50 protein-coding genes (2 of these 50 only partly in view) are annotated in these 57,671 nt (G+C 48.5%); 7 read left to right on the top strand and 43 right to left on the bottom strand.

The annotated features are described in order from the left end of the window. The 16 genes from BLA28_RS19160 to BLA28_RS34700 all read right to left on the bottom strand — a co-directional run. Positions 1 to 798, bottom strand: the 5' portion of a protein-coding gene (locus BLA28_RS19160; RefSeq protein ID WP_069157625.1) for an aromatic amino acid transport family protein. The gene continues 342 nt to the left of window position 1, outside the view; only the first 798 of its 1,140 coding nucleotides appear in the window; it begins with the start codon at positions 796 to 798; its stop codon lies beyond the left edge, outside the window. Between the two features lie 143 nt (positions 799 to 941). Then, positions 942 to 1,979 (bottom strand): ABC transporter permease, encoded by a 1,038-nt coding sequence (locus BLA28_RS19165; protein ID WP_069157626.1) that lies wholly within the window; start codon positions 1,977 to 1,979, stop codon positions 942 to 944. Positions 1,980 to 1,983: 4 nt separating this feature from the next. Then, positions 1,984 to 2,976: an ABC transporter permease gene (locus tag BLA28_RS19170; protein ID WP_069157627.1), complete on the bottom strand. Its 993-nt coding sequence runs from the start codon at positions 2,974 to 2,976 to the stop codon at positions 1,984 to 1,986. Further along, on the bottom strand, positions 2,973 to 3,815 hold the full coding sequence (locus BLA28_RS19175) for an ABC transporter ATP-binding protein (protein ID WP_069157628.1): 843 nt from the start codon (positions 3,813 to 3,815) through the stop codon (positions 2,973 to 2,975). The genes BLA28_RS19170 and BLA28_RS19175 overlap by 4 nt, the downstream gene beginning before the upstream one ends. Beyond that, positions 3,812 to 3,961, bottom strand: coding sequence for a hypothetical protein (locus tag BLA28_RS33845; protein WP_169897270.1), 150 nt, complete (start codon positions 3,959 to 3,961; stop codon positions 3,812 to 3,814). The genes BLA28_RS19175 and BLA28_RS33845 overlap by 4 nt, the downstream gene beginning before the upstream one ends. A gap of 213 nt (positions 3,962 to 4,174) precedes the next feature. Further along, positions 4,175 to 5,263 (bottom strand): sensor histidine kinase, encoded by a 1,089-nt coding sequence (locus BLA28_RS19180; RefSeq protein ID WP_069157629.1) that lies wholly within the window; start codon positions 5,261 to 5,263, stop codon positions 4,175 to 4,177. Beyond that, positions 5,260 to 5,934 (bottom strand): response regulator transcription factor, encoded by a 675-nt coding sequence (locus tag BLA28_RS19185; RefSeq protein ID WP_044971199.1) that lies wholly within the window; start codon positions 5,932 to 5,934, stop codon positions 5,260 to 5,262. Before BLA28_RS19185 ends, BLA28_RS19180 begins: the two co-directional genes overlap by 4 nt. 15 nt (positions 5,935 to 5,949) lie before the next feature. Further along, positions 5,950 to 7,158: a GGDEF domain-containing protein gene (locus tag BLA28_RS19190; RefSeq protein WP_069157630.1), complete on the bottom strand. Its 1,209-nt coding sequence runs from the start codon at positions 7,156 to 7,158 to the stop codon at positions 5,950 to 5,952. Positions 7,159 to 7,202: 44 nt separating this feature from the next. Beyond that, positions 7,203 to 7,541, bottom strand: a complete 339-nt coding sequence (locus BLA28_RS19195) for a helix-turn-helix domain-containing protein (protein WP_069157631.1) — start codon at positions 7,539 to 7,541, stop codon at positions 7,203 to 7,205. A 58-nt stretch (positions 7,542 to 7,599) separates the two neighbouring features. Further along, positions 7,600 to 8,871 (bottom strand): glutamate-1-semialdehyde 2,1-aminomutase, encoded by a 1,272-nt coding sequence (gene hemL / locus BLA28_RS19200; RefSeq protein WP_071699288.1) that lies wholly within the window; start codon positions 8,869 to 8,871, stop codon positions 7,600 to 7,602. 58 nt (positions 8,872 to 8,929) lie between these two features. Beyond that, on the bottom strand, positions 8,930 to 9,910 hold the full coding sequence (hemB, locus tag BLA28_RS19205; RefSeq protein ID WP_069157632.1) for a porphobilinogen synthase: 981 nt from the start codon (positions 9,908 to 9,910) through the stop codon (positions 8,930 to 8,932). Between the two features lie 33 nt (positions 9,911 to 9,943). Then, positions 9,944 to 11,488: a uroporphyrinogen-III C-methyltransferase gene (cobA, locus tag BLA28_RS19210; RefSeq protein WP_069157633.1), complete on the bottom strand. Its 1,545-nt coding sequence runs from the start codon at positions 11,486 to 11,488 to the stop codon at positions 9,944 to 9,946. Next, a complete protein-coding gene (gene hemC, locus BLA28_RS19215) occupies positions 11,488 to 12,420 on the bottom strand; it encodes a hydroxymethylbilane synthase (protein ID WP_069157634.1) in 933 nt (310 codons plus the stop codon). Before hemC ends, cobA begins: the two co-directional genes overlap by 1 nt. Continuing rightward, a complete protein-coding gene (locus BLA28_RS19220) occupies positions 12,417 to 13,073 on the bottom strand; it encodes a precorrin-2 dehydrogenase/sirohydrochlorin ferrochelatase family protein (RefSeq protein ID WP_069157948.1) in 657 nt (218 codons plus the stop codon). Before BLA28_RS19220 ends, hemC begins: the two co-directional genes overlap by 4 nt. Positions 13,074 to 13,130: 57 nt before the next feature. Next, entirely contained in the window at positions 13,131 to 14,297 is a 1,167-nt protein-coding gene (gene hemA / locus BLA28_RS19225) for a glutamyl-tRNA reductase (protein ID WP_169897271.1), read from the bottom strand. Positions 14,298 to 14,479: 182 nt separating this feature from the next. Further along, positions 14,480 to 14,575: a DUF6783 domain-containing protein gene (locus BLA28_RS34700; RefSeq protein WP_334292762.1), complete on the bottom strand. Its 96-nt coding sequence runs from the start codon at positions 14,573 to 14,575 to the stop codon at positions 14,480 to 14,482. On the opposite strand from BLA28_RS34700, the gene BLA28_RS34705 reads away from it, so the two are divergent. After that, positions 14,540 to 14,632, top strand: coding sequence for a DUF6783 domain-containing protein (locus tag BLA28_RS34705; RefSeq protein WP_318265017.1), 93 nt, complete (start codon positions 14,540 to 14,542; stop codon positions 14,630 to 14,632). The genes BLA28_RS34700 and BLA28_RS34705 overlap by 36 nt on opposite strands. A gap of 37 nt (positions 14,633 to 14,669) precedes the next feature. On the opposite strand, the gene BLA28_RS19235 is transcribed toward BLA28_RS34705, so the two are convergent. From BLA28_RS19235 to bilQ, 3 genes are all read right to left on the bottom strand, one after another. Further along, complete coding sequence (locus BLA28_RS19235) at positions 14,670 to 17,270, bottom strand: FAD-dependent oxidoreductase (RefSeq protein ID WP_071699289.1); 2,601 nt, start codon at positions 17,268 to 17,270, stop codon at positions 14,670 to 14,672. Between the two features lie 212 nt (positions 17,271 to 17,482). Continuing rightward, on the bottom strand, positions 17,483 to 18,589 hold the full coding sequence (gene bilR, locus BLA28_RS19240) for a bilirubin reductase (RefSeq protein WP_069157637.1): 1,107 nt from the start codon (positions 18,587 to 18,589) through the stop codon (positions 17,483 to 17,485). Continuing rightward, positions 18,561 to 19,010: a bilirubin utilization transcriptional regulator BilQ gene (gene bilQ, locus BLA28_RS19245; RefSeq protein ID WP_069157638.1), complete on the bottom strand. Its 450-nt coding sequence runs from the start codon at positions 19,008 to 19,010 to the stop codon at positions 18,561 to 18,563. Before bilQ ends, bilR begins: the two co-directional genes overlap by 29 nt. A 332-nt stretch (positions 19,011 to 19,342) precedes the next feature. On the opposite strand from bilQ, the gene BLA28_RS19250 reads away from it, so the two are divergent. Both BLA28_RS19250 and BLA28_RS19255 read left to right on the top strand, forming a co-directional pair. Beyond that, on the top strand, positions 19,343 to 20,542 hold the full coding sequence (locus tag BLA28_RS19250; protein WP_069157639.1) for a MalY/PatB family protein: 1,200 nt from the start codon (positions 19,343 to 19,345) through the stop codon (positions 20,540 to 20,542). A 123-nt stretch (positions 20,543 to 20,665) separates the two neighbouring features. Then, complete coding sequence (locus BLA28_RS19255) at positions 20,666 to 21,499, top strand: Rpn family recombination-promoting nuclease/putative transposase (protein ID WP_069157640.1); 834 nt, start codon at positions 20,666 to 20,668, stop codon at positions 21,497 to 21,499. 321 nt (positions 21,500 to 21,820) lie between these two features. On the opposite strand, the gene BLA28_RS19260 is transcribed toward BLA28_RS19255, so the two are convergent. From BLA28_RS19260 to BLA28_RS19375, 21 genes are all read right to left on the bottom strand, one after another. After that, positions 21,821 to 22,312 (bottom strand): peptidylprolyl isomerase, encoded by a 492-nt coding sequence (locus BLA28_RS19260; RefSeq protein ID WP_071699290.1) that lies wholly within the window; start codon positions 22,310 to 22,312, stop codon positions 21,821 to 21,823. 40 nt (positions 22,313 to 22,352) lie between these two features. Beyond that, positions 22,353 to 24,065 carry a peptide ABC transporter substrate-binding protein gene (locus BLA28_RS19265; RefSeq protein ID WP_069157641.1) on the bottom strand — a complete coding sequence of 571 codons (1,713 nt, stop codon included), beginning with the start codon at positions 24,063 to 24,065 and terminating at the stop codon, positions 22,353 to 22,355. Between the two features lie 70 nt (positions 24,066 to 24,135). Next, positions 24,136 to 25,098: an ABC transporter ATP-binding protein gene (locus BLA28_RS19270; RefSeq protein ID WP_081330022.1), complete on the bottom strand. Its 963-nt coding sequence runs from the start codon at positions 25,096 to 25,098 to the stop codon at positions 24,136 to 24,138. Next, entirely contained in the window at positions 25,098 to 26,114 is a 1,017-nt protein-coding gene (locus BLA28_RS19275; protein ID WP_009251716.1) for an ABC transporter ATP-binding protein, read from the bottom strand. Before BLA28_RS19275 ends, BLA28_RS19270 begins: the two co-directional genes overlap by 1 nt. Positions 26,115 to 26,125: 11 nt before the next feature. Then, the gene (locus BLA28_RS19280; RefSeq protein ID WP_009251717.1) at positions 26,126 to 27,277 is read right to left on the bottom strand and encodes an ABC transporter permease; all 1,152 of its coding nucleotides are present in this window, start codon (positions 27,275 to 27,277) and stop codon (positions 26,126 to 26,128) included. Positions 27,278 to 27,335: 58 nt separating this feature from the next. Beyond that, entirely contained in the window at positions 27,336 to 28,253 is a 918-nt protein-coding gene (locus tag BLA28_RS19285) for an ABC transporter permease (protein ID WP_069157642.1), read from the bottom strand. Positions 28,254 to 28,615: 362 nt separating this feature from the next. Beyond that, positions 28,616 to 29,275, bottom strand: coding sequence for a GntR family transcriptional regulator (locus BLA28_RS19290; protein WP_069157643.1), 660 nt, complete (start codon positions 29,273 to 29,275; stop codon positions 28,616 to 28,618). 217 nt (positions 29,276 to 29,492) lie between these two features. Then, on the bottom strand, positions 29,493 to 30,284 hold the full coding sequence (locus BLA28_RS19295; RefSeq protein ID WP_044970005.1) for a DNA-methyltransferase: 792 nt from the start codon (positions 30,282 to 30,284) through the stop codon (positions 29,493 to 29,495). A 52-nt stretch (positions 30,285 to 30,336) separates the two neighbouring features. After that, on the bottom strand, positions 30,337 to 31,164 hold the full coding sequence (locus BLA28_RS19300) for a DNA adenine methylase (protein ID WP_069157644.1): 828 nt from the start codon (positions 31,162 to 31,164) through the stop codon (positions 30,337 to 30,339). 383 nt (positions 31,165 to 31,547) lie between these two features. After that, complete coding sequence (locus BLA28_RS19305; RefSeq protein ID WP_069157645.1) at positions 31,548 to 32,906, bottom strand: MATE family efflux transporter; 1,359 nt, start codon at positions 32,904 to 32,906, stop codon at positions 31,548 to 31,550. 15 nt (positions 32,907 to 32,921) lie between these two features. Beyond that, the gene (locus BLA28_RS19310; RefSeq protein ID WP_069157646.1) at positions 32,922 to 35,711 is read right to left on the bottom strand and encodes a glycoside hydrolase family 3 protein; all 2,790 of its coding nucleotides are present in this window, start codon (positions 35,709 to 35,711) and stop codon (positions 32,922 to 32,924) included. 359 nt (positions 35,712 to 36,070) lie between these two features. Further along, positions 36,071 to 36,337 (bottom strand): helix-turn-helix transcriptional regulator, encoded by a 267-nt coding sequence (locus tag BLA28_RS19320; RefSeq protein WP_141702935.1) that lies wholly within the window; start codon positions 36,335 to 36,337, stop codon positions 36,071 to 36,073. A gap of 66 nt (positions 36,338 to 36,403) precedes the next feature. Further along, the gene (locus BLA28_RS19325) at positions 36,404 to 37,618 is read right to left on the bottom strand and encodes an FprA family A-type flavoprotein (RefSeq protein WP_044970840.1); all 1,215 of its coding nucleotides are present in this window, start codon (positions 37,616 to 37,618) and stop codon (positions 36,404 to 36,406) included. A gap of 26 nt (positions 37,619 to 37,644) precedes the next feature. After that, complete coding sequence (locus tag BLA28_RS33210) at positions 37,645 to 39,552, bottom strand: acyl-CoA dehydrogenase family protein (protein ID WP_081330062.1); 1,908 nt, start codon at positions 39,550 to 39,552, stop codon at positions 37,645 to 37,647. Between the two features lie 165 nt (positions 39,553 to 39,717). Further along, positions 39,718 to 40,125, bottom strand: a complete 408-nt coding sequence (locus BLA28_RS19345) for an RrF2 family transcriptional regulator (protein WP_069150985.1) — start codon at positions 40,123 to 40,125, stop codon at positions 39,718 to 39,720. A 65-nt stretch (positions 40,126 to 40,190) separates the two neighbouring features. Beyond that, positions 40,191 to 41,981, bottom strand: coding sequence for an ABC transporter ATP-binding protein (locus tag BLA28_RS19350; protein ID WP_069157648.1), 1,791 nt, complete (start codon positions 41,979 to 41,981; stop codon positions 40,191 to 40,193). Positions 41,982 to 42,197: 216 nt separating this feature from the next. Next, complete coding sequence (locus BLA28_RS19355; protein WP_141702936.1) at positions 42,198 to 44,627, bottom strand: hypothetical protein; 2,430 nt, start codon at positions 44,625 to 44,627, stop codon at positions 42,198 to 42,200. Between the two features lie 63 nt (positions 44,628 to 44,690). Further along, positions 44,691 to 45,575, bottom strand: coding sequence for a carbohydrate ABC transporter permease (locus BLA28_RS19360; RefSeq protein WP_044965576.1), 885 nt, complete (start codon positions 45,573 to 45,575; stop codon positions 44,691 to 44,693). Positions 45,576 to 45,585: 10 nt separating this feature from the next. Further along, on the bottom strand, positions 45,586 to 46,518 hold the full coding sequence (locus BLA28_RS19365; RefSeq protein WP_141702937.1) for an ABC transporter permease: 933 nt from the start codon (positions 46,516 to 46,518) through the stop codon (positions 45,586 to 45,588). 58 nt (positions 46,519 to 46,576) lie between these two features. After that, the gene (locus tag BLA28_RS19370; RefSeq protein ID WP_069157650.1) at positions 46,577 to 48,223 is read right to left on the bottom strand and encodes an extracellular solute-binding protein; all 1,647 of its coding nucleotides are present in this window, start codon (positions 48,221 to 48,223) and stop codon (positions 46,577 to 46,579) included. A gap of 347 nt (positions 48,224 to 48,570) precedes the next feature. Further along, positions 48,571 to 50,766, bottom strand: coding sequence for a helix-turn-helix domain-containing protein (locus BLA28_RS19375; RefSeq protein WP_069157651.1), 2,196 nt, complete (start codon positions 50,764 to 50,766; stop codon positions 48,571 to 48,573). 196 nt (positions 50,767 to 50,962) lie between these two features. On the opposite strand from BLA28_RS19375, the gene BLA28_RS19380 reads away from it, so the two are divergent. The 4 genes from BLA28_RS19380 to BLA28_RS19395 all read left to right on the top strand — a co-directional run bounded on the left by BLA28_RS19380 (position 50,963) and on the right by BLA28_RS19395 (position 54,389). Continuing rightward, complete coding sequence (locus BLA28_RS19380) at positions 50,963 to 51,718, top strand: class I SAM-dependent methyltransferase (RefSeq protein ID WP_071699292.1); 756 nt, start codon at positions 50,963 to 50,965, stop codon at positions 51,716 to 51,718. Between the two features lie 48 nt (positions 51,719 to 51,766). Beyond that, positions 51,767 to 52,636, top strand: coding sequence for an aminoglycoside 6-adenylyltransferase (locus tag BLA28_RS19385; protein ID WP_069157652.1), 870 nt, complete (start codon positions 51,767 to 51,769; stop codon positions 52,634 to 52,636). 11 nt (positions 52,637 to 52,647) lie between these two features. Further along, complete coding sequence (locus tag BLA28_RS19390) at positions 52,648 to 53,460, top strand: GNAT family N-acetyltransferase (RefSeq protein WP_069157653.1); 813 nt, start codon at positions 52,648 to 52,650, stop codon at positions 53,458 to 53,460. Positions 53,461 to 53,558: 98 nt separating this feature from the next. Continuing rightward, on the top strand, positions 53,559 to 54,389 hold the full coding sequence (locus tag BLA28_RS19395; protein ID WP_069157654.1) for a helix-turn-helix domain-containing protein: 831 nt from the start codon (positions 53,559 to 53,561) through the stop codon (positions 54,387 to 54,389). Positions 54,390 to 54,503: 114 nt separating this feature from the next. Here BLA28_RS19395 and BLA28_RS19400 read toward each other — a convergent pair whose 3' ends face one another. The 3 genes from BLA28_RS19400 to BLA28_RS19410 all read right to left on the bottom strand — a co-directional run. Next, a complete protein-coding gene (locus tag BLA28_RS19400; protein ID WP_044965560.1) occupies positions 54,504 to 55,349 on the bottom strand; it encodes a MerR family transcriptional regulator in 846 nt (281 codons plus the stop codon). Between the two features lie 81 nt (positions 55,350 to 55,430). After that, positions 55,431 to 56,192, bottom strand: a complete 762-nt coding sequence (locus BLA28_RS19405; protein ID WP_069157655.1) for an aminoglycoside adenylyltransferase domain-containing protein — start codon at positions 56,190 to 56,192, stop codon at positions 55,431 to 55,433. 41 nt (positions 56,193 to 56,233) lie between these two features. Continuing rightward, on the bottom strand, positions 56,234 to 57,671 hold the 3' portion of the coding sequence (locus tag BLA28_RS19410; protein WP_069157656.1) for an ABC transporter ATP-binding protein. It continues 764 nt past the right edge of the window; 1,438 of the gene's 2,202 nt are visible here — the last part of the coding sequence; the start codon falls outside the window, past its right edge; it ends in the stop codon at positions 56,234 to 56,236.

Consider the following 57,671-nt stretch of genomic DNA (forward strand, 5'->3'; position numbering starts at 1 on the left):
CAGGGAACCCACCATTTCCGCCCAGCTGCCGATTCCCTTACTCCAGCCAATCATGGCAACCTCCGTCACTTGTGCAGAGGAAAGCAGAGCGCAGACCGTGATTACCGTAATCAGGATAAAATTATTGAGAAGCCCCAGAAATACGGCCTTTCGTACTTTTTTCCCATCTCCGCCCAGGCCCGATACCGCCTGCGGCACGGAAAAGAACGCGGAAAAAGCAAACATGCCCATGCCGAAATAGGCCAGTCCTTCCGTTATACTGCCCGCTTTAACGGGAAGGGGATTTTGAATGTGAAGCATGGAAAAACAGGCCAACAGGCCGACCAGAAGGAAAATAACCCCTACCGCCAGTTTTTCACTCACTCCCACCGCTTTCAGCCCAAAGAGAACCACACTCGCGGCGGCAGCATAGAACAACAGCCGGGAAAGCCACAGGGATATCCCCAGCAGTTCGCTTATAATTTCCGCCGCCCCGGATATGTAAGCGGCCAGATTGGTAAAGAGCACCAGTGCCATTATCACGAAAAAGGCCAGTGTCAGCACCTTTTTATATTTTCCCTGAAACAGATATCTGGAAAAGACTTCAATAATCTGCGAGCCTCCGCCGCTCTTTACGGCCAGCTCCGCTATCATCACATGAAGGATGAAGCTTGCCAGAAAAGCGGCTGCCAGAATGAGAAGGCTCATGAGACATCCGTTCCTTTGGGCAAGATAAGGCATTGCCATCACTCCCCCGCCGATTCCATAACCGGTAATAATACAGGCGCTTTCCACGATAGTCAATTGTTTGTTTTTCATTTTCTTTCCCTCCGCATACTGTTATAAATTGTAACATCGGGGGAGTAGAAATAACAAGAAGGAATGAAGAAATAAAAAAAGAATGGCATATCTTTCTGCCATTCTTTCCTTTTTCCACGCAAACCCTTTTTCTTCCATGATGCTTACGCCAGTTTTCCGCACTTACATCTCTTTTTTTTCTCCCCAGCCATTTCTGTCCACAAATACACGACAAGCCATACCACGCAATGTACGGATAACAGCAGGATATATACTGCCGGAAAGCTTCCTCCTTCCAAAAGCTCCATGATTCCCCGGAATGCCGGAACTGATGGAACAAGACAGACCAGACCGCTTCCCCTGCTGCCCGCCGGCAGCAGCAGCCAAAACAGAATCGGCGGAGCAATAAACCCGATCATCACCAGTTTCAGAAGCCCAATCCCCGCCATCAGCCCTTCTGCCGCCCTTCCGGTAAACGCTCCGGCAAGAGACGCCAGAAATGCCGATAAAAGAATGACCGCCGTCAGCCCCGGCAGCTGGATCATGCACAAAGGCCTTATACAGACAAGGGCGGTCAATCCGGCCGAAAGGATTCCTCCCAGCAGGCCCACAGCGATTTTTTGAAACAGATAAACCAGCCTGGAACGGGGAAGAACGTCATTTACTAAAATGGTTCCATCCTCCTTTTCCCCCAGAATATTCATGGCGCTGAAGGTACCTCCCATAAACATGGCGGTCACCATAATTATGGAAATAAACAGATTTTTCAGCCCGGTATCTCCCTCCGGTACTGCCATGCTTACTGATACCGTACTATTCCTGTCTCTTTCCTCATACAGCAGCGGCAGTCGGTCGGCAAGCTTTTGTATCATTTCAGGCTCATCCCCGGCACGGGTAACAGAAATTCCTCCTCCCTGCTGCCGGATTCCCAGCACGCTGGTGGATGGCTCCAGCACAGCTTCCCTCAATTCTTCCTCCGACAGATACTCCTTCACCGTCCCCAGTCCTTCCAGCCAGTCCCGGATTTCCGGCGAAGTTAAGTTCTCATTCACCACACCGAATTCCGGCTCCGCCAAATCCAGCAAGTCCACATCCCCCAGAAAATTCAGCGCAATCCCCGCAATTACGGGCAGCAGAAAGGAAAGAATGCACATCTTATCCCGCACACAGCTTTTCAGCTGATACCAAATTCCACATCCCATGCCCTCATCCCTCCTTTTTCATTTCTGAATTCCAGGCATACAATGAAAGTCCAAAAAGTGCGGCCCATGCAAGCAGGCAGGAAAACAAATATAATCCGCCGCCCGCCTTTCCTTCAAAATAAGCCTGCTTCATGCCTGCAAAAATCCGGTATGCCGGATTGTATTCCATCCATTTCCATTCCACGCCAGTCTGCCCAACAAGAAACACCGGCGTACAGATAAAAATAGCCAGGCCGAGGTAAAACAGGGAAAACTGTTTAAAATCCGACAGCCACAGCGCACATAAGAAACCGATCAGAGCCATGATACCCGATAATATTCCCGCCTGTACCAGCACTGCCGGAAGCCCCTGTAAAGAAGCCGTCATTCCCAGATTGAGCACGGTAAACACGATAGTAAATATAAGATCAGCCGCCAAGCATGCGGAAAGCTTGGAAATCAAAAAGACCGGCCGTCTCACAGGAATAGCCGCATAAAGTTTCATTACGCCCATCTTTTTCTCTTTAAAAAGCAGGGCTGCCACTCCGAGAAATCCCACCGCCGTCAGTTCAAAATAAAGGAACTCGCAGGTTATTTCCCTTCGCTGTTTCATCTCCTTATCATTATTTCCTATGATCTCCGCGGGCTCCGGCTTCTCATCTGTAAGCAGGGAAAGGGCATAAGCGACGCGAACCGCATCAAGCTCCCTGCTGCCGCTGCTTTTTAAAGAAAGCGAGGGACTTCCCCCTTCCATCAGGATTCCCACCCCATAAGCATCCCCGCATTTTTCCTCCAGTTCTTCCCTGGAGGATACCGCCTCTATTTCCGGTGATGCCGTAACCGCCGTTCCCTCCGGATTATAAAGATACACAGGAAAAATAGCCTGATCCGTTTTTACATACACCAACTGGATATAGCAGGTATAAAGGAGCAGTGAGACAAAAGCCAGCAGGAAAAAATGTCCCGAAGCCATCAGCCGGATATCCTTCCAAAGAAACGCCTTCCACTCTTTTTTCATCCCGTAAGCCCCCTTCCGGTCGTTTTCAGAAATACCTCCTCCAGGGTGGGTTCCTGGGAATGAATACTCACAATATCCTCAGGAAAGGTCAGCCCCAGCTCTTCCAGGGTGAAATCCCGCTGCACCCTCTCCCCGTCCTTACGGTATACCACCTGCACTGTTTTTCTGCTGTACCTCTCCTTCAGACTTTCCGGTGTGTCCAGGGCCGCAATGCTTCCTTCCGCGAGAAATGCCACCCGGTCGCAGAGCAAATCCGCGTCCAGCATATTATGGGTGGTAAGAAAAACCGTAGTCCCTTTTTTCCTTTCCTCTTCGATGATCTCCCGGAACAGAACAGCGCCGGAGGGATCCAGGCCGCTGGTAGGCTCATCCAGAAAAAGGATATCCGGATTCCCCAAAAGCGCCCTGGCCATGCTCACCCGCTGACGCATTCCCTTGGAATAAGAAGCCACCGGCTTCTTCAGATAATCCATTTTAAATTCCAGGCGTTCCAGAAGCGGCATGATATCCCGCCTCCTTTCCCGGGAATAAAAGGAAGAAAAAAACTTCAAATTATCCAGAGCGCTCAGATTCGTATACAGATACGGGAATTCAAACAATACCCCTATTTCCTGGTAAAATACCTTTCTGTCCGTCTTATCCGGCGTTTTTCCCATCAGTCTCACTTCCCCCTGATAGCCTCCCTGAATACCGGTAAGGATCTTCTGGGTTGTGGACTTCCCCGAACCGTTTGGGCCGAGGAAGCCGAATATCTCACCTTTTTCCACCTCAAAATCCAACCCTTTCAGCGCCTTCCTGCCCTTCTCATAGGAAAAGACGAGATCCTTTACTTCTATCATTCCTCTTCCCCCCATTTCTTTTTCTTGTCGTCCGGTTTCCGCCTTTTCCCCCACCATCGCATAAACAGGACTTTAACTGCCAATATCACAGCCATCCCCGCAATAATCCCTGCCCACTGAATCCATCCCCATCCGCTTCCTATCATAACTGCCTCCTTTTTCTTTCAGAATCTGTTATAAGCTTCTGATAAAAGAATACTAACGGACAGCGAAATCCCCATGGGCGCCATGTGAAATCCGTGTGAAAATAACGCTTCCATTCTTCGGAGGTAATTTGTTCCACAAAAAAGCAGCCTGCCCTGCCTTAAGTGATACACTCAAGGTAAAAGACATGCTGCCATTTTTCATTTTTCCGTTTCTCAATCTTCGATTGGAGCAAAAAAGTAAAATTCCACCCCTTTTTCCCTGTTCCGAACCCCATACTTCCAGCCATGCAGTTCCAGTATTCCCGCCGCTATCGCAAGCCCCAGTCCGGCCCCCTCCGTACTCCGGCCTCCCACACGGTAAAATTTATCCCATACCCGGGGCAGATCCTCCTCCCGGATGCAGTCTCCCTCATTATAAACACCAAAACGTAAAAAGCCTTCTTCCTTTTCCAGAGTTATCCGCAGGATTCCTCCGGGACTCACATACTTCCTGGCATTGCCAATAAGATTATCCAGAACCTGCTCCATTTTTCCCTTATCCGCGCAGACCTGATACTCCATGGCAGGAAGCCGGTATTCCAGTTCAAATTCTTTCCATGGCAGATCCATCAGAAGCCTTCCGGCCTCTGTTTCCGTAAATTCCACAAAGCCGAAAAGCACAGGCGCAAGCTGTACCGCTCCGGCATCCATGGCCGACAGCTCCAGCAGGGAGGTTATCATGCGGTTCATCCGTTCCGTTTCCCCTATGATAACCTGGGCATACTGCTTTCTTTTTTCCTCTTCTCCGGTATCCTGCAGGCCTTCCGCATAGGCCCGGATAACACCGAGCGGCGTTTTCATCTCATGGGAAAGATTATCCGCCAGTTCCTTCCGCTCCGCCACCCTTCTTTTTTCCCGCTCCACCTCTGTCTCGAGACGGCCATTGATCGCCTCCAGCCGGGAAAGGGCATTCTCCAGGTTATCCGCCATCGTATTCAGATTCTGAGAAAGCATGCCGAACTCATCTGTGCTCTTCAGCTCACAGGGCCTGGAAAAATCCAGCCCCGCCATACGTCCCGCCGCTTCATTCAATTCATCCACCGGCCTGGTGATAAAACGACCCAGCAGGTAATCCACCAGCAGGATCACCCCCAGCATCAGCAAAAACCAGATAAGAAAAGCGGCATCCTGCCCCACCGGCAGAACCGATGTGAATAAATAAAAAAGTACAATGGTTCCTCCCGCCAGCTTGGAGAGGAAAAATACCCTTTTCCGGATAGTATGCATGCCGAAATTATCTCTGCACCAGTTCCTAAGCTTCATAGGCGCACCTCAAATTTATAACCGGAACGTATCAGCGTGACAATCCACTGCCCTTCGCTTCCCAACTTCTGCCTGAGCGTTTTGACATGTGTATCCACCGTACGGCTGTTTCCCGCAAAATCATATCCCCATATCCGATCCAGGAGCTGTTCCCTGGTAAAGACCATTCCGGGATGGCTTAAAAAAAAGAAAAGCAGCTCATATTCCATATGGGTAAGAGCCGCCTCCTGTCCGTCTACATATACCTTACGGGCGGAAGGCATCAAAGTGATTTTGCCGGCGCTTAAGGCCTCCGCCTCCAGTTCCCTGGCGCTTGTCCTGCGCAGCAGGGCATTCACCTTAGCCAGCAGCACCCTGGGGCTGAAGGGCTTCGTCATATAATCATCGGCTCCGAATTCATACCCCTTCAGCTTATCCTCCTCCGCCGCCCTGGCCGTCAGAAGAATGATGGGGATCCCGCTCCGTTCCCTCACCAGCCGGCAGACTGTAAACCCGTCCAGATGAGGCATCATCACATCCAAAATCAGCAAATCAGCGCAATCCTCCTTCAAGAGGGCCAGCGCTTCTATCCCATCCTCCGCAGTCACGCAGCTATGCCCGCCCCGGCGCATATACTCCACAATAATATCCTGCATCTGCTTTTCATCTTCTGCCACCATGATTCTGGCCATAGCTGCTCCTATCCTTTATTCCCTGCAGAATTCTTCCTGATTATACCGGTAAATACAATTTCTTCCTGAACTTTTCGCACAATAAAGGGCCTTATCCGCATAACGGATAGCGTTTTCCCCCTTCTCCAATTCCCTTGTATTTCCCTTCCATATCCCTATACTTACCGTGACCTTTTTCCAGGGGGTATCCTCTCTTGGAATATTGGCCGAATCGATATGTTTCATCAAAGCCTCTTCCATCCGTGATTCTTCCCCGGGCTGTTTTGAAATCCGCACAAGAAGGAATTCTTCCCCGCCGTATCGGATTGCCGCCGTTCCTTCTATCTGCTCATACTCTTCCAGAATATCCGCAATTTTTTTCAGGCAAACGTCGCCTTCCAGATGTCCGTAGGTATCGTTATACTGCTTGAAATAATCAATATCCACCATGATCATTTCAAGATAACAGTCCTTATTTTGATATTCTTCAAAATGATCCAGAATCTTTTCCATTAAGTAACGCCTGTTATGCAGGCCCGTAAGCTGATCGGTAAAAGCCATCTCATGCAGCTTGTCATTTGCTTTCTGGATTTTCTTGTACTGCATGGAAATGATTTCCCTGTCCCTGAATTCCGCCTCCACGCTCCGGTTATATCGGATGGATATGAAAACAGAAAGAAAGGTTACAAAGGTCCCGTTTATTATATTGCCGAACAGGTTTTCCTTATTCACCCCGCTTACAACAAGGAGCACCACCACCACTCCCCAGTTAATTGAAAAAAACAAAATGCTTTCCAAAGGCTCCATCAGCAGGAGCGCCGCTATGGTTGGTATGAGGTAACAGTATACGCCGATGGTATTCCCTCCAAATTGCTCCAGCATGGTAATTCCTATGCACCAGATAAACAAAATACAGGTATAAACGCGTCTCAGTATAATAACCGAGTGAAACCTCCCCGATTTAACCAGATTTATATAGCCTGTCAGGAAAAAGCTCGTCGCTATCAGCAGCATGGAATACAGCGAAAAATATCCTATCCTCCTGGGTGATATAAAAGGGCCTCCCTTCCGAAAAGAAAAAATCAATATCATACAGGCCTGCATGGCTATAATGATACCCGCCATATTCCGCTCAATGCGAAACGCTTTTCTTGTATAATATTCCTCAAACCGTTCCTTCTGTTCCGGAAGAATTATGGGTTTCATAGTCTGTCTCAGCTTATCCCCATATTTGCTTATGTTCATGCACTGTACCTCATATATTGTATTTGCTTTCTTTCATGATTCCTTTACCGCCTGTCGTCTGCATCAAGGAGCTTACGCTGGGTTTTAAGGAGTTCCCTCGCCATAAGCAGAAGAAACCGCTGGGTTTCCGGAACCAGACAATTGAATATTTCCATGAATTCCTTTTCATAAGGAGAATCCAGAAACATGCCCCCTTCACCAGTAATAAACCATTTTTCATTTACATGAAATGCAGAGCAGATTACCTTCACATACTTATCAGACAACGGACGGTTTCCGTTTTCTATCATAGAATATGCGGTCTGTGTAATACCCAGATATTTGGCAAAGTCGGTCTGATTCAGCCCCAATTCCTTCCGCACTTCCTTTAAACGATGAATCATAAAATCCCTCCACATATGTTGTAATATTAAGTTATCACAAACAATATAATAAGGCAAGTTATAAAATCATTCCGCTTTTCCCATATTCTTTTACCATATCGCAGGTCATATCAATCATCTCCGCGCTATGGGCCGCCGATACAAACATGGCCTCAAACTGAGAGGGCGCCACATAAATCCCCTTTTCCAGCATCCATCCGAAATATCTGGCAAAAGCCGCGGTATCTGAGGTCATGACACTTTGGTAATCCCTCACCCTTTCTCTTGTAAAAAACGGGGAAAGCAGGGAGCCCACACGATTCACCGTAAGTCCGGTTTCCCGGTATGCCTCCTCCAGACGGGCCGCCGACTGATCGATCTGGGCATAGATTTCCGGATGGGCAATCAGCAGTTTCAGCATTTCCGTCCCCGCCGTCACCGCAATCGGGTTTCCGGACAGGGTTCCCGCCTGGTATACTGCGCCGCAGGGAGCCACGCAGGACATCACATCCCGGCGGCCGCCGTATGCCGCCAGAGGCATTCCCCCGCCCACGATTTTACCGAAGGTGGAAAGATCCGGCGTCACGCCGTAATAGCCCTGTGCCCCGCCGAGTCCCAGACGGAATCCGGTGATCACCTCATCAAAAATCAGCAGCGCCCCATATGCATCCGCCGCTTCACGCAGTGCGGCAAGGAAACCTTCTTCGGGAGGAACCACGCCCATGTTGGCCGCCACCGGCTCCACCACAATACAGGCTACCTGCCCCTCATTCTCTTCCAGTAATCTGCGAACCGATTCGATATCATTGTATTCCGCCAGAAGCGTCGCCGCCGCATAGCCCGCGGGCACGCCGGCGCTGTCCGGCACAGAGCCGGTCAGCAGCCCGGAACCTGCCTTGACCAGCAGGCCGTCGGAATGGCCATGATAACAGCCGGTGAACTTGATTATTTTTTCCCTTCCGGTAAAGCCCCTGGCCGCACGCACCGCACTCATTACCGCTTCCGTACCGGAATTGACAAGACGCATCATTTCCATAGAGGGGACGCAGGACTGTATCAGCTGCGCGAGCTCCACCTCTTTTTCCGTAGGCGCGCCGAAGGTCAGGCCGTTTTCACAGGCCTTCTGAACTGCCTCCACCACCGAAGGGACCGCATGTCCCAGGATTCCCGGCCCCCAGGAGCATACATAATCCAGATACCTGTTGCCGTCCGCATCATAAAGATAGGCGCCTTTCGCCTTTTCCACAAAAAAGGGAGTTCTTCCCACCGAACGGAAGGCCCTCACAGGACTGTTCACTCCGCCCGGCATCAGTTTTCCCGCCCGTTCAAATAATTCTTCTGATTTTGTCAATTTTGTTTCCTGCCTTTCCGTTTCGCACAGTGTCTATACTCTGATGCCGCGCTCCGCTTTATTCCCGCGGGGTATTTGACTCTGCCAGCCACTTCGCCATATCCAGCGCATGATAAGTGATAATAATTTTGGCACCGGCCCGTTTCATCGCCGTAAGATTTTCCGTCACAATCCGTCTCTCATCAATCCATCCGTTTGCCGCAGCCGCTTTTACCATGGAATATTCCCCGCTTACATTATAAACCGCCAGCGGAAGGCTTACCGTCATGGCCGCCTCCTTCAATACATCCAGATAGGCGAGGCCCGGTTTCACCATAACCACGTCCGCGCCTTCCTGGATATCGGAATAAATCTCACGCAGCGCTTCCTGCCCATTGGCGAAATCCATCTGATAGCTTTTCCTGTCCCCAAACCCGGGAGCGGAATGGGCGGCATCCCGGAACGGCCCATAATAGGCAGATGCGAATTTAGCGCTGTAGGCCATAATCGGGATATCCGTAAAACCGTTCTCATCAAGGGCTTCTCTGATTGCCGCAACCCGTCCGTCCATCATATCGGAAGGCGCTATCATATCCGCCCCGGCTTCCGCCAGGGTTACGGACATCGCTGACAGCAGAGGAAGGGTTTCATCATTCAGAATTTTTCCATCCTTTACCACACCGCAGTGGCCGTGGGAGGTATATTCACAAAGACACACATCCACGATACAATAAATATCGGGATAATTTTTCTTTATGTAAGCTACCGCTCTCTGGGTAATCCCGTCCCTGGCATAAGCCTGGCTCCCCATCTCATCCTTGCAGGCGGGAATTCCGAACAGAAGGACACCGGAAATACCGCTTGCCTTCACTTCTTCCATGATTTCTCCCAGACGGTCAATGGAATACTGATAAACTCCCGGCATGGAAGCCACCGGATTTTTTATATTTTCCCCTTCGATCACAAATATGGGATAAATAAAATCCGCGGGATGCAGCCTTGTCTCCCGCATCATGGAACGGATTGTCTCATTTTTACGAAGTCGTCTGAATCTTTGCATCCTGCTCTCCTTTTACGGCTCTTCCCGGGAAATTTACGCGTCTTTCCCCGTCCGTCTCGCTTTTTCTTCGTTTATTACACACCTTACCAATCCTTCGGTGGTAAACTCCTCTGCCACGAGTGTACCACCGGACAAAGGATTCCGCAATTGAATTTCCTGAAGCTTTCCGGCACATTTTTCCCCGATGCAGGCAATCGTTACCCGCTCCGGCAGCTCCGTCTTCTCTTCCAGCAGCCCATCCCGGAAGGTTTCCACGCCCGACGCGCTCCCAAAGAGCAGATAATCCGCTTCCGCCGCATTTCTGACCGCTTCCCTGCGCTTTTCCCTGTCCGCTTCCAGTTCATATAGGGGAAAATCCGTATAGGAAATTCCGGCCTGCTCCAGGTTCCGCGTCAGCTCCCGGCTCCCTTTATCTGCGCGGCAAATCAGTATCTTTTCCTCTTTTTCCGCCAGGGAAGCCACTAAATGCCCCAGATGATCCGCATCATAAACGGAAGGCATGGCATCCGCATAAAAACCATATTCCTCAAGGCGGCTTTTTGTACCCGGCCCGATAACGGCTATGCGCATTCCCGAAAGTGTTCTGAGATCTCTTTTTTCCTCCCGAAGCTTGCTGAAAAAATGCGCCACGCCATTGGGGCTGGTAAAGCACAGCCAGGAGTATCCATCCAATTCCGGAAGTCTCTCTTTTGTAGGAACGGCACGCAGAAAGCTGCAGTCGATCACACTTGCTCCCTGTTCCTTCAGCTTTTCAGCCAGACGGGCGGAAAATCCTTCCGTTCCGGTCACCGCGACGCGCAGGCCCGCCAGTTCTCCCTGCGCTGTTCCGGCAGAGAGAGAAAGAGCGGCCACTTCCCCGATGACTATGACCGCAGGCGGCTTAAGGCCGGCTTTTTCCACCGCCTCCGCCAGCGTTTCCAGGGTCGCGCGGACACTGCGCTGTCTGTCGGTGGCTCCATCCATGATCACTGCTGCCGGCGTATCCCCTCTTTTTCCCGCCTCCATCAGCTTTCCGGCAAGCTCCTTCAGGTGATGCATTCCCATCAGAATGACCAGAGTCCCTTCCAGGCTCGCCAGGGCCTTATAATCTATCGGCGTGAGGGACTCCTGCTTTCCTTCTCCTGAAACAGAGGAAGCGGTAAGAATCGTGACCATCCTGCTGCACTGCCTGTGCGTCACCGGAATTCCCGCGGATGCCGGTGCGGCAATGGCAGAGGTGATGCCCGGTATTTCCTCGCAGGCAATCCCTTCTTCCTGAAGCGCCAGCATTTCCTCGCCGCCTCTCCCGAACACATAAGGGTCTCCGCCTTTCAGGCGCACCACAACCTTTCCTTCTTTTGCCTTTTCCAGCAAAAGCCTGTTGATCTCCTCCTGAGGCATGGCCTTTCCGGCATACCTCTTCCCCACATTGATTTTTTCACATGACGAAGGCGCCTGTTCCAGCAGCTGTGCCGCCGTCAGGCTGTCATATAACACCACATCGCACCGGCGCAGGCACGCAAGGCCCCTGACCGTTATCAGATCCGCTTCTCCGCAGCCTGCGCCCACCAGATATACTTTTCCTTTTTTCTTCTCCATCAGAGTTCTCTCCGTATCTGTAAGGAAAGAGCGTCCGCCAGGGCCAGCCGCTCCTTCACTCCCCCTTCTCCCTGTACCTGACGGCCGCCATACATCACCGTCAGCCGGAACCTTTCCGTTTCTTCTGTTTTTTCTGTCACGCTGTATGCCGCAGCCGGCTGGCTGCAGTCCGCCTGCAGGACCTCCAGCACGCGCCGCTCCGCCTCAAAGGAAAGCAGGCTCTCCCTGTGGCAAAGCTGCGCTACAGCCTCCCTGTACTCCCAGTCCGACCGGCCTTCCACGGCAATAATCCCCTGACAGGCGGCGGGAAGAAAAAGGGACGGCTCCAGCGGAGTGAAGGAAAAACGCTCCTTTTCTTTCTCCATAATACCCAGACGGTCCAAACCGGCCTTGGCAAGAATAATCCCGTCATACTGGCCCGCTTCCAGCTTGGAAAGGCGCGTTTCCACATTTCCCCGGATCAGCTCCACCCGGGCCTGCGGGCAAAGCTCCTTTACATATAGCTCCCGCCGCTTGCTGCCGGTTCCGATAACAGGCCGGGGCGGAAGACTTGCAAAGCCCGCTTTTGCCCCCTCAGGCCCGGTCCCTTCCGAGCCTTTTTTTCTCACCTGTACCAGAACATCCCTGGCATCCGCTCTTTGGGGCACTGCCAGGATTTCCAGACCTTCCGCCAGACACATGGGAAGATCCTTCGCACTATGTACCGCTATATCCACTTTTTTTTCCAGAAGTGCCGCCTCCAGTTCGGAAACAAACAGCCCTTTGTCCCCGATTTCCCCCAGCGGCTTATCCAGGATTCTGTCTCCTTTGGTTTTTATGATCACCGTCTCAATCCTGGCATCCGGCAGGCACGCGCGCAGGGCGTCCGCCACCATTCCGGTCTGCACCAGCGCCAGCCGGCTTCCTCTGGTACCGATTCTGATTTCCGTCATCCTTTTCCTCCCTTTGCAGGCGCCGATGCTTCAAGAAGCTCTGCAAGATATGTTTCCAGCTCCGGTTCTTCCGCCTGGAAATCCCGCTTTCTGCAATAAACAAACAGAGCCTCCAGACATGCCGCCCTTCTTTTCTGTTCCGGCAGAAGCTCAAGCACCCTCTCCCTCAGCCTTCCCAGTATTTCTATGGTATTCCCCAGGCCCCCCGGCAATTCCTGTTCCATCGTTTTTCTTACAAAAGAAGCGGCGGCCGGGCTTTTTCCGTCTGTGGAAATTCCGACGGTCAGCGGCCCTTCCTGTATCAGCGCCGGGAAAAAGAAGCTGCACTTTTCCCTGTCATCCACCACATTCACCGGGATATGCCGCTCCCGGCACCAACCGGCCGCCCAGGCGTTGACCTCTTCTTTATCCGTAGCCGCAATGACAAAACAGGCGCCTTCCAGGTCTTCTTCACAGGCTTCCCTGTAAACAAAAGTCAAAGCCTCCCCCGAACGGGACAGCTGCTCCAGTTCTTCTTCGATTGCAGGTGCGATACAGGTCAAAACCGGCCCGAAAGGAAGCAGCTTCTCCACCTTTCTTGCCGCCACACGGCCTCCTCCGAGTATAACTCCCTTTTTTCCCCCGATTTCCATAAAAAACGGAAAATGTCCCATTATTTCCTCCCTTCCCGCAAAAAGCCGCCTCATGCATCCGCTTCCTGCAGGGTGTCCTTACTCCTGATTCTCTTCACAGACTTTCAAAACCGCTTCAAAAGACGCGGCATCCAGCTTATCCCGCAGGAAATACAGGATTTTGTCCGGCCCGCAGCCGGCGAACCTTTCCTTCCATGTATCCAGCCTTCCGGCGGCATCATGAAAGGCCAGCGTCTTGTACAGGGTATCCAGTTCCCTGGCCATCATTTCCCCGGCATCCAGAATGGCCTGCTGCTTACGGATGTTATTCCTGCTCGCCAGCCGTTCGAAATCATCTATGGATATCAGCCGGCAGCCGGGAAGGGTTCCGATATCCTTATCCATATCCGCAGGCACGGCGATATCGATAAAAAGACGTTCTCTGCCATCCGCCAGATAACCGGCTGCCTCTCCTGCCGTCAGAGTATAGTGAGGGCTTTCCGTTGCGGAAATGATCACATCCGCCTGCTCCAGATAATCATAGCGCTCCCCGTACTCCACCACGGTAAGCGCTCCTTTAGCACTCCCCGTTACCGCATGGTTCCTTTTGGTGGCGAGCACATGGATATTTCCGTGATCCAGCAGATTTTTAAGGATAATACTTCCCATTTTTCCGCTTCCGCCGATGAGAAGTACCCGAAGGAAGCTGTCCGTCCTCTGGTTTTCCACGCCTGGCAGCCCTTTTTCCGTCCGCCCCGGCCCGCTCTCCGCCTTAAATACCTCATTGGAAACCAGAGTGGCAATGGAAACGGAAGCTTTGGAAATCTCCGTTTCCGTCTTGATTTTTTTAGCGCACGCCAATGCTCCCTGGAACGCCGTATTCAGCTCATACCCTGGTTTTCCTTCCTTACAGGAAAATAAATAAGCCTGCCGCATCTGTCCCAGGATCTCGTCCTCTCCCAGAACCATAGAATCCATGCCGCAGGTAACCCTGTATAAATGCTCCAGGGCCTTTTTACCCTGAAACCGTCTGGAAATCCGGCGCAGCTGTGTTTCTTCCATACCGCTCTTATCCGCCAGCAGCCTTTCCAGCAAAGAGAAACTGTTTTCCCCGCCCGTCACATAGATCTCCGTCCGGTTACAGGTATTGAGCACCACCGCCTGGCCTGTCTGCTCCAGAAATTTCTTTTTTTCCTCTTCGGAAAACACAAAACATTTTCTCACTTCCTCCGGTGCGGATTTGAAGCTGATGCTGATACATTCCATATTTCCTCCATTATGCCTTACATAGGGCATGGATCTTTTTTTCTGAAAGTTAGTTTACTGCTCCTGCCCATTGGCCCGCTGTACCGGCTGCCTCGCAGCCGGTACAGCGGGCCAATGGGCAGGAACAATCTACATGAACCAAGGTCAAGCGCGCTGACGTTAGCTTGACCTTGGCCTTTTTCTTATTTTCTCATTATGACGGCGCTCACCCTAGAGCGTGTCTGAAAATTACTTTCCGTCAGATGTGCGGCACACTTTGTGGGAGATTTGGTTCCAATGAGGGAGGCGTAGCGGGCTACGTTGACCGAATTGGAACCAAATATACCTCAAAGTGAGGCGTACAGATGGCGGGAATGAATTTTCAAACACACTCTAGCAGGTAGCTCCGCCCTTCAGATGCAGGCTGGCTCCGACGATTTCCTCTTTTCTGGCAAGGATCTCATCTCCCAGCAGCTGCTCCTGTACCTTTTCAAAGCCGATTCTGCTCACCGTGTCTGCAAAACGCTCTCCCGTATTTCCCTGTTCCCTGAAAAGAAGGATTGCCTTTTCCAGAACGGAAAGTACTTCTTCCTCACTGGTGAAGATTCTGTCAAGCGCCTGTCCGTGCGCGGTTCTCTTTCCCCAGCGCCCGCCTATGTAAACCTTATAGCCATAGGTTCCTTCATCCGCCGCATGGAACGGGCATTTTCCGATACAGCGTCCGCAGTTATTGCACTTTTCTTCATCGATTACCAGCTTGCCGTCCGTAACCTGTGCGGCGCCCATAGGACAGATATCCGCCACCTGGCACTTGGCACATCCGCGGCAACTATCTATATTATAAGTGGGAATCCGCTGTCCGACAATACCAAAATCATTTAAATCCGGTTTTACACAATTGTTGGGGCATCCGCCGACTGCAATCTTGAATTTGTGAGGCAGCTTGACCTCATAATAACCGTGATAGAAACGTTCATGTATTTTTTCGGAGAGGGAGTAGGAATCCAGCTGTCCGTACTGGCAGGTTGTTCCCTTGCAGGCAACCACAGGACGAACCTTGGAACCCGTACCGCCGGTTTCCAGACCCGCTCCGGCCAGGAAATCCCGAAGCTCCTCTATTCTTTCATAAGGAACGCCCACGATTTCCATGGTAAGTCTGGTGGTCATTACCACGTCACCGTTTCCGTAAAGGGCTGCGGCATCCGCGATACATCTGTTTTCTTCCGCTGTCACCTTACCGTTTCTTGTAATGACGCGGACATTAAAATTATTGGTTCCCTTGTTATGCAGGCATCCCAGCGCCTTTACCCGGGTAATATCCTCCGGCGACACCGTCACCTTCTCCGCCGCATTTCCGGTGCGTATTATATTAAAGAAGGAAGATCCCTCCAGCACCTTCGTATTGGTATAACCATAATGCTTTAACCGGTTCTGAAGCAGATATGCACGTTTTCCCTTGGCACAGACTAACAGCAGCTTTTCTTCCTTTCCCATACCAAAGAAGCCCTGCTGAGGCATTTCTCCCTGCACCTTGTTCAGATCCACATAAGTGACGCCGGGAATGGTCGGGCCTGCGGGATTGACATCAATTATGCGGTAATCCGCTGCCGCGCCATCCATATATTCCGCAGGAGTGAAACTTTCCATCACTCCGTCCAGCTTATTCTTCAGGATCTGCACTGCCGTAACAAAAGGATGGATGGCTGTGGAGAACGGCGGCGCATAAGCCAGATCCAGAGAGGTCATCTGATCCAGGGTTCCGCCGAAGGTTACGGCCATCACTCCGATATCCGTCATCTTATCCACGGCTCCCGGCCCCAGCACCTGAATTCCCAGCAGCCTGCGGGTTTTCCTGTCCGCGATCAGCTTGGTTGCAAAGAAAGAGGCATCGGGATAATAATGGGCTTTGTCATCGGTTACAGCCAGAACGGTTTCCACATCATAACCGGCAGCCCTGGCAGCCTCTTCGGTCAGTCCGGTACGGCCTCCGTTCAGCCCGGGAAGCTTCACAACACCTGTCCCAAGGACACCGGGATAGCTCACGTCTTCACCGCCCAGCGCCAGAGCCAGGGTGCGTCCCTCCATATTGGCGGAAGAGCCCATAGGAGACCACTGTCTTTCCCCTGTCATGCGGTTCGTTACCATAGCACAGTCCCCTGCCGCATATACATCCGGAAGGTTGGTGCGCATTTTATCATCCACCAGGATAGTGCCCTTAAACATCTCCACTCCTGCCTCCTGGCAAAAGCCTGTATTCGGACGGATCCCTATGGACAAAATCACCAGCTCTGCCGGCAAAAAGCCTTTATCGGTTTTTACTCCTTCCGCCTTCTGCGATCCGGTGATTCCCTCCAGTTTCGTAGAGGTCAGTACACGGATTCCTTTTTTCTCCAGGTGACGCTTCGCATAATCGGCCATTTCCCGGTCAAAGCCCGGCATTATCTGGGGCGCCATATCCATTACCGTAACGGAAATACCTTGAGCCAGAAGGTTCTCCGCAACCTCCAGGCCAATGAAGCCTCCGCCTGCGACAACCGCTTTTTTCACCTGATGTTCCTTCAGATAATCTCTTGTTTCAATAGCGTCCTCCGGCGTACGCATGGTGAATACCCCGGGAAGCCTTACCCCTTCTAACGGCGGAACCACGGAAGAAGCCCCCGTCGCTATTACACAGGCATCATATTCATAAATCTCTTCCGCTCCGGTACGCAGATTTCTGGCAATCGCCTTCTTTTCATGGCTGTCAAGTCCTGTAACCTCTCTCTCCGTCTGTACAAGAACTCCCGTCAGCGCGGCAAACCGGGCCGGCGTATTCACAATGAGCTGATCCTTTCCTTCAATTACTTCCCCGATGTAATAGGGCAGGCCGCAGCCTGCATAGGAAATATCCCTGCCTTTGGTTACGATGGTAACCTCCGCTTCCGGCATCACTCTCTTGTATTTCGCCGCGACTTTGGTTCCGGCTGCGACCCCTCCGATGACTAATAGTTTCATGCTGATTTCTCCCTGTTTTTCTTATATGTAATTTTCCTGCCCCATCCGCAGGCAACGGGCCAATATCAGGCAAATCGAAATGCAGTCTGACATTGACCCGGGCAGTAGTAATTTAATGATAATCCATTTTATCAATAAAGTGAAATAATATATTAATTGGTACCTATAAGATAAATTTATCCTTACCTTTCGTAGCCCCGGTACAGCCGGCCTTATGGTTCTGCCTTGTCATAAATACAGTGGACCCCTCTATGCTTCTGTATTCCTCCCAGACATTCTGCATTGCAGCGGACACAGCGGCGAATGTTTTCTTTCTGTCCGCAGCGCAGCTTATCAGGCCAGGCCGGATCTGCAATCAGCTGGCGGCTCATGGCAGCATAGGCAATGCGGCCGTCGGCAAGCTGCTGCTCCACAAAGTCCGGATCCGTCAGCCCGCCCACACCGCATACCGGCAGCTTCGTAATTTTCCGCACACAGTCACAATAGCGCAGAAAACAGCCTTCTTCTCCAAAATAAGGATGATTGGCAGGCGGTATGGTATCCGTAAGGCTGGAATGATCCGCCAACGCCACATGAAAGCTGTTAACCCCTGCCTTTTCCAGCATGGGAATAAATACAGGGAGTTCTTCCGTTAATATGCCTGCATTCCCGTAATGCGGATTTTCCTGACGTACCGCAAGCTTATACTCAATTGTCATATCCGGCAGCGCCTGCCGTACGGCGGATACCGCTTCCACGGCAAAATGCGCTCTCTTCTCCGGACTGCCGCCGTATGAATCCGTTCTTTCATTATAGATACCGGAGGAAAAACTGCCGCACATACGATCCCCATGTATCTGGATCATATCGAACCCTGCCTGCTTTGCCAGGACAGCCGCTTTCCCGAAGGATGATGTAATGGCCGATACCTTCTGAGAGGACAGCTGTGTAATATATCTGCCTGTCTGCTGATTCAGCAGATGCCGAAGTTCCTCTGCCGTAATCTTTTTGGTGAGCAGGCCGGGAATGTATCTGAGCATTCCTTTCACATCGCTGTCCGACTGATGAAGCTGGGCACACGCCAGACTGCCGCCGGCATGAATCAGCTCACACAGACGCTTATAATGGGCAAATCCTTTTTTACCGGACAGGCTGAAAAACCCTCTGTCCGACACCGGGACATCGCCGATAATAATCATGGCGCAGCCGCCCTCTGCGATAGCTGTAATTTTCTGCTCCAGCTCCTCTCCCCTGAGCCCCAGTGAGGTCGGTGCAAAAACAATACGGTTTTTTAAGGTAAGACCGCCGATTTCAACAGGGCTGAGAATCGTTTCGTACACAACAGATCCCCCCTTTTTCCGTATGCAGCTTCTGCAGCAAGTCCATCAGCTGTTCCTGTTCTTTGTTGGTAAGTCCCTTCAAAGCTTCTTTATCCCATCGGGAAAATAATTCATGGCTGAGACGGAATGCATCTTCCCCTTTTTTTGTCAGATGGAGGATATGGGCACGCCTGTCGTGAGGGTTCTGCTCCTGTATCAGGAACCCGTCCTTTATCAGCTTATTTATGGACCGGTTGGTATGCCCTGCGTCCATGCGGAGCGCCTGTGAAAGTTCTCCCGGGGCACACCCCGGATGCTTTCCGACGTACAGGATAAAATAGAGCTGTCCCGGAGACAGTCCCGCCCCTGAAAGCTGATTGCTGCAATACTCTGTGAAATCCTTGCGTAATATGCTCACGTAGTAAGCGAATGACTGGAGCATGGCAATACCTCCTGTTACTTGATTAAGTCAAGTATATTCCCGATGTTTGACAATGTCAATCTTTTCTCTTCTTAACTGGCAGAATGCAATACAGGTAGGTAATGTAACATTTGTTCTTTTATCTGTCCTTTAACAAAAAATCCCCATTGAATATCCCCTGCGGTAATAGTAAACTATGATCATATGAAAATCTTCCTTTCACAAGGGCATAAATAAAAAACAATTGTCCAGATCATAAACCCACTGCTTTTCCGAGGATGCCGACTGCTGCTCCGTCAGCCTGTTGGCATTACCTCATGAAAATAATTAATATACTTATAGGAGAAAATACTATGAAATACGATTTTACTTCCATCATTGACAGACAGGGAAAGGATTCCATCGCTGTAGATGTCATCCCTTTTGACAACGCAGAGGTGGCGGAGGGCTTCTCCAAAATCCCCATGTGGGTTGCCGATATGAACTTTGCTACGGTTCCCACCATCCAGGATGCCATCATAGAGCGTGCAAAGCATCCTGCCTTCGGCTATTTTGATCCCAGAGAAGAATATTACGGCAAAATCATAGAATGGCAGAACACACGCAATGGTGTGGAAGGCCTGACAAAGGAAGCTATCGGTTATGAAAACGGCGTGCTTGGCTGCGTCTCCTCCGCCGCCCAGGCCTTCAGCGCTCCCGGAGAGGCCGTACTCCTTCATTCCCCTACCTATATCGGTTTCACCCATGCGCTGGAAAGCATCGGCCGCAAAATCATCTTAAGCGATCTCGTACGGGATGAAGAGGGCATCTGGCGTATGGACTATGAGGATATGGACAGGAAGCTGAAGGAAAACCATATTCATTTCGCCGTATTCTGCTCCCCCCACAATCCCTGCGGACGTGTCTGGACGCGGGAGGAAATCGAAAAGGCAATGGAGGTTTATTCCAGAAATAACTGTGTCGTGGTTTCCGATGAGATATGGTCGGATTTGACCCTCGAAGGACATAAACACATTCCCACCCAGTCCATTTCAGAAGATGCCAGAAACAGGACTATCGCGGTTTATGCCCCTTCCAAAACCTTCAACCTGGCCGGCCTGATTGGCTCCTATCATATTATTTATAACCCCTATCTGCGTGACCGGGTAAGGAAACAGGCTGAGCTCTCCCACTACAACAGCATGAACGTTCTGTCCATGCATGCCCTTATCGGCGCCTATCAGCCGGAAGGCCACGAATGGGTGGATGAGCTTCGCCATGTTCTCACGGAAAATGTGGAATATGCCTACAGTTATATCCTCGACCACTTCTCCGGTGTAGAACTGGCTAAACCGGAAGGTACCTATATGCTGTATCTTGACTGCGAAAAATTCTGCCAGGAGCATGACATGTCTATGGATGAACTTATCCGCGCCGGTATCCGTGTCGGCGTCATCTGGCAGGACGGCCGGCCTTTCCACAGACCTTATGCCATCCGCCTGAATCTGGCGCTTCCTCATTCTCAGGTTGCGGAAGCCATGGCACGTCTGGATAAATATGTTTTTAACAAATAAGCGGTTGATTACAGCTTATTTATAGTTTATAATTATTTCAGGAAAAGAATATTTTATGACACTCCTGCTGCCAGCCAGGATATTTCATCAGAAATATGCGCACTACGCGCAGAGGGAGCAGTCATGAATACCAAGACAAGTTTTAAAGAGCTGAACCTTAATAATGCTTTTCTTTTTGCCCTTGCCCTGAGCGATCCCGAACTATGCCGGATTATTCTGGAATTGATTATCGGAAAACCACTGGGCCCAATAAAAGTAGAAACGGAAAAGAGTATTATGTTCAGCTCTGATTTCAGAAGTATCCGTCTCGATGTCTATGCCTCGGACCAGTCACACGTTGATTATGATTTAGAAATGCAGAACGAGGGTGACAAAGACAGTCTTCCGAAACGCAGCCGCCTGTATCAGGCGGAAATGGACGTGAAGTCCTTAAATCCCGGGGATGATTTTGTATGTCTGGGAAGCAGTTATATTATTTTTATCTGTACCTTTGATCCTTTTGAAGATCAGCTATTCCGGTATACCTTTGAAAACATTTGCTATGAAACAGGAAAACCTTTGAATGACGGTACCTGTAAGATTTTTCTGAATACCAGGGGAACCAATCATTCGGACGTATCTCCCGTATTAATCCATTTTCTGCAGTATGTGGAGAATTCCACGGATGCCTTTGTGGAACAGATGCAGGATGATACGCTGAATCAGATTCACCGGAAAATCAGTGAACTGAAAGCAAGCCGTGAATGGGAGGCGAAGTACATGAAATTTGAAGAGCTGTTGAGACGTGAGCATGAAGATGGTGAAGCTACCGGAAAAGTTATCGGAACAGTTATCGGTGAAAAAAGAATGGCTGATCTCATTTCATTCTTATTAAGAGATGGCCTGGAATATGAGATTCCCAAAATCGCGGCTGATGAAAAGCTCCGGGAAACCTATTATCACAAATATCAATTATAGTCCTAATCTTGTCAAACTCTGCGGGCCGGCCTCAGACACCGGCCTGTCATAAAAAATCTATTATTCATTATTTCTCAAAATATCAATAAAACCAATCGATGAATTTTCTCTGTTACGCGGCAATAAGTTTACATAAAATATTCTTTTCCAATCTGTTTTTGTTTCATCTCTTTTGCATCATTTCCTTTTTATCAATAGAACGGTAATAATTAATGCTATAAAATCAGAAATCGGCGCTCCACTTATCCCGGTACCCGCAGAAATAAAGAATTCAACGAAAAAAGCCGGCGTTTTCGCACCGGCCTTTCCAATAACATATTACTATTCTTCCATTTCAATCCTTATGCTGGTCATTACCGGCATTTCCAACGGTTTATTCCAAGATTCCGGCCCATGCGTGGGAAGATCGGCAATCCGATCCAGCACCTCAAACCCTGACACAAGCTGTCCGAAAGCCGCATAACGGCCATCCAGCTTATGGGCATCCTTATGAACCACAAAGAACTGCGTTCCTGCTGTATCATAGGCATCATCTCTTGCCATGGAAAGCGCCCCTCTTTTATGAGGAATCGGGTTCGGAACACCATTTTCCGCGAATTCTCCTTTGATATGCCATTCACTGTCTGTCATGATATCATTATCCGGAGAGCCTGCCTGTATCACATAATCCTTCACGATACGGCACCAGGCCAGTCCGTTATAGAAGCCGCTGTTCACCATGTCCACGAAATTCTTCACCGTAACAGGGGCCAGCCCGGGATACAGTTCAAATACCATATCCCCGAAGCCTTCTGTTGTAATAATACATTTCAAAGCCTGAATCCTCTTTTTCTTTCAAACAGGCATAATCACCTTATTTCGCAAGCACCTTTGCATTTTTGAAGTACAGGTTGCCTGAAGATGTCATATACACACCCTGGACATAATCCTTCAGCAGATAGTTGTTTGCTTTGTAGTACAGCGGAACAACCGGATATTCATTAGAAACAATATCATCCGCCTGCTTTACCAGTTCACCTGCTTTTGCCGCATCCTTTTCCACCTTTACCTGATCCACTACCGCATCGTAATCAGGATTGCTGTAGAAGCAGTTGTTTGATACAACATCGGTATAGAGCAGAGGCAGGAAGCTCATGGGATTTACGTAATCGGCGCTCCATCCCATTGCGCATACTTCATAATTTCCGCTCTGGACATCGCTGTAGAATACGGCCCAGTCTGCAGAGGTTACTTCAACGGTAATTCCCAGATTCTGTTCCCACATTTCTTTGATAGCTTCCGCTACCTTCTTCACGTTATCATCGGAATAGAAGGACAGCTGAACCGTAGGGAAGCCTTCTCCGTCAGGATAACCGGCCTCCGCAAGAGCTGCCTTCGCCGCTTCCGCATCCGCCGTAGGTGACAGACCGAAATCACTGCGTCCGTCCAGAATGTCCTTCCCGTCCACCACATAGCCGGGAGACAGGAAGCTGTATGCAGGTTCTGCATCTGTCTGAACCACATTGTTGATCAGCGCTTCCCTGTCAATTGCCAGGCAGAGTGCTTTTCTTACCAGCGGGTTATCGTAGGGTGCTTTTGCACAGTTGATATTATAATATACGGTTCCGTAGCTGGGGGTTGATTTAAGTCCTGCATTTTCAGCCTTCAGGCGGGCCATATCGCTGGAAGGAATGCTTCTCACGCCGTCAACCTCGCCGCTTTCATAAGCGGTCAGAGCTGTTGCAACATCCAGGATATAACGATAGGTCAGTTTTTCCAGCGTAACATTGGCAGCATCCCAATAGTTTTCATTCTTTTCCAGAACAATGCTTTCGCCCATATTCATCTCTGTGATCTTGAAGGGGCCGTTGCAGACATAGGTGTCGGCAGCATTGGTCCACTTGTCCCCATTGGCTTCCACCGTAGCTTCCTGAACAGGGTAATATACCCACATGCTCACAAGATCCACATAATAAGAGCAGGGGGCTTTCAGGGTAAATTCCAGTGTTTTGTCATCAAGGGCCTTAATGCCTACATCCTCTGCCTTTGCCGTTCCGTCATAGTATTCCTGTCCGTTTACCACATAATCGGAAATCATGTCCACATACTGGGATGTGGTTTCCGGAGTGAGGACACGAAGTGCGGAGTATACGTAATCGTTAGCTGTCAGAGGTGTTCCGTCACTCCATTTCAGACCGTCTCTCAGATGGAAGGTATATACGGTCATATCATCATTGACGTCCCAGGATTCCGCATTGCCCGGTACGACTTCACCGCTTTCCGAATAAGTAACGAGTCCTTCAAAGCAGTTCACAATAAAGGGGACTGCGAAAGAGTTGTTGGTGATGCCGGGATCGATTCCGTCCGGCTCGTTATTGAGTACAAAGGTCATTTCCTGTGCGCCTGCAGCCTCTTCAACCGCTCCTGCGCTTTCCTCGGAAGCAGTTCCTTCTTCCGCAGCCTCTGTTGACGGCAGCGGAGCAATGGTCTGGAGCTCTCCGCTGTCCGATCCGGATCCACAGCCGGACAGCACAGCAGTACACATCAGGCCAAGGGCGAGAAACAGACTTAATGCTTTCTTTTTCATAAAATATTTCCTCCTCATGGATAATTTATGCTTCAGGCATGATATAGTATCATACCGAAAAACCTGGTTATCAGCCATACAGATGACAGGCTGTCATATGCCCGTTTCCCGCATCCTTAAGCTGCGGCACCTGCTGGGAACAGATGTCCTTCGCATAAGGGCATCTGGTATGGAAACGGCAGCCTGAAGGCGGGTCGATGGGGCTGGGAATATCCCCCTCCATGCCGCTCTTTTCTTTCATTCTTGCCAGTTTGGGATTGGCAATGGGAATGCTGCCCAGCAGTCCCTTCGTATAGGGATGCAGCGGGTTTTTATAGATCTCATTCGATTCGCTGACTTCCACCAGCTGCCCCAGATACATGACGCCCACATCATCCGATACATAACGCACCATGGAAAGATCATGGGCTATAAACAGATAAGAGACTCCCTTTTCCTCCTGGAAATCCTTCAGCAGGTTAACTACCTGCGCCTGGATGGATACGTCAAGTGCCGATATGGGCTCATCGCAAATGACCAGATCCGGCTGAAGAATCAGCGCCCTGGCAATCCCCACACGCTGTCTCTGCCCGCCGGAAAACTCATGGGCATATCTGCCGCTGTGCTCCTTTGTCAGCCCTACCCTCTCCAGCATGGGATAAATGAGTTCGTTGGCATCCTCTTTCTTCCTGACGACGCCATGGGCGATCAAAGGCTCCGCGATGATATCCCGGACAGTCATTCTTGCATTTAAAGAGGCATAAGGGTCCTGAAAAATCATCTGCATATTTTTCCGGTAAGGCTTCAGCTGCTTTTGCTTCAGCTCCGTGATATCCTCACCGTTCAAAAGGATCTGCCCCGATGTGGGGGCGTACATCCGTATAATAGTCCTGGCACAGGTTGATTTCCCGCAGCCGGATTCTCCCACCAGGCCAAGGGTTTTTCCTTTTTTTAAAGTAAAACTGACTCCATCCACCGCATGAACGATCTGCTTTGATCCCACTTTAAAATGTTTGGTCAGATTCCTTACTTCAAGCATGTTCTGTTCGTTCATCATCTGTTCCCCCCGCGAAATGGATTGTGTTCATCTGCCGGCGCGTCCTCATACTGCAGAAAGCACCTGGTCCGGTGCCCTTCTCCCACTTCCACAAAATCAGGAAGAGAACCGGCACACACTTTTCTGGCATAAGAGCAGCGAGGAGCGAACGGACAGCCCGCAGGCGGATTGGTCATATCCGGGGGTGAACCGGGTATAGGCTCAAGCCGCTCACTTTTTTCCTGCTCCACATCGGGGATCGAATGCAGAAGGCCCATGGTATAAGGATGGCCGGGCCGTTCAAAAATATCTTCTATCCGCGCTTCTTCCATAATCAGGCCGCCGTACATAACCAGCACCCTGTCACACAGTTCAGCCACCACGCCAAGATCATGGGTGATAAAAATAATGCTGGCGCCATATTCCTTGTCCAGCTCCCTGAGCTGTCTCAGGATCTGATCCTGAATGGTCACATCCAGCGCCGTTGTCGGTTCATCCGCAATCAGCAGCTCCGGCTTGTTGGCAAGCGCCATGGCGATCATGACACGCTGCCGCATCCCGCCGGAAAATTCATGAGGAAAGCTGTGGTAACGCTTCTCCGGCTCAGGGATACGCACTTTAGCGAATAATTCCATAACCTGAGCCTTCCGTTCCTCTTTCCCCATTTTGGGATGGTGGATCTTGATCATCTCCGAAACCTGTTTTCCTACGGGAATCAGCGGATTCAGTGAAGACATGGGATCCTGAAAAATCATGGATATTTTATTTCCGCGGATTTCGCGGAGCTTTTTTTTCGATACTTTGGTTAAATCCTCTCCTTCAAAAAGGATGGAACCGTCCTTAATTCTTGCCGTATCCGCCAGAAGCCGCAGAATGGACATGGAGGTCACACTCTTACCGCTCCCCGATTCTCCCACGATTCCCAGTATTTCACCCTTACCGACGCTGAAGCTGACGCCGCGTACTGCCTGTACCTCGCCGTTGCTGGTCAGAAAAGAGGTTGTTAAATTCTCTACCTGTAATATTGCGTCCATGATTTCACCTCTTATTTTTTCAGTTTCGGATCCAGCGCATCCCGCAGCCCATCGCCTACAAAATTAAAAGCAAACATGATCAGGCAGATAACAAGAGCCGGAATGAACAGCTGATGAGGACAGGAACGAAGGTTCTCTGTCGCGTCGTTGCACATGGTTCCAAGGCTGGCAAGGGGCGGCTGCAGCCCGATACCCAGATATCCCAGGAAGGCTTCCATAAAAATAGCGGACGGTATCAGCATGGTTACGGTTACCAGAATAGAACCCATGGCATTGGGTATCAGGTGGGAAAGCAGGATGGTTTTGGTGGAAGAGCCTATGGTTTTCGCAGCCTGGACAAATTCCTGCTCCTTCAGCCCGAGCACCTGGCCGCGGACCACTCTCGCCATATCCACCCAGTAAACGGTTCCCAGGGCGATAACGATACTCTGCAGCCCCGAGCCTAAAATCACCATGATCAGAATGACATAAAGCGTCAGCGGAATTGTGCTGATGATATCCACAATACGCATCATCACAGCATCCACATTTCCTCCCAGATATCCCGAAATACCGCCGTAGAGAACCCCGATAACCAGATTCACCGCCACGGCGACAAAGGCAACCATCAGGGAAACCCGCGTGCCGTACATCAGTCTGGTAAGGATATCCCTGCCCAGATTGTCCGTTCCTAACAGGTAGGATTTATTCCAGATATTTTTTGACCGGTAGATCGTATTATTTTCCGGATTGGCTATCACATACGGCTTCTGCCCGTAATAAAGAGCTACCTCTGTCCCATTGCAGTCAAAAATCGTCATCATGCGTTCGGATTCTTCCCTGACTTTTTTCAGCTGGATGCCGAGGGTTCCGTCACTGTTCACCTGAAGCACCTTCATCGCCTGTGTGATATAAAGATAACCGGTATTGTCCGGCGTTTCATAGACCTTCATCCGGGGAGGAATGTTCACAACCTCCAAATCCTGCACCGAATAACTGTATTTTGTAAAAAGAGGGCCGAAGGCCGCGAATAATATCAGAAGAAGAATGATTACAAAGCCCGCAATCGAAGTAGGCTTATGGCGGAACCGGAACCATACATCCCCCGCAAAGGTCCTGTTCTTTGTCCATATTTTTTCCCTGTCCTCATTGGAGGACTCCAGCATATCCCATTTGTTGTCCATGACTTACTGCTCCCATCTCTGCGCCCGGCGCTGTCGTCTTTATCCTTGCTAATCTTTTTCAGTCGTACTTAATCCTGGGATCAATCAGGCAGTAGAATATATCTACAATAAAAATCATCGCCATCAGAAATGCGGCATAGAAAATGGTTACTCCCGTGATAGTCGTGTAATCCCGCTGAGACACGCTGTTCACAAAATGAACGCCAAGTCCGGGAATCGCGAAGATTTTTTCAATGACAAAGCTCCCCGTCATCATATTCGCTATTGTGGGGCCAAGTACCGTGATCACCGGAATCAGGGCATTTCTCATGGCATGCTTCAGAATGACGCTGGTCTCTGAAAGCCCTTTTGCCCTGGCTGTCCTTATGTAGTCCTGGCCCATGACCTCCAGAAGGCTTGAACGCATCAGCCTGGCCATATAGCTCAGGGAATATCCCCCCAAAGCGACTACAGGAAGAATATATCCCTTCCAGCTGTCGAGGCCGAAGGTGGGAAGCCAATTCAGTTTATAGGAGAAAAAATAAATCAGAAGAGACGCGATAACAAAAGAAGGGATGGTCACACCGATGGTTGCCAGCGACATAACCAGCATATCCTGCCACTTTCCGTTCTTCACCGCAGCTAAAATTCCCATGGGGACAGCCGCCAGCATCACAAAAATAATGGTGATTCCGCCCAGCTTCGCGGATACCGGAAAACCGTTTTTGATAAATTCACTGACTTCTTTTCCGGTATATTTATAGGAGGGACCCAAATCCCCGTGAAGAACTCCGCCCAGATATTCAAAGAACTGTACCGGCAGCGGCCTGTCCAGATGATATTTCTCATTCAGCGCCGCTTCCACTTCTTCCGATACCTTACGGTCACTGGTAAATGGACCGCCCGGTATGGAATGCATGATGACAAAGGTCAGCAGTATTATCAGGAACATTGCCACCAGCATCATCCCAAATCGTTTTGCAAAATAGCGAACCATATTTCTTCCCTCTCATATCCCTCATTTTTTGGGCTTACCTTCTGCCTTTTCCGTCACTGGCAGTCACTTGTACTCCCTTAAAACACATTGAAAATTATTTAAGGTCGATTATAAACCTGCGGTTCTGCCTCTGTCAATGTTTTTCTGTTTGCCTCAGCCCATCCTCTATCTTCCATTTCTGCTTTTCCATGTACATTATCGTTACTTTTAAGCCTCTATGTAACCTCTTTATTTTTCGTTTCCGGAACCCAAAATAATAAAAAAAACGGTCCCGGACCAGAGGCTGTTTACTCATTGAAACACCACTGATCCGAAACCGGTTCTTGAGAACGGCTCCCTTTTATCTGTTGTATATGCTTCCGTCACAGCACGGATGAAATGTCTCTCCGAAGAAGCTCCTGCGCCTTTTCCAGATCCTTATCGCACAAAGCCTGATAAATTCCCACATGAGGTTCTTTATCAAGCTGATCATCCATGCTCTGCTTTTTATTCCAGGAAAACTGCGCATAAATCCTCTTCTGAATACTCAGGCTTTCCTTCAGGAACTTATTCAGCAGCTGATTGTCCGCATAAGATGCGAGAAGGAGATGGAACGCTTCATTGTCTTCCCATACCTTCCAGACATCCACCGGTTCCTGCTGCATAAGCGCCGCATTATCAATATGCCTTTTAATATCCTCCAGGTGATACTGAATGATCGCTTCAAAGCCGTCTTTTAATGCCTCCAGTTCCAGAATGCAGCGCAGCTTCAGAATATCCCGGGCATCCTTTTCCTTCATTTTAACCACAACATAGCCATAACGGGGAACATTCCTCAGCACCCCTTCGCTGCACAGCTTTATCAGGGCCTCCCGGACAGGAGCCTTGCTCACGCCGAACAGCTCCACAAGGCGTTTTTCATTCAGCACCTGCTCCTCCTCCGAAGCATTTTTTATAATAAGCTCCAGAATTTCATCGTGAATTTTTTCTGAAAGCAACTCCTTCTTTTCTGTTGTAAAATTTACATCTTCCGTCAACTGCATAGCACTCTCTCCTTTAATCATATCAGTAATCTATTCACTTATATATTATCTGCTTTTTTTCTATATTTCAAGTCTTTTCTGTATTTTCCGCCGTACAAAAAACAGCTTCCGCACTCTGCAGACTTTCCCTGTGTTCAAGAAAAATCCGGGCAGATGCTTCCCTTTCAGGAAACAGCTGCCCGGAATACCATATTCTCCTTGGGAAAAACCTTTCCCTCTACGCACTCGTATTTGTTTTTTCCAGCCTTCTGCGGCTGATCTTTATGTAATCCTCCTGCATCTCCAGACCGATAAATTTTCTTCCCAGCTTCCTGGCAGCTACGCCGGTCGTTCCGGAACCGCAGAAAGGATCCAGCACAAGCATCCCCTCTTCGGTTGAAGCGCGGATTATCCGTTCCAGAAGATATTCCGGCTTCTGTGTAGGGTGCTTCCCCTCTTTCTTTTCCGAAGCCCTGGTCAGGCTTCCCGTCCACACATCCTTCATCTGTTTCCCGCCGTTTTCCTCCTTCATCAAATCATAATTGAAATGATGATGGGCCTTTTTGTCATCCTTTCTTGCCCAGAGAATCGTCTCTGTGGAATGGGTGAAGCAGCGGCAGGCCAGGTTAGGAGGCGGGTTGGTTTTCTGCCAGGTTATGTTATTGATAATTTTATAGCCTTCCTGCTCCAGGGCCAGGCCGATGGAATAAATATTATGAAGCGTACCGGATATCCATATGGAGCCGTCAGGCTTCAGAACCTTTTTACACAGGCGCAGCCATTTCCGGTTAAAGGCGTGCTTGGAATTGCAGTCCATTCCCTGATCCCAATCCCCTTTATTCACGGAGACCATTTTACCGCCCTGGCAGGTCACCCCGTCATTACTGAGAAAATAAGGGGGATCCGCAAAGATCATATCCACGCTCTCCGGTTCCATTTTCGGCAGAAGCACAAAGCTGTCTCCCAGATAAAGCTGTTCCGTTTCCGTTTCATAATAAGGCTTCTGCCTGGTATGCAGTATTTTATCCATATCTTTTTCCGGCAGCCGCTCATACTCCCGCGGCACCCTGCGACAGCCCCTCCTAATAGTTTGTTATGATAATTTCCTCCCCCACCCTCTTGCTGGCATCGGAGTTGATATTACGCTTTACCACCACCACTTCCTTTCGGAAGCCCTCATATAATTCATTGATAAAATCCGTATTGTGGTTGGTCAGCATACAGCTGCAGCCTCTTTCCGTAAGCTCCCGGAACAGTCCTGCCAGCCTCTGGTGGCTCTCCACATCGAATCCCTCCTTGGTATAGGACTCAAAGGAGGAAGGATTTAAAGGAGCATAGGGGCTGTCAAAGAACACAAAATCTCCCCTGGCCGCATCCCTGCAGGCATCCTGGAAATCGCCCTCCATTATGGTCACCTTCTGCAGATATTCCGATACAGCCAGAATATTTTCCGGACTGCAGGATCGGGCCCTGCTGTTATTATAGGGCACATTGAAATACCCCTTTTCATTCACACGGTATAGTCCATTGAAACAATGTTTATTCAAATATAAAAATAAGGCCGCCAGCTCCCCGTCGAATTCTTTCTTTTTCATCTTATCGTTGAAAATTTCCCGTCGGGCATAATAACAGGCCTTGCCATCCGCAGCCGCCTCTTCATCCAGCCTGTCTGTCAGGGCAATCACGGAACCCGGGCTCGTTTTAATCTGTCTGTACAGGTTAACGAGGGCAGGATTAATATCATTGATGACAGCACACGCAGGGCAAAGGGCGAAAACTACCGCCCCTCCCCCTACGAAAGGTTCATAATAGGTGTTATATGTTTCCGGCAGCTTTGCGCTGATCTGAGGCAGCAGCTGCCTTTTACCGCCCGCCCATTTAATAAAGGGCGCGATGGGTGTGCTATTCATGCTGTATTCCTTCGTTTCTGCTGATACTCCATCGGCTTACTGAGGAGTATTTGACTGGTACGCATGGTTTCCCTGGCTGGGGTGTGCCGCCGTATGGCTCTTTCCTGCAGCCGCTGTCGGGCAGTCAGTGTTTCCTGTAAGGGGCGTCTAAAAACGCCAGTCCTTACGCTGTGTCCTTTACAGCGTTAGTACTGCTGCGTTTTTAACCGAGCGAGAGCGTCCCCTGTAAGGAACACTGACTGCCCGACAGCGGCTGCAGGAAAGAGTCATACGGCGGCACACCCCAACCAGGGAAATAACCTGCGCGCTGTGCGGCGCCTTTTTATTATAGAAGAAAGCGGAAGAAATAACAACCCAAATCACAGGACGGAATTCAGATAATATCAAATCTCCGCTGGTCCTGCCGCTGTCCGGAGCTTCTTCATACAGTAAAAATAGCTGAATGCCAGCAGTAAATCCGCTCCGAGCCAGGCGCATACCTCTCCGTAAAAAACGCCCGATTCCCCTATCAGCGCCGGCAGAAGCAGGGCACAGCCGGTACGCATCACCAGCTGGACAATGCTGGAAATCATGGGCAGAAGGGAATTTCCCATCCCCTGAATGCAGGAGCGTGTGACGTAGAGTATATACAGAAACGGGAAAAAGAGAGCCAGTACCAATAGGAAATGATAGCCTATCCTCATGGCGCCTTCCACCGTCACGCTGTCTCCGGTAAGAAAACAGCCCAAAACAGGCTTTCCAAAAAATACCATAATCGCCGACATCAAAAGCGCGGTAGCCGCTCCGATCAAGTTGGCAGCCCGCAGCCCTTTTCCAATCCTGTCATACCTGGCCGCACCCATATTCTGCCCGGAATAGGTTGACATGGCATAGCCGTAAGAAGAAGCAGCAATTTCCAGAAGCCCGTAAAGCTTGTTCGCCGCCGTATAACCGGCAATAAACAGAACGCCGAAACCGTTTATCACGGACTGTACAATCAGGCCCCCCATAGCCGTAATCATATTCTGAAGGCCCATGGGAAGCCCCAGCTTCAGCTGTTCCTTTATCACGTCCCTGTCCGGATAATATTCCTTATTTCCCAGGGAAAACAGTCCGCTTCCCCGCAGCTTCACGAAGCAAAAACAAGCCGCCAGGAGCTGTGCCAGCACGGTAGCTGCAGCGGCTCCCTGTATTCCCCAGCCAAAGCCGAATACGAACAGAAGATCCAGCGCTATATTACAAAAAGAAGAAAGCGTCATTGCCTGGAGCGGCGTTTTGCTGTTCCCCAAAGCCCGCAGCAGTGCGGCGAGCAGATTATAAGCAAAAGCAACCGGCAGGCTGGCATATAGAATCCGAAGGTAAATGAGAGTCAGGTCTATAATTTCCGTTGGCGTACGAAGCAGCAGCAAAACAGGCCGCAGCATCAGCTGCCCAAGCGCTGTAAACAAAACCGCCGCGCCCAGGCTGAGCCAGACCGCTCCTGCCACTGCTTTTTTTAATCCCTTATCATCCCCGGCCCCAAATTGTCTGGCCATCACCAGGGAAAAGCCCTGGACAAGCCCCTGAACCAGTCCGAACATCAGAAAGGTCAGCCATTCCGCGGCTCCCAGAGCCGCCAGGGCTTTCACTCCCAGGGCCTGCCCCACCACCATAGTATCTACAAAGGTATAAAACTGCTGAAACACATTCCCCAACATCAAAGGAAGGGCGAAACGCAGAATCAGCCCTGCCGGAGAACCAGTAGTCATGTCTTTTGTCTGCATACAGGCTCCCTTTTCTCAGGAATGGAATTCAAACCATTCCACTTCAATTCCCGGCATTTTGGTAGGCGTAAGGCATAATTCATAGTATCCTTTTTCCAATGTCACATTTCCCATATCCCGTTCCACGGTCGCGCCGTTCGTCCCGTTAAGCTGGGGAGTCATAAAACGCACACCGTTCAGGCTGGCATTGCAGGCAGACTGGGCGCGGAAATCCGGATTATCCGTTTTCATACATATCCTTACCTGGTATACGCCGGCATTTTCCACAAAAATAAGGACGGGCGTATTCATAGGTGTGGAAACCCTGCAGGAGCTTTCCAGGACAGCCGCCTTTTCTTTGCATCCCTTTATCTCTTCCGCTTCTTTTGCGGGAATCAGCTCCGGTTCCTCTTCCGGCATGAGGGAACGCTCCATGACAGGCGCTTTCATCAGGAAACGGCAGATATTGGCTGCGCAGCGCTGCAGTTCGCCCAGCGTCAGCTTTCCTGTTCTTAAAGCCTCCAGCGTATTATCCCCCATGGGATTATTTTCCGCCGCCAGGTTATCCACTACCATATATAAATCATTCTGGGCCCGCACCATGGCCGCCGTATTTTCCCGGCTTTCTTCCCCGCCTTCCACACAATCGTTCATGGTGGACCACCAGTCGGTCATAACGATACCCGTAAAGCCCCATTCCTTCCGGAGAATGGTCGTATTCAAATCATAATTGGAAGCGCTCCAGTGGCCGTTAACCGGATTATAGGCTGTCATAACGGAATTGGCCCCGCCTTCCTTTACCGCAATTTCAAAGGCCTTCAGATAGATTTCCCTGAGAGCCCGCTCCGAAACAACCGCATCCACCTTATTTCTCACCTTTTCCTGGCTGTTGCAGGCATAATGCTTCATGGTGGCGTTGGAGCCGCCCTTCATAATACCCCGGATATTAGCCGCCGCCATTTTACCGGTCAGCAGGGGATCTTCGGAAAAATATTCAAAATTCCTTCCGTTGAGAGGATTTCTGTGGATATTAATGCCGGGCCCCAAAAGGGTGTCTATCTCATTGCGAAGAAGTTCTTTTCCTTCCATGACATAAAGCTCTTCCACAAGAGGTGTATCGAAAGTACAGGCCAGCAGGGTTCCGATGGGTACCTGGGTAGCCTGTGCCCCCACATCCATGCGGATGCCGGAGGGACCGTCCGCAGCCGCAGCCACAGGAATTCCATAGTCATCATGCAGGGATTTGCTCAATCCGCCGAAGCAGGAAGCCACACCGGGCGTTACCCGCGGACTGCACATGCCTTCTCCGCGTACAATCGTCGCCAGTTCTTCCGGCGTCAGCTGTGCCAGGAAGGCTTCCATAGGCTCATTTCCTTCCAGAACATCCCTCAGCTGGATCTCACGGTTTCCTGTTCTTGTAAGCGCGGGCGGCATATTGTCGCGAATGCGTTCCTCCAGGGATACGGTCCTTAACGGAACGTTTTCCCCGCTCATCTCATAAATGCCGCCGGACTTACATGCACCGGGCTTTAACCGGACAAATTCCTTCTGAGGTGCACAGGCTTCCTCCAGCCGTTCCGTCACGATCAGCCTCTCCACCTCAAAACCTTCCCCGCCGTCCACCTGTACCTGCTCCAGATCACGGATGCTCGTCCCGGCATAAATCCGGTAACAGCCTTCTTCCAGCACATAGCAGGATTTATTTCCGGTATATCCTCCGTCATCATAGGCAGCCATAGCATTCACCGGGAACTGCAGGAACAGCTCCTCCTCTTCTCCCGGAGCCAGAAGACCTGTCTTGGCAAATGCCGCAAGCTCTTTTACCGGGCGTCCCAGTTTTCCCTGGGGAGCACTGTAATACACCTGCACCGCTTCCCTGCCGGCATAACGGGAACCCGTATTTTTTACAGTTACCTTTAACCGGATTTCGCCGTCCTGCACCCTGGCGCCGGAAGCCTTTACGTCAAACGAGGTATAGGACAGACCAAAACCGAAGGGATACATTACCTTTTCCGGGGCAAAGGTTTCAAAATAGCGGTAGCCTACGTAAATATCTTCCTGATATATGTTTTCCAGTTCGCCTCCATGGTTGGCAGTGGAGGGATAATCCGCCAGGCTGTATGCGATGGTATCCGCCAGCTTCCCGCCGGGCGTCACCTTTCCGGTAATCACATCTGCAGCCGCATTGCCGCCTTCCTGGCCGCCATGCCATACATACAGCACGGCGGTTATGGGGTTTTTATAGGTTTCCGCTAAAAAGCTCATGTCAATGACACAGGTCACATTGAGGATTACGGCTGTTTTCTTAAAATATCCGGTTACCATGCGGAGCAGTTCTTTTTCCTGGCTGTTCAGACGGTAACTGTCCTCCAGGTCCTCATAGTCCTTACCTTCTCCCGCCGTCCTTCCGATGACCACCAGCGCCTTATCCGATTTTGAAGCCGCCTGTCGTATCATTTCCTCCGTCACCGGCATTTCCTTCTGGTTCCAGGGTTCCGCCGCCCATCCTCCTCCGCCGTCGTCAAAAGGATTCTCCTGCAGCCAGCTTTCATAAGCTCCAGCCAACTCTTCGTTTACCCTGATGTTTTGGCACTGCCTGAGGCTGTCCAGCAGATTTGTGGTGTAAGGTACGTTTACCGCCCCTCCTGAACCTGTCCCGCTTCTGTAATAATCCTTCTGAATCCTTCCGAACACGGAAACGCATTCTCCGTCCTCAACCGGTAAGGTATTCTCCTCATTTCTTAATAAAACTGCGCCCTGAGCCGCTGCTTCCCTGCACAGCTGCGCAAATCCCTCAAGTGGGACACCAATCATTTTTTTACTCATTGCATCTCTACCCGCCTTTTTTATTTTGCATTATGTACCCTTAGTATATCATAGGTTTATAAGGATTGAATACGGGAAAATGTGAGGAATGATAAAGTAAAAAAGGCAGGCATCCATAAGCGAATGCGTTCATAGGGATATGATGTGGCACATGGTCAGAAACAATTCCCGCTTGCAGCCATGATAACTTTTTCCCAATCATTTTGCAGTCCGGTTCGTTTATTTCCATCGCTCCTATCACCTCTTGTTTATTTCCGTATTTTATTTTGTACGGTCTAAAAAATACTCTAATGCAAAAAAGAAGCCCAGCACACTGACTTATCTCATCAGTATCTGAGCTTCCATTATTTCATATTCAGTTAATCATTGACTTTCCATTGACCAGAACGACGATTACCAACTCTCTCCAACTTTTCTTTTTCCTGAAGTTTCGGCAGCAATCGTTTGATAGTTCCTAATGTGATTCCAGTAGCTTCTTGAAGCTGTTTTTGTGTTATTTTCGGATTACTCCTTATAGCATTTAGTACACTCTGCTCATTATCAGACAGTGAAGCAGAAAGATTAGTTGCATTAGTCGCACGATCAGTCGCATCAGTCGCAATTCTAGTTTCCGAACCAATTTCCATATCAAAGGAGTAGCTATCGTCCAACGGCACTACAATGCGGAATACATCACCTTCCTCCGTCAGAATTTATTCCTCTCCCTTTATCGAAGCAATAATCCCGTCCGCCAGCGTTTCCAGTTCGGAAACCTTATCCGGATGCAATGTAGATGCCATGGAAAGCCGTTCATTCAGAACGGTCATGTTCTTCATTTCTTCCTCAATGAATTTCTGCATCAGATCTCCGGACTTGCAGGCCCAGGAACCATTTTCTATGAGGGCAAAGGTACGGTTCTGCAGGTTCAGCGCCTTCATATCCGATAAAAAGCTGTGCATTACCGGATAAATCCCCAGATTATAGGTAACGGAAGCCAGCACGATATGGCTCAGGCGGAAGGCTTCGGAAATCAGCTGGGACACATGGGTGTTGGAAACATCATAAACCACAACATTGGTCATTCCCTTATCACAGAGTCTGGCGGCCAGCGCCTGTGCGGCAGCTTCCGTATTACCGTACATGGAAGCATAGGCGATCATAACCCCTTTTTCTTCCGGCTCATAACGGCTCCAGAGATCGTATTTTTCAATAAAATAGCCGATGTTGGAACGCCATACGGGTCCGTGGAGAGGGCAGATCATTTTAATGTCCAGCTTGGAGGCTTTTTTCAGAAGGGCCTGTACGGGAGCGCCGTATTTTCCCACGATATTGGTAAAATAACGTCTGGCATCGTCAATCCAGTCTCTTTCAAAATCCACTTCGTCGTTAAACAGCTTGCCGTCCAGGGCTCCGAAGGAACCGAAGGCATCTGCGGAGAACAGGACACCGTCAGTCACGTCGAAAGTCACCATAGCCTCTGGCCAGTGCACCATGGGTGCATTCACGAAGGTAACGGTATGACGGCCGAAGCTCTGGGTATCTCCTTCCTTTACTTCCAGCTGTGTATAGTTATCAATATCAAAGCCGAACTGGCGCATGAGCATAAAGGCCTTGGGGGTGCTGATAATGGTAACCTTGGGGAAACGGAGCAGGATTTCTTCGATGGAAGCGCCGTGATCCGGCTCCATGTGGTTAATTACCAGATAGTCCAGCTGCCTTCCCTGCAACAGATAATCCATGTTTTCCAGAAGCTGTCTGCATGCGGACCAGTCTACGGTATCGAAAAGGACCGTCTTTTCATCAAGCAGCAGATACGCATTATAAGAAACACCTCTGGGAATGGGATGAATATTTTCAAACAGGGTAAGCCTGTGGTCATTGGCACCCACCCAGTATAAATCTTCCGTTACATTTCTGACACAATACATTTCTATTTCCTCCTTCCGGCCTCAGCCTACATAAACATATCTTTACTTTCCGCACATTCCGGACAAACCCAGTCTTCCGGCAGCTTTTCAAATAAGGTCCCCGGAGCGATATCCGCGTCCGCATCCCCGACAGCAGGATTGTATTCATAACCACAGCCTCCGCAGGTATAAATCTTTCCGATCGGAGCCGGCTTGGGAGGCAGCGGCCGTTTCATTTTTACCATGGGCGGCGCCGGTTTCTTGGCTTCCCCGTTATCCAGGGCGGCCGTGAGCAGCGGCAGGATTTCCATCACATCTCCCACAATGCCGTAATCACAGTTTTTAAAAATAGGGGCATTGGCATTTTTATTGATCGCCACGATCGTGGAAGCGTCCCGGATTCCTTTCAGATGCTGTACGGCTCCGGAAATTCCGCAGGCGATATAGAGGTTCCCGGTAAATTTTTGTCCGGACATTCCCACATACCGGTTCAAAGGCACATATTTCAGAGTCTCCGCAACCGGCCTTGACGAACCCACAGCCGCGCCTGCCTGCACAGCCAGGGCTTCAATCAGCTTCATATTTTCCCGGCTTCCGATACCTTTTCCTGCCGAGACAACTCTCTCAGCCCGGGAAATGGGAGTGTCAAGCGGTATACCCACGCTGAAATCATATCCATCCTTTTGCAGGGCGGCGACAAGCGCTTCCACCCGTTCTTTGGCGCTGCCTTCCTTCAAAATCTGCTTCTTGCGGTAGCCTGTTACAGGAGCCGCTTTTTTCGTGATTTTGGCAGGACCGCCTGCATCCTTCGGCATCTTTCCGATGAGATGGGAAGCGATGACCACTCTCTGGATTTCATTGGTTCCTTCATAAATGGTGGTGATTTTGGCATCCCTGTATGCCCGTTCCACTTCCATGCCTTTCAGATAGCCGCTTCCGCCGAAAATCTGGAGGGCATCGTTTGTGACCTCAAGGGCAATATCGGAAGCATACTGCTTGGCCATGGCCGCCTCCATACCATAAGGCTCATGGTTTTCCTTCAGCTCCGCGGCACTGTATATCAGCAGCCGGGCGCAGCGCAGCTTGGTTGCCATATCGGCAAGCTTAAAGGAAACCGCCTGCTGCTGGCATATGGGCTTTCCGAACTGGACACGTTCTTTGGAATATTCCAATGCATGCTCAAATGCTCCCTGGGCGATTCCCAGCGCCTGGGAGGCAATGCCGATACGTCCGCCGTCCAGAGTTGCCATAGCGATTTTAAAGCCTTCCCCTTCTTTTCCCAGAAGGTTCTCTTTGGGAACCTTGACATCATTGAATATCAGTTCCGCAGTAGAAGAGGACCGGATACCCATTTTATCATAATGATCACCAAATTCAAAGCCTTCCCAGCCTTTTTCCACAATAAATGCAGAAATTCCTCTGGTGCCGATATCCGGCGTTGTCACAGCAAACACCACGTAGGTATCCGCCTTCGGCGCATTCGTTATGAATATTTTGCCACCATTGAGAAGATAATAATCACCTTTCAGTACCGCAGTTGTTTCCGTACCTCCCGCATCCGAGCCTGCGTTGGGTTCCGTGAGGCCGAAAGCGCCGATTTTTTCGCCCTTTGCCAGAGGAATCAGATATTTCTTTTTCTGTGCTTCATTCCCGAAGGCAAAAATAGGCCAGGAGCCTAACGATACATGGGCGGAAAGAATAACGCCGGTACCGCCGTCCACTCTGGATAGCTCCTCCACTGCGATGGCATAGCTGAGGACATCAAGCCCGGCCCCGCCGTACTCCTTCGGATAGGGAATCCCCATAAGTCCCATTTCTCCCAGCTTTTTTACCGCTTCCGCCGGAAATTCATTGTTCTGATCCAGCATAAAAGCGATTGGTTTCACTTCGCTTTCTGCAAATCCCCTCATTTTCTGTCTGAATGCTTCATGCTCCTGTGTTGTTTGATAAAGCATATTTGTTACCCCCTTTTTATAAAATGGATTATAAGTGACTCTATACATTTACTGCCTGCTGTGCGGCAGATATATGTCTGATTGTCTGTGATTCCTGCTGTTTTTTCCCTTTTTCGAGGCAGTAATACTTGACAAATTTTATCCACTTTTGCATCTTAAAAAAAATCAATCCCCAAACAATACCCAATAAAGGCTCCGGGAACGGAATTCCCGGTCTATTGCCAGCTGTACCTTGGCCAGCTGTCCGTGCACATTGCAGGGACTCCCGTTTTTGTCCCTCCATTCGCACTGGTAATCCGCAGTCATACAGGCCGCCAGACGGGCGTTAGCCTCCACCGCATTCACCAAATCATACAGGCTGACTCCATGCAGATCCGTGTCCAGCTGACAGCCGCCGTTCACTCCGCGGATAATACGGATAATCCCGGCTTTTTCCAGCTTTTTCATGATCTTATATGTGAACTTATGGGGCAACGATTCTTTCTCCGCTATCTCCCCCACCGTCAGGCAGGAGCCCGGGGCCAAAGCCCTTAAAATACGGAGCGCATAATCGGTTTCACGAGTGATGAGCAATGGCGCGCCTCCTTTTTCTTTGTCTCTTTCTTTAACTATAATAAAGTGGAGTAAAATTGTCAAGATTAATCTCTATAATATTGCGCCTGCATCATATATAATTCTTTATAATAATGATTTGATTCCATCAGCTCCTTATGGGTTCCTATTTCAAGGATCGAGCCGCCAGAAAACAAGGCGACTTTATCACAGAATCTGGTACTGGAAAGGCGGTGTGATATAAATATGACGGTTCTGTCTTTTGTGACATAGTTAAAATGAGAATACAGCTCATATTCCGCCCTCGGATCCATGGATGCCGTAGGTTCATCTAAAATAAACAGACTGCCGTCCTTATAAATTGCCCGCGCCAACGCGATTTTCTGCACTTCCCCGCCGGAGGGTTCATATCCGTTGTCATCAAAATCCCTGTGTATGATGGTATCCTCCGCGTTGGAGAGTCCTGCTATTTTCCCCTTTATTCCCGCTTTTTCCACCGCATCTTCAAAACGGGGCCCGTTTTCCTTAAGGGGGCCGGAAAAGGTTATATTTTCATAAACGGACATGGAGAACAATTGGCTGTCCTGAAATACAACGGAAAACCTGCTGACATACTTTTCATAATCATACTCCTTGATATTGACGCCATTGACGAGTATTTCACCTTGCTCCACATCATATAGCCTTGCCAGCAGCTTGATAAACGTTGACTTTCCGGAGCCATTTTCGCCCACTATTGACCATTTTTCACGGGCATTTATTTTAATGCTTATATTTTTCAGCGCATATTCCTTTTGCTCCGGATACCGAAACCATACATTTTTAAATTCAATGGTTTCAATATCGTCAAGAGGTTTTTTCCCGGCCCGCATACTTGATGGCATATTCAGATACTTCTTAACGGCTTCATAGTAATCGTTATAGCGGAATATACTGGTAATGCTCCCTGTCGCCATGAACATTGCCGAGTTGAACGAGTTGGCAGAGCTCCAATACATCATAAAATCGCCGGCCGTTATAGCCTTTGCGGCATATTGGAAAGCCAGTGCCGCCAAAATGAGCATGGTCTGCAGCGTACTAAAGAAGCTATTCGTGTATTCCGCTTTCGCCCTTGTCCTGACTATTTTTTTATAGCTCTTTAAAACATCCTGAAGCACAAGGGTATATTTACCGCTCAGCCACTCTACGAGATTATTGACCCGGATCTCTTTTCCGTAGCGGTATTCACTGAAAAGGCTTCCGTAATACATATTTTTTCTTTCCAAAGGCGCCTTTTCAATATCAAACTGGTTCGCTCGCTTACGGGTTTTGGACGAAAAATAGGCGTTCAATAAAGCAACAGCTATAAAGCCTGCGATCAGCAGGATATTTAATTGTGAAACGATAACGATAATACTTACGAATAGGATTACATTGTCAATCAGGGAAAACATTTGCTCCAAAGCACTAGCAAAGCCGGCTTCCCCATACAAAAATTTAAACGCCTTCTCCTTAATATCCAAAAAGGAGCTGCTTTCAATCTGCCCATAATCGGCAAACGCCAGCTGACGTGAAAGTTGGATTTGAAAATCATTAAAAATGCCGAGCTTCCGCACAAAAATGTTAGCGTCGCAATAATTGTCAAATAAGCGAACCACAAGATAGATGCCGCAAAGTATAAGGATATATGTAAGCGCGGTATCGGGAGACATGGCTTCGGTCAGCAGATCCAGGATATATTTGGGTATAAATATCAACAATAAAGGCAATGCGCTTGAGGTTAACTGCTTTACAATCAGCAGAAGGATATATATCTTATCATGGCTCCAGCAAAAGCCGAATAAAAATGACATACCGGCCATAATACTCCTGGTAAATTTCAACTTGGATCTGCCCAATTTGCTACCTCCCCAATCCGAATTTGAGAATAAAAGTTTTCAGTAAGAGAATAGCCTTTCCATATGGTTTTATAATATCTTTAAGTCTGCATGCTTAAGAAAGATAAAGCCACTGGAAAAGCTATCCCATATATGAGTTTACTATATTTTTCTGTTGCTGGCCATACGTTTATAATTGATTTAATTAACGATTTTCTGTGCCGTTTTGAAACCTGCTCACTCCCTTTTTATTATCATTGTATCTTCTAAAGCGATTAGAATTACTTCTTTTTCAGTAGCAGACTTCACTTTCGCATGTTCAAAAACTGCCGTCTCTTTATCCGTATCAAATGCGATGGTAATGGTCTGTCCTTTTTTCACCTTTAAAAGAAAGCTGTCAGGTATTCCTTTTACCAGCAAATAGTTAAATCCCGGTGCAGCACTTTCAAATACGCCGTCCTTATATATTCCGTTAACCGCCGTTTCCGTTTCGCAGTCAAACCCGCTCATTTCAGCAAAAGTATCAGCCGCTCTGACTAAAAAGAAATTGCCGCTCACAGAATAGGTTTTAGGCACATATTTTTGGGCCAGATGTACGGAGGTAGGGCGCATTTCGTTTATAGAATCCGGCACCTCTACCCCATTCACATAATATGCATGCGGAGTTCCCGGTATCATATCAGGCGTATAGCAGCAGCTCATCCCGCCGCAGGCCTCCACCTTACAGATATTTGTAAGAAAGCCTTCATAGGAGTCTTTCAGCATATCGAAATCGTGGCGGATTCGGGCATATAATGCTTTGGCTTCCGCAGTCCAGATACTCCAGCCATGCCCTGCATTCAAAGAAGGCCCCCAATCCCTTGATTCATACTGTGTTTCCCAAAAACGGATACTGGAATTCTTCATTCTGCAGTCTGTGCCGTCCATTTCCAATACTCTGTGTGCCCTGAGAATTTTTTCGCCCATCTCAAGATATTCTGCTTTAGGCACGGCTTCCAGATATGTCCGCAAAAGTGTGATAACGGAACAGCTCATGGAACCGTCTTCCGTACATGGTTCCCCTTCTGTCGGAAATTGAAATGCGCGTCTGCATACATGGTCCGCTATCTGCTCCGCCGCTGTATACATTTGCTGCGCATTCGCATCGTCTCTTTCCCGCAGCAGCTTCCCCAGCTCTAGGAATCCGCAGACAGCAGGATGCACTGTGGAATAGTCGATCTTATGTCCCGGCGTATTTTCATTCACTATCATACCGTCCTCAAAATGATCCTTCAGAATATGCTTAGCCAGAGCCACCGCATCCTCAAGAACCTCCTCATCCCCTGTCAGCCTCACATAGTCCGCCAGCTCTTCCAGCAAAAATATTTCATGCTGCATATAATTCATTTCCTGGTACAAATGATAGGGGCTGAATTTTCTCCCCATATATTCGGATTCCTTTTTATATACAGTACCATAAAACGGCTTATCCTCATGGGATTTATTCAGCGCCCAGTTAAGGATATAACGCTCTGCGCTTTCCATCAAACTGCTGTCTTTTCCGAACAGAATACAGTTTTTCATCATGGCCCAGGCGGCAAAACCGCCAAACTCTCCTGTTCTGCAGGAATAATGAGCCGTCGGATCACCGAATTTCACACCTTCATAAGTAACTCCGTCAGGCTTTCGTCTGTCTTTGCTGATCACACGGTAAAAAGCGCCGCAGTCATCCTGAAAATACTCCTTATAAAAATGATTTACTTTATTGTAAAGCTCCTTCCAGCCTTCCTGGCATAAAACCCTGCTGCTATGTTCCCTTCCGTTTTCCCCTGCTGTTTTTATTGTATAAATTCCATTCTGCTCAAGCACCAGGCTGTCCGTTTTCTCCATTTCTGCCGTATTGCCATCAGGCATAATAAGAACCGGAGAGGAAGAGCTGCTGCCCCGATTCAGCATTTTCATAGGAATCCTGCTGCCTGCAGGGCCTCCTGATACTTCCGGAACCGCGATTTCTATCCCCAGCTGTCCGGCGATTTTCTCCATACATACTTCAAGGCTCTCTGCAAAAATGAATGAAAATGAAGTATGATCCACCGCAGGAAGCCTTTCACCATCCGCACATATTACATCGTCGGCCTGGAGCAGAATCTGAAAGCCTGTCATCTTATGGCCGTCATAGCTGTATTGAATCCGCCAGGCCGCAAACTCTTCATTAATTGTCATACCCAGATGACGTCCGTCAGCCGCGGCAAAAATAAAATAAGCATATCTGTACTTATCATCCGTATAGATCACCTTAGGCATACACTGGCTCTTCCAGTCCATCACGGTGGGCATATCCAGAAAATTCAGGTTCATCTGCACACCTGTTCTTGGTCCGCAATCTTTTTCCGTTTTCACTGCAATATGTATTCTGTCTTCCTCAAATTCATACTGTATCCTGCTGGCGCCGGTAGCTGAAATCCCTTTGAACCCTTTTTCCGTATTCTCAATCTTTGCAAAAGGGATTTCATCCTCCCGGCTCTGAGTCCCGTGAATAAAAATGGTCCCCAGTTTTTTATCATAAGCTTCCGCCTTCCAGTTTGCCCCGGGATTCAGCCTGTCGTATAAGCCGGCAATTTCCCCTGTTGCTTCGTTATATTCAATGGTATAAGAATTCTTTTCTATTTTTCTGTATTCGTTCTGCATAGCCTCTCCTATCTGCATACTCTTCGCTTCAAAAAATTCTTTGACAGCGGAATTCACAGGCCTCTATTCCTTGATTGCCCCTATCATCACACCTTGCACGAAATATTTCTGTAAAAATGGATACACACAGATAATGGGCAGTATGACCACTATAATCGTAGAGTACCGCAGTTGAATGACCTGCATGCTCCGGTTCAGCCCAAACTGCGTATTTCCGGCCGCCGCATCGGACATATTTATCAGAAGCTTCTGAAGATATATCTGCAATGGCTGTTTCTGCGGCGAAGGCAGGAATAATACTGCATTAAAGTAGGCATTCCAGTGCCCGACCGCCGAAAATAAGGCCAACACTGCAAGAATAGGCTTGGATAAGGGAATAATTATTTTCCAAAGCACCTGAAAATCATTTGCACCATCCAATTTTGCAGACTCAATCAAACCTTCCGGCAAGCCCTGGAAATAGGTCCGTGCAATGATCAGATTCCAGGCGTTAACCGCAACAGGCAGTATCATAGACCATCTGGAATCATACAGACCCAGCTTATTTACTATGATAAATAATGGTATCATCCCTCCGCTGAAAAACATGGTAAAGCTGATAAAAAACATAAGCTGCTTTCTCATAATCAAAGATTTTCTCGACAGCGGATAAGCGCCCAATACGGTCAGCACCATATTTACTAAAGTGCCTGTCACCGTATACCATATGGTATTTCCGTAATGTACCCATAATTCATCATTCTGAAATACCATTTTATAGGAATCCAGATTAAATCCTTTGGGCAAAAACCATACCTCCTGCTTCAGCACACTCATAGGATCGCTGACCGACATGCTGAACACGTAGACAAAGGGATACAAGGTTATTAAAATGACTATAAACATACATATATAAATGAGAATCAGTCCTGCATAAGCGCCTTTTGATTTTTTTCTGATACCTGCCATTTTCTCCCCCCTACCATAAACTGATTTCACTGACACGGTTGCTTATCTTATTAACTGTAAATAACAGGGCAAAATTAATTACGGAATTAAACAGCCCCACAGATGCGCTGAAGCTGAACTGGCTCCCCAGAATACCTCTTCTGTAGACATATGTAGATATGACATCCGCCGTTTCATAGGTTGCCGGAGAATACATCAAAATAATTTTCTCAAAGCCAACGTTCATAATATTTCCAACGTTCATTATCAGAAGAATGATAATCGTGGGCATAATGGCCGGAAGCGTAACATGCAGCATTTGTTTGAATTTTCCTGCTCCGTCAATCTGGGCCGCTTCGTATAGCTGCGGATCCACAGAAGACAATGCCGCGAGATAGATGATGGAATCCCACCCGAAGTTCTGCCAGATATTGGAACCGATATATAATGTCCGGAACCATCCCGGCTCCGACATGAAATTAATGGCATCCTTCCCCATGCTTTTCAGCAGGATATTTACCACACCGTCAATCGGCGAAAGGAAATTGAACAAAAGGCCTACTACGACAACGACAGAAATAAAATGCGGCAGATAACTGATTGTCTGAGTCACCCGTTTAAACGGCCCGTCCTTTATTTCATTTAATAACAGGGCAAAAATGATGGGAATGGGAAAGCCTATTATCAGACTGTATATGCTGATCAGCAATGTATTTTTTATCAGTCTTCCGAAATATACGGAACTGAAAAATTCCCTGAACCATCTGAACCCCACCCATTCACTGTGTAAGAATCCCTTTCCTACTGAATAATCCTCAAATGCCATAATATTTCCGAACATCGGTATATAACAGAAAACAATAAAATAAAGCAGTACCGGAAACAGCATCAACAGGAGGCAGCGATTCTTTTTTATTTGATTCAACCATGATGAACCAACGGAATGTTTCTTTTTATCTATCATGAACTTCCCCTTTTCTGCTTATATAAGGGTCCCTGTGGAAGCAGACCCTTTTTTGAAGTTACGATTGTTTATACCTGTCATACTGTGCCTGCTTGATTTCCAATACTTCGTCAAGCCCCATCGCATCCAGCTGATTCAGGAAAGCGTCATATTTATCCAGGGATTCCGTGCCCATGATAAACTTCTGAATCATTTCCTTGGTATAGGTTTTCATATCCGCCTGAAGGAAAAGCAGACGATCCGCTTCGTCGGCTGTTGCCAGCATATTGGGAAAATCCTCTATAATGCAGGGCATAAGCTCTTCACAGGCCTTGAGGGTCCCCGGCGTCATACTTTGAGACATAAATTCTTTTGTCTGATTGTCAAAGAGGCTGGGGAACGCCCCCAGGCTTCTTAATGCAGAAAATGCGTCGAGTCCCTCCGGGTTATTGGTAACCCAATCTGTAAATTTGGGTCTGCCGTTTTCATCATAGTCAAAGGTCTTCCCTTCTATTCCAAAATGGGTGAGTATAACCCCTTCATCGCTTGCCCATATGTAGTCAATCCAACGGATCGCTGCCGCCGGATCCTTACAGTCCTTCGATAATGCAAACTGCATTCCTGTAGGAGCTCTTTTTACCAGCTTGGGCTGTTCGCCGTCAGGACCTACCGGAGGCTTTACCAAAACATATTCCGCACCGGGCACAAGCTTATTCCATCTTTCATCCACACCCGCAAAATGCACGCTTATACCGACAATATCCTTGCTGATCATGGCATCTACTTTGGCTTCATCCCCATTCGTAGAATATTGAGGATCAATCAGCCCTTCACTGTAAAGCTTATGGAGAAAGGTAATCAGCTCCTTATACTCCGGAGAAGAATAGAGATATTGAACCTTTCCGGCATCATCTGCATAAAACTCACCCACACCGGCAGTCAGTCCGAAACCGGATGCCAGATAATTATAGGCCGCGCCATCATTTAAAGTAAAAGGAATCTCATCCGCTGTACCGTTTCCGTTAGGATCCTGTTCCTTAAAGGCTTTCATTACCGTATACCAGTCATCTATGGTTTCCGGGATTTCCAGATTCAGTTTATCCAGCCAGTCTTTACGGATGATGAGCGATTTCGGGGCCACCTCATTTCCTTCAATAAATACTTCCGCCAGATTATAGATTTCCCCGTCCGGCGCGGTCAGAACCTTCCTGATTATTGGATATTTTTCAAACATATTCATGATATTGGGCGCATTTTTCTCTATCAGATCCTTCAGAGGAAGAATTACCCCGTCCTCCGCATACTTCACTACGTCCCCATTCCATAACGGAGGAACAGCTAAAATATCCGGCAGATTGCTCCCTGCTGCAATTCTTGTCTGCATCGCGGCATTATATTGATCAGAGGGCATCACTTCCCAATTAATTTTAATTCCGGTACGCTTCTCCACTTCCTGCCAGACTTCCAGATTCTGTGAATAACTGGCGGGTGTGTACCAATTATCAACTCCGGCATAGGTAAGCTCCAGGCTTCCCGGTTCTACAATAGGAAGTGTGTTTTCTTCAGGTATTACAGCTTCTCCGACGCTGCTGTCCTCCTGTGCCGCTTCCGTACCGGACGCACCGGCTGCCGCCCCCGAATTTGTCTCCGCATTCTTACCGCATCCTGCCAGCAGGGACAATGTGAGTATGACTGCTGTACAAACAGCGATGTTCTTTCTTTTCATGTAACCCTCTCCTTATTTTCCTATATGATATACTTATTTTTCTGTGACCGCAGCTTCCCGGGTACTGCTTTATAAGATATACTGTTTGTTTTGCCGTATATCCGTTTCGATGTAATTACAAGTAAACTTTATATTTTATGATTCCATTTCGCAACATTTAATTCTTTACACAGCCTTCAAAAACTTATTTTTTAACAAACAATTCTTTCTCGAGCATATATTTTTATACATATCGACATATTTCAGGCGCCTGTTTACCGAAAAAAAGCAAAATGCCATGAAACATGCACCATATCCCTCTATTCGGGACAGGTGGGTTTCATGGCATAAAAGCGCTCCTGTTTATCCTATATTTTTCGGAACTGGGTGGGCGTTATCCCTTCATACTTTTTAAATATCCGCCTGAAGGTCGTATCACTGTCATATCCCACACGGATTCCTATATCCTGGATACTCGTCTGACTTTCTGACAGCAAGATCATTTTCGCTTTTTCAATTCTGGCACGATTCATATAATCAAGAAAATTGGTTCCCGTCTTTTCTTTAAACAATCTGCTCACATACGAATCGGATAGAGAAAAAGCATTCGCAACAAAATTCAGGGACAGATCGCTGTTGCAGAGATTTTCATCCACAAACTGATAAAGGGCCTCTTTCATCACTTCACTGCTGCTGTCCCTGTGTGCATTCACGTAGTCACACAGCTTACGGAATATATTATAAAAAATGCTCAGATATTCTTCCAGGGCATTGCATTGATCCAGGCTTTCCACATCCGCATCAATCAAACCGGCAATATCCAGCCTGACCGTACACTTCAGACAGGTGAGCTCCACATTATGGAAAAAATTCCTCATCTGATAGTATGAAACCTGTTCATTCTCCAGGTTCTTCTGAAGAAGTTCATTGAAAATCAGGACACTTTTTTCATATTCACCCGCCAGCAGACAATTCCGAAGGGCATATTCATTTTCAATCGGATAAAAGTAAAAGTTCTCTTTCTTTACTTCATTATAAAAAGTAATGCCGCATTCCCGGTTTACCATCCTGAAATTTCTTGCCTGCTTAGCCTGTGTATAAACAGCAGGCAGCTGTACGATACTCCTGCAGCTTTCCCCCACGCCAAAAAAATATTTTTCTGCTTTTTCATTCAGCATATCTGCCATACTTTTATAAAATGCGGCGGCCTCCTCTTCCTCTTCATAATTCAGAATCACTACATAATCATTCTGGTATACCAACGTCCGGAAATGAATTCTATATTCCCCCAATATCTCAACAATTTCCTTATTCAGACGATTCCCTGCCTTAAGGCTGCAAAGCAGGCAATTATAAACCGGAAAACCAAACTCAATTCCAAGCATCCCCGCTGTATGAAGAATCTTACTCTCTTCCGGCTTGTAATTTTCCTTAAGCAGCCATGTCAAAAAAGCGCTTATTAATATTGGCCTTTGCTCCTCAATTTGTATATCCAGATTCTTCCGCCCATCCAATATGGTTCCCACCGCATTTTCCAGCCAGAAAAACTCATTTCTGTTTACCTCCTCAGATGGAACCTTGTCCTTAATTAATTTCATCAGATTCTGGACAGGACGGTAATTTCGGATCGCCATATAATAAGAAAGGAAAAATCCCGCCAAAGCAAAGACACCTGCTAATGTCAGCAGAATCACCTGCATATTTTTCGCCCGCGCATAGACTGAGTCCTCCGAAACCAGAGTATAATAATGAAAACCCGTTTTCTCTGATTCCTGTGTAAAACCAGTCATTTTCGTTTTATTCCGGCCAAGCTCCTCCATATCAAAGCCTAACAGTTCTTCTTTTGTATATGGAGTCCTGTTAAGCAGTATCTCTCCGTCATATTCCATATAAAACCAGTTATTATCCTCCGGCATAGCCAGATCCAACAGCTGTTCCAGTTCATTTATCTGAACAAAAAAATAGAGATTGCAGATAGATTGGCCTCTCAGCTCCTTCACCGGATAACAGCACAGGATTCCTTCCCTCTTACGGCCATAATTATCTACAGCCAGAATATGATATTCCGGTTTTTTCAGTTCAGCGGCCAATTTATGATAATCCTCCTGTTGCATCAGCGTATTTTTGAAGGACACCTCCGTAAACCATTGATAATCCACAATTCCTCTGTCAGTTGTGGAAATGAACTGATCACTTACCAGGAAAAAATAAAACAGATGGTCTATGGCCGCATCCTGACAGGAAAATCCCCTTAATTCTTCTGCAAAATTGGTAAAATCCACTCTGTCAAAACGTGATTTTTCAAGATCCTCCATATATATCATCGATGTCACCCAGGAACGTTTCTGCATTGTAATATTAAATTCCTGCATAGAAATAAAGATATTGTCAATTCGATCTACTGTTGTGCTGAACATCCTTCTGTAATATTCCGCTCCCTGCTCTTTTAACAAATTCGTTATAAGCCCGAATCCTACAGAAACCACCAAAATCAGAGGCAGCATATAAAACAGAAAAAAAGAAAGCACCAGCTTCTTCTTAAAAGAAATTTTATCTCCCCACATATTCCTCCCCCTCTTACACCCTCTTCTTATCAAAGTGTAACAGCTGTACCCGTCTTTTTCAATAGAACATACCGTTCTTCCTGACAACGGGAATGGAAATAATTTAGCTTATTAGCTGGCTATTTTCAACAGGATCCTTTAAAATAACTGAATACAGATAACTCTTTTATGCGATATATTCCGGAAGGGAGGAAGAATGAAAGATTATATTCAACAGAACAAGGAATCCTGGGAGTTCAATGTCTACGATTTCTGGGTAAAAAATGCGGGGACCCCGGAGGAGCGTGCCGCCAAAGACACTGAGGATCCCATTAAAATGCTGAAAAAGTATGCAGCATATTTTGATTCCTATGAAGGTATCCGAGTCGCCAATATCTGCGGCTCCTGCGGTAAAAAGGCGATTCCGCTGGCTCTTCTCGGTGCAAAGGTTACCGTCTTCGATATTTCCTCGGAAAACCGGCAGTATGCCATGGAAACAGCGGCAGCCGCACATACTTCCATCGATTTTGTTGTGGGAGATGTACTGGAAATCGACATGGACCGGTACGGCGGCCAATTTGACGTGGTATTCATGGAAGGCGGAATCCTCCACTTTTTCCATGATATCCGTGAATTTATGGATGTCATGTATTCCCTGCTCCGTCCCGGCGGACGCATGATATGCAGCGATTTCCATCCCTTTCAAAAAATAGCGGATATTCTGGAATTCCAGCAGCCTGTAACTTCCTACTTTTCCACAGATATCATAAAAGGGGAAATGGCTCACGCCAGATTTTATCCGGAGGAAATCCGCCGGCAAATCCCTTTATGTGAATACCGGAAATATACCATCAGTGAAATCATCAATGCTGTCATAGAGAGCGGCTTTACCTTAAAGCGCTTCGATGAACATCCTGCCTGGACGGATCCTGGCCTGCCGGGCGAATTTACCGTAATTGCCATAAAAGAATAAGCCAGTACGGCCCGGGGCTGTCCCGGCATCATTCGGAGGATAAACCTTATGCGTTCAGAAAAAGAAATGATGGATATTATCATGAACAAAGCACTTTCGGATGAACGGATCCGGGCCGTAACCATGGAGGGCTCCAGGGCGAATCCCAATGCCGTGCATGACAGCTACTCAGATTTTGACATCAGTTATTATGTGACGGACATACGGGAGTTTACAGGAGACAAATCCTGGATAAACGAGCTGGGCGATATTCTGATTGCCCAGTTCCCCACGGACTGGTACTCCCATCCTTATGATTACGGAAGCCGTGATCCCTTCGCCTTCCTGATCCAGTTTGCCGATGGCAGCCGCATCGATCTGACCTTGGCGGACGTGACCAATATTTCACAGGAAGCTGAAAATAAAGAACCGCGGATTGTGCTGCTGAATAAGGATAACTTTCCATCCCTGCTGCCGCTTCGGACAGAGGACGCCTTCTTCCTCCGGCCTCCGGAAGAAAAGGAATTCCTGGATACCTGCAACGAATTCCGCTGGCTGAGCCTGTATATTTCCAAAGGCGTATGCCGGGAAGAGCTGTACTACGCCAAGCATGCCTACGACGTACTGATCATGCCCATGTTTCTTAAAATGCTGAACTGGAGAATTGGAACAGAGCATGGCTTCCGGGTTACCACCGGTTCCTCATGCAAATATCTGAAGCGGTATCTGAGCACGGAAGAAATGGAAAGATTCCAGGGCATCTTTCCCGACGGCCGCTATGAAAATATCTGCCGCTGCCTGTTTCTCATATATGATTATTTCCACGAATCAGCCGGCCGTGTTGCCGGACATTTTCAATTTTATTATGACAGGATGGAAATCCAGAGAGTACGGCAGTTTCTTGAGGACAGGTTCCATGAGAAGGGATTTTTCATCTGAAGGAGGTAAATATGCGTATTACTAACGGTTCCGATCCGGTATTTGACAAGCTGGTCACCGGAAAAGACAAATATCTTTTTAATCTGCTGTATCGGATCCGGGAGGATCCCGGTTCCTTCTTGGCCACAGATGACAGTACCTGCATCATCGCCCGGAGCAATCCGAATACGCCGGTCTGGATCTGGCTGAAGCATCCGCCGGTTCCTCCGGTCCGTCAGGAAATCGCCGCTTATCTGAGCCAATGCCTTGCCGAGAGTGGCTGCGTGAATATTTCTTCCTGCCCTGCTTATTCCGAAGATCTGCTGAGAGAAGCTGCCATGCAGAATCATGGGGAATACCTGGTGAACAAGCTTCTGAATTCCTATGCCTGCCTGTCCGTCAGGCCTGTTAAGACCCGCGGGCGGATCAGGTACCCGGAGCCCTCTCTGAAAGAAGCCATGGCCCGGCTTATCACCGTGATGTATCTGGATGCAGGCCTGGGTGAATTGAGCAGTGAGGAAGCCCTTGACTTCGCGGAGGAAAAATCCACTTCCGACAGACTGTTTCTATGGGAAAATGAACAGGGCGAAATAGTATCCATGGTCAATATCGCTCACTGTACGCCGGAATACGCCCGGTTAAATGCGGTAGTAACCGATCGCAGTCACCGCGGCAAAGGCTATGGGGCCATGCTGGTATCCCATGTCTCCCAAAGGCTGCTGCAGGCAGGACAGATCCCCGTCCTTTATGCCGATGCCGGCTACCTGCCTTCCAATGCCCTTTATCGGAAAATCGGTTATACCGAACAGGGACAGGTGGCGGAACAGCGCATTATCTGCAGGTAAACCAACGGTAGAATTGCTGATTCTCCAGATAATCGGTACCCTTCCGGCGCTTCCTATTATATTCTTAAGGCATCAACTACGACAGAAAGGGCTTCATAATGAATAACGAAAAAATGGGGAATTTTATTTCCGAAATGAGAAGGTCCCAAAACCTGACACAAAAAGAACTGGCTGCGAAACTGGAAATAACAGATAAGGCAATCTCCAAATGGGAACGGGGAATCAGCTGTCCTGATATTTCTCTTCTGATCCCTCTTGCCCAGATATTAGGTGTGACAACAAGCGAACTGCTGAATGGGGAGAAATGCGCCGCCCCCGAAAAGTCAAAAGATGTTTTAGTGGAAGAAACCCTGCTGTATTCTGACCGAAGCGCCGCACAAAAGGCTGACCGTATGAAAGGAATACTGTTCACCTTTTTCTCTTCCTCCATCATCCTCGCCGCAGTGATATGTTTTATCTGTGATTTCTGCATATCCGGACAGCTGACGTGGTCACTCCTTGTTGCCGCATCCCTTCTGTTTGGCTGGCTGTTATTGCTTCCGCTGTTTAAAGCCCGTAAGAATATCGTCCGGAAATTACTTCTGATGCTGACCCTGACCGTAATTCCTTACCTTGCAGTACTAAGCAGGCTTTTGGCATTGCCTGCCGTCTGTAAGATGGGGGCTGTTATCTCAGTCATTTCCCTGCTGGGGCTGTGGTGTATCTACATCCCTTTTCTGAAAATTCCCCAAAGGAAATTATATGTAACCGGAATTATCCTTCTGGTTATCATACCGGTCATGTGGGGAATCAATGGTACGGTTTCCTTTTTTATTCAGCAGCCCCTGGAGCCTTCCACAAAATTTGTTGACAGTCTTACCACCCTGGTTCTCCTGATTATCGCTGTCTTCTGCTTCGGTAAGGAATTCTTACGTAACCGGAAACAGTAAAATGACCCGCAGATATAAACCGTTCTTCCTCAGAACCACGGAAGTCCTCCGCTTTGCAGCGAAGGACTTTCCTTTTAAGCTCCGTCAAATATCCAAATTTCATCTACGCATTTTTTACTTATAAAATTCTCTTACAGCCTTTCCCAGATATTCCGCGGTTCCGGCACCGTACTGCTTATCCATGCTCTCGCTCATGGCTGGATTCTTTTCATAAGAATCCGCAATCTCCAGCATCAGCTGCTTCACATCCTCCATCTGGTACAACTGTTTTGATACAAAATCCAGCTCGCCTATGAGGGACTTCACCTCGAAAGAAGAAACATCCGTACCGCGCTTTTCCGCCAGCTTTTTATAAATTCCGTCAATCCGGTTCCGGTAAGCCTCCATGACCTCCGTTCCCGCAGGATTCTTTACCGCCTCCATGGCTTTATCCTTATTTCCGTACCACTCCACCACCTTGCGGAAATTCTTCTGGGCGTCCTGTCCGGATGCATTTTCCAGAAAATGTTCCCGGAACTTCTCCAGACTTCCGTATTTCTCCTTCATCACCTGAAGCTGTTCCTCTTTCATATTTCCAACTACAGCCTGATACATCTCATCTATCTCTGTTTTACTGAACATCTCAAAATCCATTTTATTTTCTCCTTTCAAAATGTCTGTAATCCCGGCGATCATGCGGTTCAAACGATCCCGTTTGATCTCCAGCATTTTTTTCTGGGTTAACAGTACGGAATCTCTGTCCAGTTCAGGATTATCCATAATTTCTTTGATTTCCAATAACGGCATATCAAATTCTCTGAAAAACAGTATCTGCTGCAAACGTTCCAGGGCCTTATCGTCATAAAGCCTGTATCCCCCTTCACTATATGAAGTAGGTTTAAGAAGCCCTATTTCATCATAATAATGAAGCGTGCGTACGCTGATACCGGTCCGTTCGGATATTTCTTTTACTGTTCTCATTATGGTTCCTCCTGTTCCTGACAAAAACTACACTACACCCTCACGCTCCGTGAGTGTCAATACATTTTCAGGAGATTTTATTCATTCTTTTCTTTCCTTGATCCGCTGCCTCATATACTTATTAAAGCTTTCCGCCTCCTCCGCATCCGGTTTCATTTCCCGGTCCGATGCATAGCATTCCAGCGCTTCCCGCAAAAGAGGCGCGAAAGCCGCCGGTACGTTTGCAAGCCCCCATTCCCCTCCGGTTTTTTTCGACAGAATAAGGCCTTCCTCTGCATATCCCAGAACCCGGCATAAATTCAGAATTACATAGAGCGGATTCACCAGAATTTCCTCTCCGGAGGATTCTATATCACTGCAGATACTCTTCAGGTAAAATTCCCGCGGCACCTCATCAAATACCTGTTCCACCGGTCTGCCATACAAAACAATGCCATAATGCCGGATGATCATGAAATGAGCGGACAGATCCGGATCCGTTCCCTTCATCTTTTTTATATAATCCTCCGGATCCGACCGGTACCATGCCAGGTGGGCCGGAGAAAAATGCAGTTCAAAGGGCGTAGGATATTCCCTGCTCCTGCAGGCCTCCTCCGTTACCATGCTGAATTCCAGCCCTTTGCGCGGCCCTGTCTCATTTAATTCCACAAGGATATCCATCAGCCGCCTTTTCTGCCCGTCGGATACTGAATCCTTTATCACGAGTATCAAATCAATATCACTCTTATCCGGATGAAAGCAGCCCATGGCTAATGAACCATGCAGATAAATGCCTGTCAGCTCCTCCCCGAAGATTTTCTTACTTGTGTTGACTATTTTGTCCAGTATGAATTGATATTCCATCTTTATTCCTGTTACGGCACAAGGCAGCCGTGAACCATATCTTATCCTTCCCCTTCTTTCAGCGTCTGCATCTGAAGCTGCGCCGTTACCAGTTTATAGTATATCCCCTTCTTTTCCAGAAGTTCATTATGCGACCCGCACTCGGCGATCTTATGTCCGTCAATGACGATGAGCCGATCCGCATCCTTAAGCGTGGACAGCCTGTGGGCGATAGCCAGGGTAGTCCTCCCGGCCGTAAGCCTCTGAAGCGCCTTCTGGATCAGATATTCACTCTCCGTATCCAGGCTGGAGGTGGCCTCATCCAGTATCAGAAGCTTGGGATCATTCAATATGGCCCTGGCGATGGCGATTCTCTGCCGTTCGCCGCCGGACAGATTGTACCCCTTTTCACCCACATAGGTATTATAGCCGTTGGGCGTCTTGCAGATAAAATCGTGCGCATTCGCCATTTTGGCAGCACGGATGATCTCCTCATAAGTGGCATCCGGCTTGGCAAAACGCATGTTATTCAAAATCGTATCAGAAAAAAGAAAGGTTTCCTGGAGCACCACTCCCAGCTGGCGGTGGAAATCCTCAATCCGGTAATCATTGATATTGATGCCGTCAATCAAAAGCTCTCCATCATCCACATCATATAAATGCATGACCAGATTGATCAGCGTAGATTTACCGGTGCCGGAAGCGCCCACAATGCCGATCATCTCTCCCTTCTTGATCTCAAAATTTATTTTTTCCAGGACCGTTTCGTAGGAACGGTAGCCGAAGGAAACATCCTTAAATACCACATTTCCCTGTATCTGCCTGCTTACCGGATTTTCCCGGTTCCGTATCTTCGGCTGTTCATCCAGCACATCGTAGATACGTTCCAGGCTGGTTAACATCTGCACGATCATCCTGGGCAGATGAGTCATCCATCCCAGCGGGCCGTATAGCATGGTTGCGTAGGTAGTAAACTGAAGCAGCTGCCCTACGGAAAGCCCCCCGTCCAGCGTCTTCAGGCCGCCCAGAGCGGTTACGAAATAAATGCCCATCCCCATGATGAAGGTCAGCATCGGGTAAAAGGAAGCCCAGAATACCTCATTATTCTTCTGAATTCTGGCATAATTTGCAGAAATCGTCTTAAAACGATCCGACTCATATTTCTCCTTGCCGAAGGACTTCACCACACGGATACCGGAGATCACATCCTGCAGCGCGCTGTTGTTGTCATCCCCCCGGCTGTACTGCATGTGGAACTTACGATGAATGACCTTGCGGAACCCCACCGACAGAGCCACGGCCAGAGGCAGGAAGACGATGGACAAAAGCGTCAGCCCCGGGCTGATGGTCAGCATTACAATGATAGCCCCCGTCATCAGCACAATCAGGTAAAAGATACTGCCGAAGGCATCCTCCATAAATTTACGGATATTTGCCGAATCGTTATTGATACGGTTCATCAGCTCGCCGGGCCGCCTGTCCTGGATAAAGGACAGCGTC

It is taken from the genome of Eisenbergiella tayi, from assembly GCF_001881565.1.
Classification (GTDB): domain Bacteria; phylum Bacillota; class Clostridia; order Lachnospirales; family Lachnospiraceae; genus Eisenbergiella; species Eisenbergiella tayi.

What these genes read in the sequence shown, in the direction of transcription:
- BLA28_RS19165 (WP_069157626.1), bottom strand. Translation starts at nt 1,979, where the DNA reads ATGGGATGTGGAATTTGGTATCAGCTGAAAAGCTGTGTGCGGGATAAG.
- BLA28_RS19170 (WP_069157627.1), bottom strand. Translation starts at nt 2,976, where the DNA reads ATGAAAAAAGAGTGGAAGGCGTTTCTTTGGAAGGATATCCGGCTGATG.
- BLA28_RS19175 (WP_069157628.1), bottom strand. Translation starts at nt 3,815, where the DNA reads ATGATAGAAGTAAAGGATCTCGTCTTTTCCTATGAGAAGGGCAGGAAG.
- BLA28_RS33845 (WP_169897270.1), bottom strand. Translation starts at nt 3,961, where the DNA reads ATGATAGGAAGCGGATGGGGATGGATTCAGTGGGCAGGGATTATTGCG.
- BLA28_RS19180 (WP_069157629.1), bottom strand. Translation starts at nt 5,263, where the DNA reads ATGAAGCTTAGGAACTGGTGCAGAGATAATTTCGGCATGCATACTATC.
- BLA28_RS19185 (WP_044971199.1), bottom strand. Translation starts at nt 5,934, where the DNA reads ATGGCCAGAATCATGGTGGCAGAAGATGAAAAGCAGATGCAGGATATT.
- BLA28_RS19190 (WP_069157630.1), bottom strand. Translation starts at nt 7,158, where the DNA reads ATGAACATAAGCAAATATGGGGATAAGCTGAGACAGACTATGAAACCC.
- BLA28_RS19195 (WP_069157631.1), bottom strand. Translation starts at nt 7,541, where the DNA reads ATGATTCATCGTTTAAAGGAAGTGCGGAAGGAATTGGGGCTGAATCAG.
- hemB (WP_069157632.1), bottom strand. Translation starts at nt 9,910, where the DNA reads ATGCAAAGATTCAGACGACTTCGTAAAAATGAGACAATCCGTTCCATG.
- cobA (WP_069157633.1), bottom strand. Translation starts at nt 11,488, where the DNA reads ATGGAGAAGAAAAAAGGAAAAGTATATCTGGTGGGCGCAGGCTGCGGA.
- hemC (WP_069157634.1), bottom strand. Translation starts at nt 12,420, where the DNA reads ATGACGGAAATCAGAATCGGTACCAGAGGAAGCCGGCTGGCGCTGGTG.
- BLA28_RS19220 (WP_069157948.1), bottom strand. Translation starts at nt 13,073, where the DNA reads ATGGGACATTTTCCGTTTTTTATGGAAATCGGGGGAAAAAAGGGAGTT.
- hemA (WP_169897271.1), bottom strand. Translation starts at nt 14,297, where the DNA reads ATGGAATGTATCAGCATCAGCTTCAAATCCGCACCGGAGGAAGTGAGA.
- BLA28_RS34705 (WP_318265017.1), top strand. Translation starts at nt 14,540, where the DNA reads ATGTGCGGCACACTTTGTGGGAGATTTGGTTCCAATGAGGGAGGCGTA.
- BLA28_RS19235 (WP_071699289.1), bottom strand. Translation starts at nt 17,270, where the DNA reads ATGAAACTATTAGTCATCGGAGGGGTCGCAGCCGGAACCAAAGTCGCG.
- bilQ (WP_069157638.1), bottom strand. Translation starts at nt 19,010, where the DNA reads ATGCTCCAGTCATTCGCTTACTACGTGAGCATATTACGCAAGGATTTC.
- BLA28_RS19250 (WP_069157639.1), top strand. Translation starts at nt 19,343, where the DNA reads ATGAAATACGATTTTACTTCCATCATTGACAGACAGGGAAAGGATTCC.
- BLA28_RS19255 (WP_069157640.1), top strand. Translation starts at nt 20,666, where the DNA reads ATGAATACCAAGACAAGTTTTAAAGAGCTGAACCTTAATAATGCTTTT.
- BLA28_RS19265 (WP_069157641.1), bottom strand. Translation starts at nt 24,065, where the DNA reads ATGAAAAAGAAAGCATTAAGTCTGTTTCTCGCCCTTGGCCTGATGTGT.
- BLA28_RS19270 (WP_081330022.1), bottom strand. Translation starts at nt 25,098, where the DNA reads ATGAACGAACAGAACATGCTTGAAGTAAGGAATCTGACCAAACATTTT.
- BLA28_RS19275 (WP_009251716.1), bottom strand. Translation starts at nt 26,114, where the DNA reads ATGGACGCAATATTACAGGTAGAGAATTTAACAACCTCTTTTCTGACC.
- BLA28_RS19280 (WP_009251717.1), bottom strand. Translation starts at nt 27,277, where the DNA reads ATGGACAACAAATGGGATATGCTGGAGTCCTCCAATGAGGACAGGGAA.
- BLA28_RS19285 (WP_069157642.1), bottom strand. Translation starts at nt 28,253, where the DNA reads ATGGTTCGCTATTTTGCAAAACGATTTGGGATGATGCTGGTGGCAATG.
- BLA28_RS19290 (WP_069157643.1), bottom strand. Translation starts at nt 29,275, where the DNA reads ATGCAGTTGACGGAAGATGTAAATTTTACAACAGAAAAGAAGGAGTTG.
- BLA28_RS19295 (WP_044970005.1), bottom strand. Translation starts at nt 30,284, where the DNA reads ATGGATAAAATACTGCATACCAGGCAGAAGCCTTATTATGAAACGGAA.
- BLA28_RS19300 (WP_069157644.1), bottom strand. Translation starts at nt 31,164, where the DNA reads ATGAATAGCACACCCATCGCGCCCTTTATTAAATGGGCGGGCGGTAAA.
- BLA28_RS19305 (WP_069157645.1), bottom strand. Translation starts at nt 32,906, where the DNA reads ATGCAGACAAAAGACATGACTACTGGTTCTCCGGCAGGGCTGATTCTG.
- BLA28_RS19310 (WP_069157646.1), bottom strand. Translation starts at nt 35,711, where the DNA reads ATGAGTAAAAAAATGATTGGTGTCCCACTTGAGGGATTTGCGCAGCTG.
- BLA28_RS19320 (WP_141702935.1), bottom strand. Translation starts at nt 36,337, where the DNA reads ATGGAAATTGGTTCGGAAACTAGAATTGCGACTGATGCGACTGATCGT.
- BLA28_RS19325 (WP_044970840.1), bottom strand. Translation starts at nt 37,618, where the DNA reads ATGTATTGTGTCAGAAATGTAACGGAAGATTTATACTGGGTGGGTGCC.
- BLA28_RS33210 (WP_081330062.1), bottom strand. Translation starts at nt 39,552, where the DNA reads ATGCTTTATCAAACAACACAGGAGCATGAAGCATTCAGACAGAAAATG.
- BLA28_RS19355 (WP_141702936.1), bottom strand. Translation starts at nt 44,627, where the DNA reads ATGCAGAACGAATACAGAAAAATAGAAAAGAATTCTTATACCATTGAA.
- BLA28_RS19360 (WP_044965576.1), bottom strand. Translation starts at nt 45,575, where the DNA reads ATGGCAGGTATCAGAAAAAAATCAAAAGGCGCTTATGCAGGACTGATT.
- BLA28_RS19365 (WP_141702937.1), bottom strand. Translation starts at nt 46,518, where the DNA reads ATGATAGATAAAAAGAAACATTCCGTTGGTTCATCATGGTTGAATCAA.
- BLA28_RS19370 (WP_069157650.1), bottom strand. Translation starts at nt 48,223, where the DNA reads ATGAAAAGAAAGAACATCGCTGTTTGTACAGCAGTCATACTCACATTG.
- BLA28_RS19375 (WP_069157651.1), bottom strand. Translation starts at nt 50,766, where the DNA reads ATGTGGGGAGATAAAATTTCTTTTAAGAAGAAGCTGGTGCTTTCTTTT.
- BLA28_RS19380 (WP_071699292.1), top strand. Translation starts at nt 50,963, where the DNA reads ATGAAAGATTATATTCAACAGAACAAGGAATCCTGGGAGTTCAATGTC.
- BLA28_RS19385 (WP_069157652.1), top strand. Translation starts at nt 51,767, where the DNA reads ATGCGTTCAGAAAAAGAAATGATGGATATTATCATGAACAAAGCACTT.
- BLA28_RS19390 (WP_069157653.1), top strand. Translation starts at nt 52,648, where the DNA reads ATGCGTATTACTAACGGTTCCGATCCGGTATTTGACAAGCTGGTCACC.
- BLA28_RS19395 (WP_069157654.1), top strand. Translation starts at nt 53,559, where the DNA reads ATGAATAACGAAAAAATGGGGAATTTTATTTCCGAAATGAGAAGGTCC.
- BLA28_RS19400 (WP_044965560.1), bottom strand. Translation starts at nt 55,349, where the DNA reads ATGAGAACAGTAAAAGAAATATCCGAACGGACCGGTATCAGCGTACGC.
- BLA28_RS19405 (WP_069157655.1), bottom strand. Translation starts at nt 56,192, where the DNA reads ATGGAATATCAATTCATACTGGACAAAATAGTCAACACAAGTAAGAAA.